The 57,671-nt window shown below is 44.6% G+C and carries 56 protein-coding genes, 1 tRNA gene and 7 pseudogenes (2 of these 64 running past the window's edge); 42 read left to right on the top strand and 22 right to left on the bottom strand.

Annotated features, from left to right (window positions below; genetic code table 11):
- The 4 genes from DW931_RS10235 to DW931_RS10220 all read left to right on the top strand — a co-directional run.
- Positions 1-4,114: the 3' portion of an LPD11 domain-containing protein gene (locus DW931_RS10235; protein WP_227612560.1), read on the top strand. The gene continues 2,930 nt to the left of window position 1, outside the view; only the last 4,114 of its 7,044 coding nucleotides appear in the window; the start codon falls outside the window, past its left edge; the stop codon is at positions 4,112-4,114.
- Positions 4,114-4,446 (top strand): plasmid mobilization relaxosome protein MobC, encoded by a 333-nt coding sequence (mobC, locus tag DW931_RS10230; protein WP_002578947.1) that lies wholly within the window; start codon positions 4,114-4,116, stop codon positions 4,444-4,446. The genes DW931_RS10235 and mobC overlap by 1 nt, the downstream gene beginning before the upstream one ends.
- 116 nt (positions 4,447-4,562) lie before the next feature.
- Positions 4,563-4,847, top strand: coding sequence for a hypothetical protein (locus DW931_RS10225; RefSeq protein WP_002578946.1), 285 nt, complete (start codon positions 4,563-4,565; stop codon positions 4,845-4,847).
- Between the two features lie 62 nt (positions 4,848-4,909).
- The gene (locus tag DW931_RS10220) at positions 4,910-6,322 is read left to right on the top strand and encodes a relaxase/mobilization nuclease domain-containing protein (protein ID WP_002578945.1); all 1,413 of its coding nucleotides are present in this window, start codon (positions 4,910-4,912) and stop codon (positions 6,320-6,322) included.
- A gap of 278 nt (positions 6,323-6,600) precedes the next feature.
- Here the strand turns inward: DW931_RS10220 and DW931_RS10215 are convergent, their stop codons facing one another.
- From DW931_RS10215 to DW931_RS10150, 12 genes and pseudogenes are all read right to left on the bottom strand, one after another.
- Complete coding sequence (locus tag DW931_RS10215; RefSeq protein ID WP_002588966.1) at positions 6,601-7,470, bottom strand: zinc metalloprotease HtpX; 870 nt, start codon at positions 7,468-7,470, stop codon at positions 6,601-6,603.
- A gap of 49 nt (positions 7,471-7,519) precedes the next feature.
- Positions 7,520-7,783, bottom strand: a complete 264-nt coding sequence (locus tag DW931_RS10210) for a DUF1292 domain-containing protein (RefSeq protein WP_002304397.1) — start codon at positions 7,781-7,783, stop codon at positions 7,520-7,522.
- A gap of 16 nt (positions 7,784-7,799) precedes the next feature.
- On the bottom strand, positions 7,800-8,054 hold the full coding sequence (locus DW931_RS10205) for a hypothetical protein (protein ID WP_002588965.1): 255 nt from the start codon (positions 8,052-8,054) through the stop codon (positions 7,800-7,802).
- 9 nt (positions 8,055-8,063) lie between these two features.
- Positions 8,064-9,104, bottom strand: a complete 1,041-nt coding sequence (locus DW931_RS10200) for a hypothetical protein (protein WP_002304399.1) — start codon at positions 9,102-9,104, stop codon at positions 8,064-8,066.
- Positions 9,105-9,123: 19 nt separating this feature from the next.
- Positions 9,124-9,993, bottom strand: coding sequence for a hypothetical protein (locus DW931_RS10195; RefSeq protein ID WP_002578944.1), 870 nt, complete (start codon positions 9,991-9,993; stop codon positions 9,124-9,126).
- Between the two features lie 503 nt (positions 9,994-10,496).
- Positions 10,497-10,800, bottom strand: a pseudogene (locus DW931_RS16480) (toxin zeta); the annotation flags it as partial.
- A gap of 286 nt (positions 10,801-11,086) precedes the next feature.
- Positions 11,087-11,632 carry an AAA family ATPase gene (locus DW931_RS10175; protein WP_002304402.1) on the bottom strand — a complete coding sequence of 182 codons (546 nt, stop codon included), beginning with the start codon at positions 11,630-11,632 and terminating at the stop codon, positions 11,087-11,089.
- 60 nt (positions 11,633-11,692) lie between these two features.
- Positions 11,693-11,841: pseudogene (locus DW931_RS10170) on the bottom strand (zeta toxin family protein); the annotation flags it as partial.
- Between the two features lies 1 nt (position 11,842).
- Positions 11,843-12,040 (bottom strand): annotated as a pseudogene (locus tag DW931_RS10165) (antitoxin); the annotation flags it as partial.
- Complete coding sequence (gene erm(B), locus DW931_RS10160; protein WP_255420040.1) at positions 12,041-12,808, bottom strand: 23S rRNA (adenine(2058)-N(6))-methyltransferase Erm(B); 768 nt, start codon at positions 12,806-12,808, stop codon at positions 12,041-12,043. It abuts the pseudogene before it with no gap.
- A gap of 4 nt (positions 12,809-12,812) precedes the next feature.
- Positions 12,813-13,157, bottom strand: coding sequence for a helix-turn-helix transcriptional regulator (locus tag DW931_RS10155; protein WP_243015325.1), 345 nt, complete (start codon positions 13,155-13,157; stop codon positions 12,813-12,815).
- Between the two features lie 100 nt (positions 13,158-13,257).
- Complete coding sequence (locus tag DW931_RS10150; RefSeq protein ID WP_002304408.1) at positions 13,258-14,394, bottom strand: site-specific integrase; 1,137 nt, start codon at positions 14,392-14,394, stop codon at positions 13,258-13,260.
- A 382-nt stretch (positions 14,395-14,776) separates the two neighbouring features.
- Between DW931_RS10150 and DW931_RS10145 the strand changes: the two genes are divergently transcribed.
- Positions 14,777-15,154 carry a helix-turn-helix transcriptional regulator gene (locus DW931_RS10145; protein WP_002578940.1) on the top strand — a complete coding sequence of 126 codons (378 nt, stop codon included), beginning with the start codon at positions 14,777-14,779 and terminating at the stop codon, positions 15,152-15,154.
- A 162-nt stretch (positions 15,155-15,316) separates the two neighbouring features.
- Here the strand turns inward: DW931_RS10145 and DW931_RS10140 are convergent, their stop codons facing one another.
- Both DW931_RS10140 and DW931_RS10135 read right to left on the bottom strand, forming a co-directional pair.
- Positions 15,317-15,871 (bottom strand): ImmA/IrrE family metallo-endopeptidase, encoded by a 555-nt coding sequence (locus DW931_RS10140; protein ID WP_002304410.1) that lies wholly within the window; start codon positions 15,869-15,871, stop codon positions 15,317-15,319.
- Between the two features lie 51 nt (positions 15,872-15,922).
- Positions 15,923-16,372, bottom strand: coding sequence for a helix-turn-helix transcriptional regulator (locus tag DW931_RS10135; protein WP_002304411.1), 450 nt, complete (start codon positions 16,370-16,372; stop codon positions 15,923-15,925).
- 286 nt (positions 16,373-16,658) lie between these two features.
- On the opposite strand from DW931_RS10135, the gene DW931_RS10130 reads away from it, so the two are divergent.
- From DW931_RS10130 to DW931_RS09990, 29 genes and pseudogenes are all read left to right on the top strand, one after another.
- Entirely contained in the window at positions 16,659-17,222 is a 564-nt protein-coding gene (locus DW931_RS10130; RefSeq protein WP_002304412.1) for a hypothetical protein, read from the top strand.
- 262 nt (positions 17,223-17,484) lie between these two features.
- Positions 17,485-17,790: a helix-turn-helix transcriptional regulator gene (locus DW931_RS10125; protein WP_002304413.1), complete on the top strand. Its 306-nt coding sequence runs from the start codon at positions 17,485-17,487 to the stop codon at positions 17,788-17,790.
- Positions 17,791-18,304: 514 nt separating this feature from the next.
- Positions 18,305-18,712 (top strand): type II toxin-antitoxin system PemK/MazF family toxin, encoded by a 408-nt coding sequence (locus DW931_RS10120; protein WP_002578938.1) that lies wholly within the window; start codon positions 18,305-18,307, stop codon positions 18,710-18,712.
- Between the two features lie 6 nt (positions 18,713-18,718).
- The gene (locus tag DW931_RS10115; protein ID WP_002304418.1) at positions 18,719-18,955 is read left to right on the top strand and encodes a helix-turn-helix domain-containing protein; all 237 of its coding nucleotides are present in this window, start codon (positions 18,719-18,721) and stop codon (positions 18,953-18,955) included.
- A 117-nt stretch (positions 18,956-19,072) separates the two neighbouring features.
- Complete coding sequence (locus tag DW931_RS10110; protein WP_002304420.1) at positions 19,073-19,696, top strand: helix-turn-helix domain-containing protein; 624 nt, start codon at positions 19,073-19,075, stop codon at positions 19,694-19,696.
- 4 nt (positions 19,697-19,700) lie between these two features.
- Positions 19,701-21,074, top strand: a complete 1,374-nt coding sequence (locus DW931_RS10105) for a site-specific integrase (RefSeq protein ID WP_002304423.1) — start codon at positions 19,701-19,703, stop codon at positions 21,072-21,074.
- 85 nt (positions 21,075-21,159) lie between these two features.
- The gene (locus DW931_RS10100) at positions 21,160-21,465 is read left to right on the top strand and encodes a hypothetical protein (protein ID WP_002304425.1); all 306 of its coding nucleotides are present in this window, start codon (positions 21,160-21,162) and stop codon (positions 21,463-21,465) included.
- A gap of 751 nt (positions 21,466-22,216) precedes the next feature.
- Positions 22,217-22,831, top strand: coding sequence for a ParB/RepB/Spo0J family partition protein (locus DW931_RS10095; RefSeq protein ID WP_227589455.1), 615 nt, complete (start codon positions 22,217-22,219; stop codon positions 22,829-22,831).
- Positions 22,749-23,084, top strand: a pseudogene (locus DW931_RS10090) (AAA family ATPase); the annotation flags it as partial. The gene DW931_RS10095 and the pseudogene DW931_RS10090, both read left to right, overlap by 83 nt.
- Positions 23,078-23,380, top strand: a pseudogene (locus tag DW931_RS10085) (NifB/NifX family molybdenum-iron cluster-binding protein); the annotation flags it as partial. The pseudogenes DW931_RS10090 and DW931_RS10085, both read left to right, overlap by 7 nt.
- Positions 23,381-23,644: 264 nt before the next feature.
- Entirely contained in the window at positions 23,645-23,854 is a 210-nt protein-coding gene (locus tag DW931_RS10080) for a DUF6219 family protein (protein WP_118293337.1), read from the top strand.
- Between the two features lie 3 nt (positions 23,855-23,857).
- The gene (gene bcp, locus DW931_RS10075) at positions 23,858-24,313 is read left to right on the top strand and encodes a thioredoxin-dependent thiol peroxidase (RefSeq protein ID WP_118482273.1); all 456 of its coding nucleotides are present in this window, start codon (positions 23,858-23,860) and stop codon (positions 24,311-24,313) included.
- Positions 24,313-25,062 carry a peroxide stress protein YaaA gene (gene yaaA, locus DW931_RS10070; RefSeq protein WP_107000939.1) on the top strand — a complete coding sequence of 250 codons (750 nt, stop codon included), beginning with the start codon at positions 24,313-24,315 and terminating at the stop codon, positions 25,060-25,062. Before bcp ends, yaaA begins: the two co-directional genes overlap by 1 nt.
- Before the next feature lie 126 nt (positions 25,063-25,188).
- A complete protein-coding gene (locus tag DW931_RS10065; RefSeq protein ID WP_107000938.1) occupies positions 25,189-25,596 on the top strand; it encodes a transcriptional repressor in 408 nt (135 codons plus the stop codon).
- Positions 25,589-26,770 carry a rubrerythrin gene (gene rbr / locus DW931_RS16400; RefSeq protein ID WP_107000937.1) on the top strand — a complete coding sequence of 394 codons (1,182 nt, stop codon included), beginning with the start codon at positions 25,589-25,591 and terminating at the stop codon, positions 26,768-26,770. Before DW931_RS10065 ends, rbr begins: the two co-directional genes overlap by 8 nt.
- A gap of 16 nt (positions 26,771-26,786) precedes the next feature.
- A pseudogene (locus tag DW931_RS10055) lies at positions 26,787-27,086 on the top strand (L-lactate dehydrogenase); the annotation flags it as partial.
- A 27-nt stretch (positions 27,087-27,113) separates the two neighbouring features.
- Positions 27,114-27,488 carry a desulfoferrodoxin family protein gene (locus DW931_RS10050; RefSeq protein ID WP_107000936.1) on the top strand — a complete coding sequence of 125 codons (375 nt, stop codon included), beginning with the start codon at positions 27,114-27,116 and terminating at the stop codon, positions 27,486-27,488.
- Positions 27,489-27,578: 90 nt separating this feature from the next.
- Positions 27,579-27,737, top strand: coding sequence for a rubredoxin (locus DW931_RS10045; RefSeq protein WP_107000935.1), 159 nt, complete (start codon positions 27,579-27,581; stop codon positions 27,735-27,737).
- A 573-nt stretch (positions 27,738-28,310) separates the two neighbouring features.
- Positions 28,311-28,583, top strand: a pseudogene (locus DW931_RS10035) (antirestriction protein ArdA); the annotation flags it as partial.
- A gap of 116 nt (positions 28,584-28,699) precedes the next feature.
- On the top strand, positions 28,700-30,133 hold the full coding sequence (locus DW931_RS10030) for a phospholipase D family protein (protein ID WP_118482274.1): 1,434 nt from the start codon (positions 28,700-28,702) through the stop codon (positions 30,131-30,133).
- An 18-nt stretch (positions 30,134-30,151) separates the two neighbouring features.
- Complete coding sequence (locus DW931_RS10025; protein ID WP_107000933.1) at positions 30,152-30,823, top strand: response regulator transcription factor; 672 nt, start codon at positions 30,152-30,154, stop codon at positions 30,821-30,823.
- Positions 30,823-31,866: a HAMP domain-containing sensor histidine kinase gene (locus DW931_RS10020; protein ID WP_118482275.1), complete on the top strand. Its 1,044-nt coding sequence runs from the start codon at positions 30,823-30,825 to the stop codon at positions 31,864-31,866. The genes DW931_RS10025 and DW931_RS10020 overlap by 1 nt, the downstream gene beginning before the upstream one ends.
- 31 nt (positions 31,867-31,897) lie before the next feature.
- Positions 31,898-32,959, top strand: coding sequence for an FUSC family protein (locus tag DW931_RS10015; RefSeq protein WP_118482276.1), 1,062 nt, complete (start codon positions 31,898-31,900; stop codon positions 32,957-32,959).
- 120 nt (positions 32,960-33,079) lie between these two features.
- Positions 33,080-33,301 (top strand): calreticulin, encoded by a 222-nt coding sequence (locus DW931_RS10010; RefSeq protein WP_227589456.1) that lies wholly within the window; start codon positions 33,080-33,082, stop codon positions 33,299-33,301.
- Between the two features lie 151 nt (positions 33,302-33,452).
- Positions 33,453-34,685 carry an ATP-binding protein gene (locus DW931_RS10005; protein WP_118482277.1) on the top strand — a complete coding sequence of 411 codons (1,233 nt, stop codon included), beginning with the start codon at positions 33,453-33,455 and terminating at the stop codon, positions 34,683-34,685.
- A 54-nt stretch (positions 34,686-34,739) separates the two neighbouring features.
- The gene (locus tag DW931_RS15940) at positions 34,740-34,913 is read left to right on the top strand and encodes a hypothetical protein (RefSeq protein WP_182426663.1); all 174 of its coding nucleotides are present in this window, start codon (positions 34,740-34,742) and stop codon (positions 34,911-34,913) included.
- A gap of 31 nt (positions 34,914-34,944) precedes the next feature.
- On the top strand, positions 34,945-36,585 hold the full coding sequence (gene hcp, locus DW931_RS10000; protein ID WP_118482278.1) for a hydroxylamine reductase: 1,641 nt from the start codon (positions 34,945-34,947) through the stop codon (positions 36,583-36,585).
- 382 nt (positions 36,586-36,967) lie between these two features.
- Complete coding sequence (locus DW931_RS09995) at positions 36,968-37,453, top strand: YbaK/EbsC family protein (RefSeq protein ID WP_118293332.1); 486 nt, start codon at positions 36,968-36,970, stop codon at positions 37,451-37,453.
- 26 nt (positions 37,454-37,479) lie between these two features.
- The gene (locus DW931_RS09990) at positions 37,480-38,307 is read left to right on the top strand and encodes a Tim44-like domain-containing protein (RefSeq protein WP_022359143.1); all 828 of its coding nucleotides are present in this window, start codon (positions 37,480-37,482) and stop codon (positions 38,305-38,307) included.
- Positions 38,308-38,442: 135 nt separating this feature from the next.
- Here DW931_RS09990 and DW931_RS09985 read toward each other — a convergent pair whose 3' ends face one another.
- A complete protein-coding gene (locus DW931_RS09985) occupies positions 38,443-39,399 on the bottom strand; it encodes an alpha/beta hydrolase (RefSeq protein ID WP_118482279.1) in 957 nt (318 codons plus the stop codon).
- A gap of 68 nt (positions 39,400-39,467) precedes the next feature.
- Positions 39,468-41,276, bottom strand: coding sequence for a phosphatidylglycerol lysyltransferase domain-containing protein (locus DW931_RS09980; RefSeq protein ID WP_118482280.1), 1,809 nt, complete (start codon positions 41,274-41,276; stop codon positions 39,468-39,470).
- 489 nt (positions 41,277-41,765) lie between these two features.
- Between DW931_RS09980 and DW931_RS09975 the strand changes: the two genes are divergently transcribed.
- On the top strand, positions 41,766-42,956 hold the full coding sequence (locus DW931_RS09975; protein WP_022359140.1) for an iron-containing alcohol dehydrogenase: 1,191 nt from the start codon (positions 41,766-41,768) through the stop codon (positions 42,954-42,956).
- A 189-nt stretch (positions 42,957-43,145) separates the two neighbouring features.
- On the opposite strand, the gene DW931_RS09970 is transcribed toward DW931_RS09975, so the two are convergent.
- On the bottom strand, positions 43,146-44,435 hold the full coding sequence (locus tag DW931_RS09970; protein ID WP_107000923.1) for a RelA/SpoT domain-containing protein: 1,290 nt from the start codon (positions 44,433-44,435) through the stop codon (positions 43,146-43,148).
- Positions 44,436-44,848: 413 nt separating this feature from the next.
- Here DW931_RS09970 and DW931_RS09965 point away from each other — a divergent pair, with 413 nt between their 5' ends.
- Entirely contained in the window at positions 44,849-45,832 is a 984-nt protein-coding gene (locus tag DW931_RS09965; protein ID WP_022359138.1) for a 3'-5' exonuclease, read from the top strand.
- 158 nt (positions 45,833-45,990) lie between these two features.
- Here DW931_RS09965 and DW931_RS16220 read toward each other — a convergent pair whose 3' ends face one another.
- On the bottom strand, positions 45,991-48,360 hold the full coding sequence (locus DW931_RS16220) for a TIGR01906 family membrane protein (protein ID WP_243036936.1): 2,370 nt from the start codon (positions 48,358-48,360) through the stop codon (positions 45,991-45,993).
- A 440-nt stretch (positions 48,361-48,800) separates the two neighbouring features.
- On the opposite strand from DW931_RS16220, the gene DW931_RS09950 reads away from it, so the two are divergent.
- The gene (locus DW931_RS09950) at positions 48,801-49,463 is read left to right on the top strand and encodes an HAD family phosphatase (protein WP_107000922.1); all 663 of its coding nucleotides are present in this window, start codon (positions 48,801-48,803) and stop codon (positions 49,461-49,463) included.
- Between the two features lie 140 nt (positions 49,464-49,603).
- Here the strand turns inward: DW931_RS09950 and DW931_RS09945 are convergent, their stop codons facing one another.
- Positions 49,604-50,506 (bottom strand): SH3 domain-containing protein, encoded by a 903-nt coding sequence (locus DW931_RS09945; RefSeq protein WP_107000921.1) that lies wholly within the window; start codon positions 50,504-50,506, stop codon positions 49,604-49,606.
- Positions 50,507-51,082: 576 nt separating this feature from the next.
- Here DW931_RS09945 and trmB point away from each other — a divergent pair.
- From trmB to trxA, 3 genes are all read left to right on the top strand, one after another.
- On the top strand, positions 51,083-51,718 hold the full coding sequence (gene trmB, locus DW931_RS09935; RefSeq protein ID WP_118482283.1) for a tRNA (guanosine(46)-N7)-methyltransferase TrmB: 636 nt from the start codon (positions 51,083-51,085) through the stop codon (positions 51,716-51,718).
- A 250-nt stretch (positions 51,719-51,968) separates the two neighbouring features.
- Positions 51,969-52,112 (top strand): hypothetical protein, encoded by a 144-nt coding sequence (locus DW931_RS15935; protein ID WP_181357206.1) that lies wholly within the window; start codon positions 51,969-51,971, stop codon positions 52,110-52,112.
- Between the two features lie 61 nt (positions 52,113-52,173).
- Positions 52,174-52,491: a thioredoxin gene (gene trxA / locus DW931_RS09930; RefSeq protein ID WP_107000918.1), complete on the top strand. Its 318-nt coding sequence runs from the start codon at positions 52,174-52,176 to the stop codon at positions 52,489-52,491.
- Between the two features lie 261 nt (positions 52,492-52,752).
- On the opposite strand, the gene DW931_RS09925 is transcribed toward trxA, so the two are convergent.
- Positions 52,753-52,825 (bottom strand) — tRNA-Lys (locus DW931_RS09925).
- Between the two features lie 735 nt (positions 52,826-53,560).
- Here DW931_RS09925 and nrdD point away from each other — a divergent pair.
- Both nrdD and nrdG read left to right on the top strand, forming a co-directional pair.
- Positions 53,561-55,750 (top strand): anaerobic ribonucleoside-triphosphate reductase, encoded by a 2,190-nt coding sequence (gene nrdD / locus DW931_RS09920; RefSeq protein WP_117796798.1) that lies wholly within the window; start codon positions 53,561-53,563, stop codon positions 55,748-55,750.
- Positions 55,751-56,037: 287 nt separating this feature from the next.
- Positions 56,038-56,541, top strand: a complete 504-nt coding sequence (nrdG, locus tag DW931_RS09915) for an anaerobic ribonucleoside-triphosphate reductase activating protein (protein WP_107000916.1) — start codon at positions 56,038-56,040, stop codon at positions 56,539-56,541.
- A 178-nt stretch (positions 56,542-56,719) separates the two neighbouring features.
- Here nrdG and DW931_RS09910 read toward each other — a convergent pair whose 3' ends face one another.
- Positions 56,720-56,959: a helix-turn-helix transcriptional regulator gene (locus DW931_RS09910; protein ID WP_022359127.1), complete on the bottom strand. Its 240-nt coding sequence runs from the start codon at positions 56,957-56,959 to the stop codon at positions 56,720-56,722.
- Positions 56,960-57,174: 215 nt separating this feature from the next.
- Positions 57,175-57,671: the 3' portion of an AraC family transcriptional regulator gene (locus DW931_RS09905; RefSeq protein ID WP_107000914.1), read on the bottom strand. The gene runs 421 nt beyond the window's last position; the window shows 497 of its 918 coding nt (coding positions 422-918); its start codon lies beyond the right edge, outside the window; it ends in the stop codon at positions 57,175-57,177.

Genomic DNA, 57,671 nt, shown 5'->3' with positions numbered 1-57,671 from the left:
AAGGCGATATATGGCGCAGAGGGCGGAACTGCTTGGTGCAATCCGTCTGCCAAACGATGCCTTTAAGAAAAACGCAGGCACGGAAGTCGTGTCCGACATCCTGTTCCTGCAAAAGCGTGACCATCCGATTGACATTGTACCGGAATGGGTAAACCTTGACCGCACCGAAGAAGGACACACCATGAACAGCTACTTTGTCGCTCATCCTGAAATGGTTCTGGGCGATACGGTGGAAGAAAGTACCGCCTACGGCATGGACATTACAGTGCGTCCCATTGAGGGCATGGAACTGTCCGAACTTCTGAAAGAAGCAGTTTCCCACATCCAAGGAACCTATCAGGCTGTGGAGCTTCCCGAAGCTGACAAGGGTAAGGAAATCGAAACCATTCCTGCAACCCCGGATGTAAAGAATTTCTCTTATACCGTGGTGGATGGCAATGTGTACTTCCGTGAAAACTCCCTGATGCGCCGTGTAGACCTGAATGAGAAAGCAAAAGACCGTGTGATGGGCATGGTGGAACTTCGTGGTATCGTCAACGAGCTGATCGAATATCAGCTTGAGGATTACCCGGATGAAATGATTACTCAGAAACAGGCAGAACTGAATGATGCCTACGATGCGTTTGCCGCAAAGAACGGGCTTATCAATAATCGAGCCAATGGTCAGGCATTTGCTGACGATTCCTCCTACTATCTCCTGTGTTCTCTGGAAAATGTGGATGAGGACGGCAATCTGAAAAGCAAGGCGGATATGTTCACCAAGCGAACCATCAAGCCGGAACGCAGAGTGACGAGCGTGGATACGCCGTCCGAAGCTCTGGCAATCTCTATCGGTGAGCGTGGCAAGGTGGATTTGCCGTTTATGGCACAGCTGCTTGGAACACCTGGAGAATACGATGCGATTCAGGCAGAGCTTCGAGGGGTGATCTTCAAAGACCCGATGGCTCCCGATGCTGTGGAAGTTGGATGGCAGACTGCCGATGATTACCTTTCCGGTGATGTAAGAAGCAAGCTGCGTGTCGCACAGATGGCGGCAGACAGGGATTCTTCCTTCCACATCAATGTGGAAGCCTTGCAGAAAGCACAGCCGAAGGACTTGGATGCGTCCGAGATTGATGTGCGTTTGGGTGCAACATGGATTGATGCCGATTATATTCAGCAGTTCATGGAGGAAACCTTTGAAACGCCGTATTACTTGCGCCGTTCCATTGAGGTCAAGTTCTCCGAGCTGACCGCAGAGTGGCGCATCAACGGTAAGAGTTCTCCCAACTACAACGATGTGGCGGCGTATGTCACCTACGGTACAGAGCGAGCCAACGCATATCGGATTCTGGAGGAAACGCTGAATCTGAAGGATATTCGTATCTATGATACGATTGAAGATGCAGATGGTAAGCAGAAGCGTGTCCTCAATAAAAAAGAAACTACCCTGGCACAGCAGAAACAGCAGGCAATCAAGGATGCGTTCCGAGATTGGATTTGGAGAGATCCGCACAGACGAGAAACCCTTTCCACCAAGTACAACGAACTTTTTAACTCCACCAGACCTCGTGAGTATGATGGCTCTCATATCCGTTTCGGCGGCATGAACCCGGATATTACCCTCCGTGAACACCAGAGAAATGCTATCGCTCATGTGCTATATGGTGGAAATACGCTGCTTGCACACGAAGTTGGTGCGGGCAAGACCTTCGAGATGGCTGCATCGGCTATGGAGAGTAAACGGCTTGGATTGAGCCAGAAATCCCTGTTCGTTGTGCCGAATCACTTGACCTTACAGTGGGCAAACGAGTTCCTGCACCTCTATCCGAGTGCCAAGCTCCTTGTTGCCACCAAGAAGGATTTTGAAACAGCAAACCGTAAGAAGTTCTGCGCTCGTATCGCAACGGGTGACTATGATGCAGTCATCATCGGTCACAGCCAGTTTGAAAAAATCCCGCTTTCTGCCGAACGACAGGAACGGCAGCTGCGGGAGCAGATTGATGAGATCGAGGGTGCGATTGCGGAGCTGAAATGGCAGCGTGGCGAAAACTTCACGATCAAGCAGATGGAGAAAACACGAAAATCATTGGAAGCCAGACTGGACAAGCTCCTTGCCGCTGACAAGAAAGATGATGTCATTACCTTTGAGCAGTTGGGTGTAGACCGGCTGTTTGTGGACGAAAGCCATGCGTTCAAGAATTTGTTCCTCTACACAAAAATGCGAAATGTGGCAGGTCTGTCCACCTCCGAAGCCCAGAAATCTTCGGATATGTTTATGAAGTGCCGCTATATGGATGAGCTGACCGGCGGGCGTGGTGTGATCTTTGCAACCGGTACTCCAGTAAGTAACTCGATGACCGAGCTTTATACGGTCATGCGCTATCTCCAGTACAGTACGCTCCAGCAAAAGAACCTGACCCATTTTGATTCCTGGGCATCGACCTTCGGAGAAACAACAACTGCGATTGAGCTTGCACCGGAGGGAACCGGCTATCGTGCCAGAACCCGATTTGCGAAGTTCTTCAACCTGCCTGAACTGATGAATATGTTCAAGGAGGTTGCCGACATCAAGACCTCTGACCAGTTGCATCTCCCTGTTCCCGAAGCAAAGTTTGAAACGGTTGTGGTTCAGCCCTCTGAGTACCAGAAGGATATGGTGGCTTCCCTTTCAGAGAGAGCAGCAGATGTTCATGCCGGTATTGTAGACCCGTCCGTCGATAATATGCTCAAGATTACCAGCGACGGACGAAAATTGGGACTGGATCAGCGGCTAATGAACACCCTGTTACCCGATGACCCTGACAGCAAGCTCAATGCCTGCGTGGGAAATATCCTGCGTATCTGGCAGGACGGTCAGGCTGACAAATTGACCCAGTTGGTGTTCTGCGACCTTAGCACACCGAAAAATGATGGAACCTTCAATGTCTATGATGATGTCAAAACCAAGCTGATTGCAAACGGTGTGCCTGCGGAAGAAGTTGCCTTTATCCATGATGCAGATACCGAGGCAAAGAAAAAAGACCTCTTTGCCAAGGTTCGTACCGGGCAGGTGCGAGTGCTTCTTGGCAGTACGCAAAAGATGGGTGCAGGAACCAACGTCCAGGACAAATTGGTGGCAGTTCACCACTTGGATGTGGGTTGGCGTCCGTCTGATATGACCCAGAGAAACGGTCGTATCATCCGTCAGGGCAACCGGAACAAAGAGGTTCAGGTGTATCAGTATGTGACCGAGGGAACCTTCGATGCCTACCTGTATCAGACCTTGGAAAACAAGCAGAAGTTTATTTCTCAGATTATGACCTCCAAATCACCGGTTCGCTCCTGTGACGATGTGGATGAGCAGGCGCTGTCCTATGCGGAGATCAAGGCGCTGTGTGCCGGCAATCCGCTTATCAAGGAAAAGATGGACTTGGACATTGATGTGGCAAGGCTGAAGGTGCTGAAAGCTGACCACCAGAGCCAGCAGTACCGTATGGAAGATAAGCTTCTGAAATACTTCCCGGCTGAGATTGAAAAGCAGACAGGCTATATTCATGGCTTTGAAGCTGATATTAAAACCGTGGAAGCACACCCGCAGATTGCCGATGGCTTTTGCGGCATGGAAATCATGGGCAAAGCCTACACCGAAAAGGCAGATGCCGGTGAAATCCTCCTTGCGGCTTGTAAGGACACGAAAAGTGCCGATCCGGTTCCTCTTGGCAGTTACCGTGGCTTTCAGATGGAGCTTTCGTTTGACAGTTTCCGGAACGAGTTCGATGTGACCCTGAAGGGCGCTGTGAGCCACAGAGTAGCCCTTGGAACGGACGCACGAGGAAATATCACCCGACTGGACAATGCCCTTGCAGGCATCCTTGAGCGCTTAGAACGAGCCAATGAGCAGTTGAATAATCTCTACAATCAGCAGGAAGCAGCCAAGGCGGAGGTTGGAAAACCGTTCCCGCAGGAAGCAGAGCTGACAGCCAAAAGTCAGCGACTGGCAGAACTGGATGCAGCCCTGAATATGGAGGACTCTGTGGAAAATCGTGACGAAAGAAGCGAGTCAGAGCGTCCTTCTGTGTTGGCTGATCTGAAATCCAAAGCGGAGCATATCCCGCCTGCAAAATACTCTGAAACCCGTGAGGAGGTGTTGTAATGGCAAAGCGAGATCAGGATGTTCATTTCCTTGCATCCAAGGAGGAGGTCGAGCGAATCCATGAGAAGATGGACGAGCTTGGCATCCGCAGCATGGGAGCCTATCTGCGGAAAATGGCTCTGGATGGTTACTGTATCAGACTGGATTTGCAGGATGTGAAAGCCCTGGTTTCGCTCCTGCGAATCTGCTCCAACAACCTGAACCAGTACGCAAAGCGAGCGAACGAAACAGGCAGCATCTATCGTGCTGACATTGAGGATTTGCAAAAACGGCTGGAGGAGATCTGGACGGACATGAGAGAAGTTCTTGTTCGCCTGTCCTCAATCCAGTAATCCGACAACTTGTTGGGAAGTCGCAGTTTCGGCTGCGGCTTTTACATAAGGGTTGACATCATTGCGTTATGGCAGATACCCTTGTACAATATAATTAAAAGAAAGGGGTTGAGCCTATGAAGCTGGTATTGAAGATATTGGCACTGCCGGTGCTGTTCGTTGTAAAAGTGATTTGCATTCTTGGAAATCTGCTTACAAATGTTGTGTCCTATGTAATTGGTTTATTGCTCTTGGTCATTGGCGGATCTGCGATTTACTGCATTGTAAAGGCTTTGTGGCAGTCCCTGCTTATTCTTGTGGTTCTTGGAATTGCGACAATAGCAGCGGTGTTCTTGCTCGTCTGGGCTGTTATGAAAGTCGAGAATATTGGAGAAAGTCTGGGAGCATTTATCAGGTCATAAGATAATATCAGAGAAAAGTCACCGACCGGTGGCTTTTTCTTTTTGGGAAGGAAGTGATGGGAATGGCAGCGACAAGATTGATTGCACTCCATGTGAATAAGGGAAAGACGGTCGCTCAATGTTTGGCAGACAGAACCGACTACTCACAAAATGCCGCAAAAACCAATGATGGCGAATTTATCAGTTCCTATGAGTGTGATCCAAAGACAGCAGATGAGGAATTTCTGCTTTCCAAACGGCAGTATCAGCATATTACCGGCAGACAGCAGAAGAACAATATCATCGCATACCAGATACGCCAGTCCTTTAAGCCGGGAGAAATCACCCCGGAAGAAGCGAACCAAGTCGGCTATGAAACAGCGATGCGATGGACAAAGGGAAAACACGCTTTCATCGTTGCGACCCACATCGACAAATCCCACATTCACAATCATATCATTTATAATTCGACCTCGCTGGATGCCACACGGAAATTCAAAAACTTCTTTCTTTCCGGTCTGGCGGTGCAAAGACTCAGTGATATGGTTTGCCTGGAACACGGGCTGTCCATTATTACACCGAAGCCGTATCGGGAGCGCCAGAAAAGAACTGTTTATCCCAAGAAGCGTACCCAGCGTGACGAATTATGTGATGCGATTGATGCGGTGCTGAAGCAGAAACCAAAGAGCTTTGATGGCTTTGTTCAGGCTCTGGCTGACATGGGATTTGAGTTCAAGGATGGAAAGCAGCCTGCGTTCAAGGGCGAGAATCAGAAGCGTTTCATTCGGCTGCGTTCCCTGGGCGAAGGATATAGCAAAGAGGAAATTCAAGCGGTTATCTCCGGCAAGAACCTGCACAAATCAAAAGGCGGCTCTGCCAAGGCTCCTGCCCCGAAGCAGTTCCAGATGCTGATTGATATTCAGGCAAAGATGGCCGAGGGCAAGACGGTCGGTTATGAAAAGTGGGCGAAGAAGTTCAACCGAAAAGAAGCTGCCCGAACGGTAATCCTACTGAAAGAAAAAGGCTTGGGCAACTACGACGATCTGACTGCTCATATTGAAAATCTGTCTGCCCGGTTCGATGCGCTTTCTGATTCTATCAAGGTCGCAGAGAAACGTATGGTTGAGGTTCAGGCGTTGCAGCAGCACATCAAAAATTATCGCAACACAAGGCAAATTTATATCGAGTACCGCAAGTCTGGATATAGCAAAAAATTCTTTGAAGAACACCGTCAGGAAATCACAATTCATAAAGCGGCGAAGCAAGCCTTTGATGAATTGCAGATTACAAAGCTCCCGTCCATGCAATCATTGTATGAGGAGTTTCATCAGCTGGCAGTCCAGAAAAAGCAGGACTACGCTGAGTACCGTCAGATCAGAAAAGAGAAAGAAGAACTGCTGATTGCCAAACGGACGGTTGAAACGATTTTGAATATCGACAGGCAGAAAGAGCAGGAAAAAGAGAAAGAGAAAGAGGAAAAGAAGAACTTCCGTTAAAGCAAAAAGCCACGGTCTGCACTCCCCAAAGGGTGCGGATCGTGGCTGCTTTTTTGCTTTTCGATTTCGGTGCTTTCAACCATGGGCAAATTTTTATTCTACTGTTCTTTGAGAAACGATTGAAAATCGTGTAGCCATCATCGGCAGATGATGTTCAAAGGGGATTGGGGATGCTTCCCCAACAAGCAAATTTGCGAAGATTGCACCGAAGGGAAAATCGAGAAAATGAGTGAACCTGTACAGGTTTACACTGCTTGCCAATTTGTGAGATTATGAATTTAGTATCGAGAATAGGGTACACCTAAATTTTGCAATGCTGCAACCCTATCATCGTTGCATGGATGAGTTGAGTATATTGCACTGAGAAAACCATCATGCGGAACATCTGAGATATGTTGGTCTAATACCGTCGCTAATTCAAGACCAAAACCAATTTTATAAGCAAATTCATCAGCCAGATACTCATTTTGTCTCATAGACCACATCAGAAAAAGCATACAGAACTTTACCCATAACCAAGAAAGTGCTGTTGATATTCCTGCGAAAACTGCGGTAATTATACCCATTACACCACTACGAGAGCATATTGCGAACAGCCCCATGATTGCAGAAAAAATCCAGTAGGATATTTTGATTAACAGGAGGCACCCGGATATAAATATATTGCCCCCGCCAATCAATAATTGGATAACAGTATGTCCGTATGAGAGATGTCCGATCTCATGGGCGAGAATTCCAAGTATCATATCATCGGAGAGTAAAAGCAATCCGTCAGTTATGCATAGTGTTTGCCTACCTAGAGCAAATGCATTTGGAGCAGGATCATGGATAATCTTCACTTTCACTTTTTTAGGACAGTATGATGTGTTCTCTTTTGCTTTATCTAAAACATATTGAACCAGCGGGACAACTCGAAGTTTTATATCTACTCTTTTTATATCGCTTGCTCCTGCGAAGGCAGCCAGGCACATTTCGCCTAATGGGGATAAGCTGATAGCTACTGTGAAAAAGTAAATACAAATCAGTTCAACAATGCTTCCTGACGAACCGAACACAGCAACAATCAGCAGAATATTAAGAGTAAAGAACAGAAGAGTTCCTAAGTTTGAGAAGCGAACAATTCTGCCTACACGATGCCAAATATCCATAATGCACCCCCCTTTTATCGTGTTGTTGGTTTGAGCTTGCATTGTTTAATTACTCAAATGTAAAGAAATCTTTGTTTCGCTCTTTGAACAGAGCAAAGACAGTCTCTAACACAAATTCGTTTTCAACACCAACATATTCTTCTGTTTCATCGTCAATTTCTTTCAGCTGCAAAATAACAACTTGCCCATCCGAATCTCCAATAGGAAGCAGGACAACATATTCGTTCTGGCGATACGGTATTAAGTCAAGAAATTCAAATTCAACTTCGTTCCCATTCTCATCATTCAAAGTTATAATGTTGTCTTCATCCATGTCGTCGTTCCTTTTCTTAATATAAATAATTATCGTTGATAATGATGCCTAATAGTTCAAAGAGATTATCCTTTTTGGAAAGAATGCATTTTTTCATGGCTTGTTTAATTTGTTCCGTTGAAATGCTATCAGGCAACATTTCCCTTGGGACACCATGACCGAATTGCCGAAAATACTGTTCTTCGATTTCATAATACTCATTATCAATTTTCGGTTCAGGTGTATTAAGGAAGCTATTCATAAAATCTGCAACGCTCTTGTTTTTGTCCATTGTATGCACCTACCTTTCTCTGCTCAAGACCCTAACATGATTATCTGGTCTAATAGAATCAATCATTGAAGAAAAAATACCAAACGCTGTAGGAAAGAAATTTGCTAATAGCTCTAATTTGCCTTGGTCTCCCATAGACGCTTCAAAAAAGTGGGCAAAGGCTTCTGCTTGTAGATTGCCCGGTCTCGTCCAATAGTTCCTTGAGTGACCATAATTTCCGTGCAATTGACCATTTGTTGTCGCATCAATTAAGTCCGAGAAGGAGTGAGCTGAATCCTGCCTAATACGGGTCAGAAAAGCAGTTTGCTTTTCCACTGGAAGATTGTTATATAAGCTCAGGATTCTTTGTCCGTCCTCAACCAGTGCCTCAGCAAATTCTGGAGTATTGGATAGATTGCTCCGATAGTTGCACGAAGCATGGTCGATCATGTGAGCAAGCTCGTGGAAATAAGTTGTTCCTGCACCTCTTGGATTTGTCATATCAGAAGCTGCATTGTAGTAGACTCCTCGTGAATGCCCTATATAATTTCCCGGTGAGTAATGTGCTGTCTGATCCGGTGGATATTCAGAATCTTGTATCATCAGTTTACCAGCGAAATGGTCAAACACTTCTCTGACATTCTGCTCTGCATTTTCATGGCGTTGTGATATAACAGCGATATATCCGTCTGGTGTGCTACCTTGGGTTAGCACGCCAAGGCAATACTGATAAGACGAATTACCAACATTAGGTGTTTGCAGACCCTGGAGGAAAGAATTTCGTGCAGAAGGAGTGTCCAAATTAACATTATCATATTCTTGTACACTTTTGGCAAGTGAAGCAACGTATTTTTCGGCCTGAAGCATAATCTGTAAAATATCATTCAGGGCTTTGTTGCAATCTTTTACGATAGTTCCCAGCTCATCGTACTTCTTGTCATTCCATCCAATTCCCAATTGCTGATATTTCATCTTCACAGAACTTCTTGTAGTTTCGATAGAAGAAATGGAGGTCCGCATATTTTTCAGTATTGTCAGTAATTGAGTTGCATCAGCATTTACGTTGCTCAAACACTCACCTCCTCATTTGTTAATCATTTCGAGTGTAGCTACCTGTTACTAAAACCGGGATATATGTATCAAGCGATTGAGCTGCAAGTGTTCGATGTCGCCCATCACTCTGAAATACATAATAAGAACCTACCTGCGCAACCTGGACAGGATTATTGTAATAGCTACGAATGGTATCATCTAACACTGGGTTTTGTGAAAGCTCATCCAAAGACATTCCTGACTCAGTATTTTGACGAACATCTTGGATGTGCGAAGCTCGCCTTAGAATGTTTTCTCTCGACCATCCCTCTCGACCATTCCGTGTCCAAAATCCTTCCGGGTTCCCAAGTTCTCGGTCACTGAGATAAACTCCTTCAATATCCCTTGCTCTAACGTATACGAGTTCTGGATTTTCATTTCGAGAAAAGGTATAGTTCCCGTTCTCCCAATAATCTCGATATTCTTCATAGTGATTTCCACGGGAAAAATATCGTTCAGCTGATAGTCTGTCTTGAACAAATGCAAGATTAGAACCAAAGGTATTTGACTCAAAGGTGGTTGTATCTGCACTTGATGGTGTAACAGCAAAACTACTGGTCTGAGGTGTGCTTGCAGATATTCCATTTGTAGATCCTAGTTGAACACTTTCGTATTCACTAAGGCTCTTGGCGAGTAAAGCCACATATTTTTCTGCTTGAAGCATAATTACCAATATGTCATTGAGAGCCTTGTTGCAGTCTCTTACAACCACGCCCAACTCGTTGTATTTTTTATCTTGCCATCCAGCACCTAACTGTTCATATTTCATCTTTACAGATTTTTTGGTAGTTTCGATGGAGGAAATGGAATCCTGCATTTTTTTCAGCATTGCGAATAGCTGAACGGAGTCAGCATTTACCATACTCATTTCATCACCTCCTGGCAGCGGATTTTGTGAAGTGCAAAGCGGCGATGTGTCAGGAAAGTCTGACACATCACTGCTTCGGCAAGATTTAATTTAGAGAGGAAAGAAATTGTTCCAACTCAGCAGCGGTCGGTGCAATGTACGGTTTCATCTGGTAAGTATCCTTAACACCGTCTGTGAAGTATACGCTCCTTTCTTTTTTCGTTTTGTTGGTTCATTTTCGCCAGTGTGTTCGTGTCGTTTGCTGTGACGAGAACGCAACATAGACACAAAGAAAACACAAGGGCGAGCTTGCTCGTTTATATACCCTTGTGTTTTCGACTGGATATGTTAAGGTAACAAACAGTAAATGACACGTTACAGACTGCAAAATGTACCAACTGAAAAAAGAAAGAATACCGTTGTGTGCTTTATTTCTCGATCAGCTTTTCAAACATGAGGAAAGGTTTTTATAAAAAAAGAGTAGTTACCGTTTTTTGGTAACTACTCTTTTCCTTTTTTAAGGTTTAAAGTCCTGGAAGTTTAGGTGTTTTGGGTATTGGTGGTGTAGGTAGCTGCAAGCTTTCCAATTTTTGTTGAATTGCTTTAAATTCAGGGGTTTCTTGGTGTTGATTTTGAACCATTTTTTGCTCTATTCTCTCCAAAGTCGGTTGAATTTCTTTCCCTGATACTTTACGATTTAATTCTCTTTCTAAGGTCTCTTTCGGACTAATGGAAGGCGTTTCTAAACTTGAATAGAAGTTTCACTCCTTCTCTATTATAAAGCCTTATATCGCTAAATAAGCCCGTTTTATGAAGGGTTTCTAAGCTGAAATGAACGGGTTTACACCCGGCCTTGACCTCCGCCCGCTGTCCCGCTGAATGGGTGGACAAGGCGGCCAATCCCTCAAAGTGCTTGGACGCTCTCTTTCTGATTTTGGAGCGTTTCTTTTCTAAAAATTGAAATGGGCGGGAAGCCATTTTAGGGCTTTCCCGCCTTGATTACTTTTTAGCAAAGACGGGCGTGACTGTCAACGGCGGCGCATGAAATGCGCCGTTCATCTTGACCGTTGACTGGCTCGGCTGGCTTTGCTATCTTCCTGACAAATGGGAATGTCTAAGATAGTAAAGACGTCCCACATGCAACTCTTTCTTTTATTGCGGAAACCGTATCTTTAATTGTGAATGTAGTTGTGTCTATGACATTTGATTCATATATCCCCAAACCGGAAAATTGCTCCCACATTGTTTCCACTAATTCAATATTTGTTTTTCTATCTAATTTTGAGCGTTCCACAGCTCGCTTCATAGTTTCTTTTTTACTCGCTCTTAATACAATATAGTGTACCTCGTAATCTTCTTGGGCAAGAGCTTTCCATGGCTCCAAAAACCATGGCCCGACAATCCCATCTACAATTACATCATATCCGCCACGAGCATATCGCTTTGCAGCTTCTAAAAAGGCTTCAATGACAACCAGATTTTGCTTGTTGGATTCTGGCAAATGTGGTGGTATTGCGCCTTTGCTTAAGTAATGAAAAAAGTCATCGGTGTGCATATGCACTGATTTATCCATATCTGATTCCTTTGCGACAATTGACGCAGTTGTTGTTTTTCCTGTCCCCGGTGAGCCTGTAATCACAATAATTCTTCCTTGATTCATCTGTATTTTCCCTCACAATTTGAATTTATCACTTTGTTCCTGCCTGCTCAATCATCTTCTTCGCAAACTGGTTTTCCCTGACCCTGATTGCCCACCAAGTAAAAAAGCGGTTGGCGATTCAACCGCTTTTTTACTTGAACCAATTCTTCTAAATTATCATTTAAGCGATTCTCAAACTGTTTGTCAGTAAAATTGACTATATTTGCCATATTAAGCCACTTTCTCTTTATTCAAAACTTGTTTTGAGTAACGATTCATTGACCGCCAATACTCATGAACGGCTTGTAATTCTTCTAAAGAATAATCAAAAAGATTTACACGTTTTGCAAGCTTTAATTGGTTTAATAAATTGACTTCCAATAATTGAGAGTCATTTTTATTTAATTCATGGTTCAAAACATAGTTTAATTATTTCCTCCCGTTAAATAATAGATAACTATTAAAAATAGACAATACTTGCTCATAAGTAACGGTACTTAAATTGTTTACTTTGGCGTGTTTCATTGCTTGATGAAACTGATTTTTAGTAAACAGTTGACGATATTCTCGATTGACCCATTTTGAAACAAAGTACGTATATAGCTTCCAATATTTATCTGGAACATCTGTGGTATGGCGGGTAAGTTTTATTAAGACACTGTTTACTTTTGGTTTAGGATGAAAGCATTCCGCTGGCAGCTTAAGCAATTGCTGAATCGAGACTTGAGTGTGCAAGAGCAACCCTAGTGTTCGGTGAATATCCAAGGTACGCTTGTAGAATCCTTCTTCAACAATCAGATAGATGTCAGACGCATGGCTTTCAAAAACCACTTTTTTAATAATTTGTGTGCTTAAATGGTAAGGAATACTCCCAACAATTTTATACCTCTGTTTGTTAGGGAATTGAAACTGTAGAATATCTTGGTGAATTAAAGTGACACGAGTATTCAGTTTTAATTTTTCTGACGATAAGTTGAATAGATGACTGTCTAATTCAATAGACGTTACCTGTTTACTTATTTTAGCCAGTTTCGTCGTTAAATGCCCTTTACCTGTTCCAATTTCGTAAACGGTATCGGTTTCTTTTAAATTCAATTGTTTTATTATTTGGTTGAGTACTTTTTCACTCGTTAAAAAGTTTTGAGAATATTTTATATTTTTGTTCATGTAATATCCCTTTTTATTTGCTGTGAATATTCGCTCATTTTTCTTCCTCAATAAAAACTCTACCAGCTAACCAACATTCGTCTAATTCATTTGGGAATAATTCAAGCTGGCGAATCATATAATGTGTACTTGGAATGTAATCAAAATAAAACAATAGTGCTAGATATAAACTCCATGGAATTGGGCGTGTCCGATTTTCGTAGGCACTATAAGTTTGTCGTGAAATACCAACAGCCGAAGCAAATTCTTCTTGTGATGCACCAACTTTTCCTCTGAGTGCGGGTAACTCAATCGCCAATTGAGTGGCCAAGTTCTCTTTCTCATCTTTACTAAAATTCCAAAACTGCTTATAAGCATCTCGCCCTACAAATTGAATCAATAAATCTCCTCCTGGGTATACTCTTTCGTAGAGTACATTACTCCACGAAAAAACACCGCCAAACACTGAAAACTCAGCATTATTTGACGGTGTTGACAATTTATTTGACGGCTAATAAATCAGAAAGCCGTTGCATATTTTCTCTTTTTAAATCCATGGATGGGTGTACATAGCGATTCATTGTAATATTCACGCTGGCATGACCCAATATTTCGCTGAGACTTTTTACATCGAATCCAAGCTCTATGCACCTTGTAGCAAATGTATGACGTAACGAGTGATAATTTGCGGAGGTGATTCCGCTGTTTTTCAATACCTTCTTAAAATGATTTTGCATGGTTCTTGGTTCTAATGGATTCTGATCGCTATTGGTTAGGATGTAGCCAGTAGAAGAAGCTTTGTGTGCTGTAAGAATAGTCATTAAGCCATGGGGTACTGGAATAGTACGGATGGAGCAAGCACTTTTTGGTGTGGTAACAACAATCCTTGTCTTGTATTCACTGTTGGTTCTATCTTGGATTCTCTGGAGCGTTTGATGCACGTGGATTGTGTAATCTGAGAATGAAACATCTTCCCATCGTAACGCACAAATTTCACCTACTCTGAGACCAGTGAATAAACATACTAATATACCAATATTGCAGGAATCAAGATTAGAATACAAGTATTGGCATAATTTTTCCTGTTCAGCACGACTCAAAACTCTCATTTCCTTCGTTTGACGTTTTATCTGTATAGATCGTGCGTCACAAGAAATGGCTTTCCCGTTTCGGGTGGCAAATTGTAAGACATTTCGAATTAGAGATAAAATATCTGAAACAGTTTTAGAGGAAAGTCCATTCTCCTTTAATCCACCAGAAACAAGGAAAAAATTACACTGCGTTTCAATAAACTCGTGTGTTATATCACGCAATTGTTTGCTTCCGAACACAGGAAGTATATACGAGCTGAGAAGATTCCTATATTTGTTGCTTGTAGATTCCTTCACTTTAGGACATATAGCTTGAAACCATTCCATAGCAACCTGTTCAAATTGATCTGAGCTAATTTCTGGATCGACAGTGACAGAATTACTCGTGCACGAACTTTGACTGATAAGTTTTGCCTTGACTTCTCGATATGACTTTGCATAAACATAACCGTAATTGGCTTTGCCTGTAGAAGATCGGGACTTAATGTATCTTCCTTCCCATCTGCCGTCTTTCCTTTTGTAAATATTTTCTCCTTTTCGTGCCATAAGGTACACCTCCTTCAATATGACTATAATTCTGACGGCAAATTGTGACTTTGGAACTTTCTAAGATGGATTTTTGTGCAAAACCTCGTGTTTTATGTCCCTAACATATTGACAAACAGTGCGACAATTTGTAAAATAAAGATATAAACTAAAAAAAACAGAGAAGAATGCGATTCGTGGAGTAATGTACTCTACGAATTTTTTATTTTAAAGAACCTCAAGATAGCTCATATTGTCGTCTTGGGGTTCTTTTCATTCTATCATTTAATGCAATCTGCCTATAAAATTTTATCATATTGCATTTATAAATGCAACTTGCACCCGATGTTGGTTGTTGAGATTTTTGGTACATTTTATAATGTATAGCAGAATCATACACAGCATGGAGGTGATTGAAACGCAACCGGAAATTGATTACGTTAAGATTGGTCAGCGCATTAGAGCTGCCCGACTGGAAAAGGGTTATAGTCAGGCTGATTTGGGTGCGTTGGTTGGTTGCTCGAACAATCATATGAGCCATGTTGAAGTTGGACAGACGAAAGTTTCTTTGGCAATGCTTCTAAAACTGGCATTCGTCTTGGAAAAGAACTTTGACTATTTTTTACTGGATACCCCATATGCAAAATGCGACAGCATCATTGATAATGAGATTGCTGCAAAACTGAAAAAGTGTAATGTAACAACATTGATAACCGTAGGAAAGTTGATTGATGTCTTGATTGACCAGCAAGAGATGATAAAAAAAGCGGAGCTTGATTGATATAATGAAAAAGAAGCCCATTGACGGTACAGAGTGAACTGCTATGGGGTTCTTTTTTGCAGCACAATATACTGATTCTTTAAGAAGCAAAAAGTCCACCAGTCATGATGCACTACGCATCGTACTGGTGGACTTTTTCTGTAAAGATATAAAAATAGATATTCATATATCGCCATAACCAATGTCGTTATCGTAGGCATGAAGATCTTCTTTCAGGAAATCTGCTTTACGAATATACATCGAATTTACCAGCTCTCCTTTTTCGTGGAGCAGGCTGAATTTGTAGTCTAATAATGCTGCCGGTACATAGAGCATTTTAGCCGTTTCAAAAAATGTGTGTTCCGAAAGGCATTCCAGGACTTTCCCATCTTCTAACAGAAGCTCCGCCGCAAAGAAGTTTGCTTCATTTTCTTCGATTGATCTATCATCAAAAACTTCCATTTCTTGAAAGCCGTGCATCATAGCGATTTTTGTATGCAGGACAGCGTGTCCTAATTCATGTGCGACTAATATACGCTCCAGGATACCGTTCACATTGTGATCTATCACGATATTCTTTTGTCTGGACTGGTAATAGAAGAAGCCCTTCAATTTCTTCTGTAAATCGTAATAGTGGATTTTGATACCTAACAGCTGACATAGCTCGTAAGGGTCTCTGGTGTGATATTTTCGCACAAGCTTATCGACAGTTTCAATGATATGCTCTGCCGTTTTCATTTGCTTCACCTCCGAATCGCACACAGAAAACATATTCTGTGCTTGAGGATTTTACTCTTTATCTTTATGCTTTCTGTATTTCTTCGGAGTGTACTTTTCCCGTGCTGTTTTCTTAGAGTCCATATAAACTGACATAATCGCCTGGAAGAATACATCTTTTGCGTCCTCGTCCAATTCTCCACCGGCAAACAGAGAATTTACACGACCCAACACTTCCTGAGCTTCTTTTGCTCCTTTTGAACCGAAGTTTTCCTTTGCCTCTAAAATAAACATATCCTGATCTATATGGCTCTGGCTATCCGTTTCAGATTCGTCCAAAAGATAGGACACAGAGATATGCAGTGCTTCAGCAAGTTTTCTGATGTTGCTTTTTCTGGGGAGTGTTCCGAGCTGCTCATAGGTGTAAAGGGATCTTTCGGAAATGCCGGTCATCTGGGCAAGCTCCGTTTGAGATAGGTTCATAGCCAAACGAGCTTCTTTAATTTTTTCTCCAAATGTCATGGTAGTATCCTTCCTTTCAAAAAATATTTATTCGTAACTTCCGATTATTTGTTGACAAACTTCTGGAAAATGCTATAATAAGAATCATAACAGAAGTTTTAATTCCACTTAATTATATATCGGAACTTTTATAAAGTCAAGAACTTCCGATTTCACTTCTGTTATTTTAATCAAATATCGGAAGTTATAGTCATTCTTGTCCCATGGTATTTGTTTCCCTTTAGCCAAGTGACAGGAGTTAGAAAGGAATTCTTATTTTATGGATTAGGCTGAAAGGAGATTCTGAATGAGCAGATATAATACACAGGTATTAAGCAGTATTCGAATGCTTTGCCGGATGCAGAACATTGACGAGAAGGTTCTGTATGAAAGAGCAAAGCTGATTTTATCCATATATCGAGAGGTGTGCTGGTCTACCATTGATCGTGCGAATGATGTATGTGATACCCTTATTTGTACTTACGGTGACAGCTTAGATGGTGCATTGATTTATCTGGAGAACTTTGCTCCGGATGAAGCGAGAGAACGATTTGAAGAACGCATTCGCAGCTTATTTGAGACAAAGTGGATCATTGAACTGGTAGATATGGCTATGTTGAAAATCAGAGAATATCCAGATAAAGGCGCTCTGTACTGTGAGATTATCTCAAAGGCATATCTCAACCGCTTCAAGTACAGGGAATCAGAAATGCTGGAGGTTTTGAATATGGAACGCAGCACCTACTATGACCGAAAGAAAGAAGCGATACTGTTATTTGGTCTGTCACTTTGGGGAACAGCCATTCCTAAATTGAAAGATTTCCTGGAAAGTGCCCGGGAGGAAGAAGCATTGTGTTATTGTGAATGCTAAGACAGGATTTTAGTCCGACTAAAATCCGATGAAAATACGACGGTTCCCCTACTGAAAGTCCGACTTGTCCAGTGTTAAAATGGCTATGCTGGGAGATAGCGGCATAAAATTGAATAGAGAGAGTTACGCCTCGTGCCTGTAATGGGTACGGGGCTTTTTTTATACCTGCCTATTTTCCCCCATAATTAACACAAAGGCATGAACGAGAGCTTGGAGTAATTTACTCCGGCTCTTTTTTTATGCCTGCAAGGAGGACAGGCAGATGGCAAAGGGTATTGAGAATCGGGCACGATCTCCTCCCGCTGTTTTTGATTTTGCAACTTCACAAATTCAAAAACACGGAGGAACGAAAATGTATTACGACTTGGTTGAAAGCGGAAAAAGAATTAAAGCCTTGAGAAAGGAACATGGGCTTACACAGGAACAGCTTGCGGAGCAGTTAGGTGTTGCCGCAAACACCATTGCACGAATTGAAACCGGCAACAGAGGTATCTCTATTGATTTGGCAATCGAACTGGTTGTGCGCTTTGAGACAACCCTTGATTACATATTTTTAGGTCGTGAATAACCTCAAAACTATACCTACGAGGCAATAAAAACTTGCATGAGGAACAGGTACAATTTAGATACAGCCAAAGAAAATCGGCTGCTTGATCCTTGAAAACTGAATACACAGTCATCGAATACGTTCCTGTTGCCGGTGCGAGAGCATCAGCCACATCAGCGGTACGCCGAGACGTATCGGATAGAGAAACAGAACGACTTTCTTCTATAAATTAAGCGCTTGTCTCTCTCCCGATGCCAGCGATCAATACTGGCTTGTAAATATTGGGTTGCTCCCAATACGGCCATGAAAGCAACAGGATTAAAGATACTTCTCTACGGAGCTGGCGGAGAACCCGGCAGAGGTTAGATTCCTATGGAACTGATTCGCAATCAGTCGTTCGGTGATTCCCTGAGGGCGTAAGCCCTCTTTCCCAGGGGTGCGTGGCAAATATGGGACACATAGACTTTTGGACTGACTGCCTGATTCCTTTCTGGCAGTCAGTTATTACATAGCCAACGAAAGGAGGTCATGGCACATGATGAAAGAAAATTGGGTATATTGCCGTGGTGATATTTATTGCGCCAAGCTGGACCCGGTAGTTGGGTCGGAACAAGGCGGCATCCGTCCGGTTATCGTCATTCAGAACGATACCGGTAATAAACACGCTCCCACATTGATTGTGGCAACGGTCACCACCAGAATCCATAAGAAAGCGAATATGCCGACGCACTTTGTTATTTACGACAATCCTGCATTCAAAGAAGCGTCCGTTGTTCAGCTGGAACAGATTCGTACCATTGATAAAAGCAGGATTGATAATTACTTAGGTAAGGTAACGCCCCGTGAAATGGTAGCGATTGAGAAAGCCTTATCTGTCAGCCTGGCAATGGAACAGCTGAAAAAGCGTTCCCCAAAACATAAAGCAAAGAGAGCGAAGGAGTGAACATAAATGTTTGAAGAAAGAATCGCTGCCATGAATCAGCGCACCGAAGAAGCGATGGCTGCTAACGCAGTTCAGTTTGATAAGAGAACCTATACGGTTGATGAGATTCAGGATATTCTGGGCATCAGCAGAACCAGCGCATACAACCTTGTGAAAAAGAAAGTTTTCCATAGCGTCCGCATCGGTGGCAGTATCAGAATCTCCAAAAAGAGTTTTGATGAGTGGTTGGATCATCAAATGTAAGATTTGTCAAGGGCGTCGTACAACCCGGCGACAAACTTCAAAACATATTGAGAGTTCGATAAAATGTAGCCATGACAAGAAACACATGGCTACATTTTTTACATAGGAGGTTGTACGATGGCGGAAATGAGAAAACGCACGAGTATGTCTGTTCTGGAAATGGGCAGGATGCTCGGTCTTGGTAAAACGGAGTCATACTGGCTCATTAAGAAGAATTACTTCAAAACCATTCTTGTCGGCAACACCATGAGGGTGATGATCGACAGCTTTGAAGAATGGTATGCCAATCAGTTCAAATACCAGAAGGTCGATGGAACCCCTCCCGGCGAGGAATTGAAGAAAACTACATATTCAATGGAGGAGCTTGGACAGCGCCTTGGGCTGAAAGAAGCGACTGCTTACGAACTGGTTGCCAAAGGGCATTTTGATGTGGTCGATGTCCTGGGCAAGCGCAGAGTGACAAAGGAGAGCTTTGAAAGATGGTATGCTTCTCAAACCGATTACCGCACGGTAGAGGATCAGGAACTGGATGCAGATATTATGGCATCCACCTACGGTCTGCCGGAAATGGCAAGAATGCTTGGGGTACATCGTCAGACCATTTACTATATCGTTGCCAATGAAGATTTTGAGCTTATCAAGGTTGGCAGGTATAAGCGAGCTACCAAAGAGAGCTTTGAAAAATGGTATCACAATCAGACCCGCTACCAGTTAGCGGAAGATAGACAGGAAAGGAGCTGATTACATGGCATCTATCGTTAAGAGAAAAAAGAAGTATTCTGTGGTTTATACATACACCGATGAGAACGGCAACAAGCGTCAGAAGTGGGAAACCTTTGAAACGAATGCCGAAGCAAAGAAAAGGAAGTTGCAGGTTGAATATGAGCAGGAGTCCGGAACCTTTATTCCCCCTTCTGCTAAAACCGTCAATGATCTTTTGGATGAGTATATGTCAATCTATGGTGTGAACACCTGGGCGATGTCTACCTATGAAAGCAGAAAGAGCCTGATTGCAAACTATATTCGTCCCCTCATCGGTGATATGAAGCTGGAGGATGTCACGCCGAGAATCATGGACAAGTATTACCGAGATTTGCTTTCTGTCAAAGCGGTTTCTTCTAAGTATGTAAAAGCCCGTACAGAATATCTGACTCCGCATACTGTCCGAGAGGTTCACAAGACATTGCGAAATGCTTTCAATCAAGCGGTCAAGTGGGAATTGATGACCAGAAACCCTGTGGAGCACGCTACGCTGCCGAAAGAAGAACACAAGACCAGGGATATCTGGACAGCAGAAGTGCTCCAGAAGGCTCTGGAAGCCTGTGACGATGATATTCTTCGTCTGGCTATTAACCTTGCCTTCTCCTGTTCCCTGCGAATGGGCGAGCTTCTGGGGCTTACCTGGGACTGTATTGACATTTCCCCCACCAGTATTGAACTTGGTCAGGCAAGCATCTTCGTTGAAAAGGAGTTGCAGAGAGTAAATCGTGAAGCGATGGCAGATCTGGACGGTAAGGACATCATGTTCAAGTTCCCACCGACCTTCGCCAGTACGCATACCGCATTGGTTCTCAAAACTCCTAAGACCAAAACAAGTGTCCGCAAGGTGTTCTTACCGAAAACCGTAGCGGAAATGTTGGTACAGCGAAAGGCTGACATCGAAGAACTGAAAGACCTTTTCGGTGACGAGTTCGTAGACTTCAATCTGGTTTTCTGTTCTTCCAATGGCAAGCCGATTGAGGGGCAGGTTATCAACCGTGCTTTCAATAAGCTGATTGAGGAGAAGGGACTGCCGAAAGTGGTTTTCCATAGTCTCCGACATTCCAGTATCACTTACAAGCTGAAGCTGAACGGCGGCGATATGAAATCCGTTCAAGGCGATTCCGGTCATGCACAGGTCAAGATGGTAGCGGATGTTTACTCCCATATCATCGACGATGACCGCAGACTGAACGCTGAAAGAATGGAAGCTGCGTTCTACTCAGGCAGACAGGCAACGCCTGAGCCGGTTCAACCAGCCGCAACGGAAAGCTCCGCTGATGATAAAGAACTTCTTCTGAAGCTTCTGCAAAATCCGGAAATGGCAGCACTCCTGAAGTCGCTGGCAAAAACATTATAGTAACTGCAAGGGCAGATCCTTTTACATAGCTACAATAGCTGTAAAAGGGTCTGCCCTTATTTTTTTGTTATGGAGGTCAACGAGTATGGATAGAATCTTTATGGACGAGTATTACGAGCATCTGAGAGCTGACAATATCGAGGCATTTTCCAAGGAAAGGAACGACGAATATGTTGGCAGAGCTGAGGAATACAAAGCAGCAAAGTCGGCATTGCTTGAAGGATTGGGACTTGAGCATTTGTTTGACCATAGCCATGAACTGACTCCGAAAGAGAAAGAAATATGGATGCTGTTCGATAGGGTTGATGTAGCAGAGCTTCTTGCAAGGGATGCTTTTGCCAAGGGTGCTTATATGCTCGGCGCTGAGGATAGAGAGATTATGCTGAAATAAAAAAAGACCTGCTTCGGCGGGTCTAAATTACATAGAATCATTGAGTCTGAAAAACCTTTGAAATTCTTAATAATTCTGGTTGAAAAATTCATTTTGAAATGATATATAAAACAGACTGAAATCTGTGTCTAAGGACACCCGCACCCTCACACGAGAATGAATAGGATTTCCTATCATTTCGCATCACGAGAAGTTACATAGTGACATTTACTTGCACTTGCAACGTCCACCAAAAATCGAAAGACTTGCTAATTTCGAGCCAATCGGACGGTGTAAAATCCCTCTGAATTAGCTATCACAGCGTAGTATCAGATGGGATTTGAAATGCTGAAAAACCTTGTATTTCCAAGCATTTTTAAGCATTAGATGCCACTTCCCGATGTCGTATCGGGTCTACTCCTAAGCACTAGTTGAGGGTTCGATTCCCCCTGGGAACGTGCATTTTTTGCAGCAATGATCGTAAAAGTTCATTGCTGCTTTTTCTTTTTTCCGGTGCTCGTGAGCACCGAGAGAACACTTAAACGCAGATATTGAGCACCGAAATTTCTTAACGGGCACCAATGCAATAATTCAATCCTGGTACCGAACGGAGATAACTACAGCGTAGGATAAGGATTGGGGTGTCAATGAATGTAAATATGGTTTTCTTGCCTGAACAAAACAGGCCTGACGGATCTATCCGCTCAGATTAGATTAAGAATCTATTCTGGGCGGATTTTTTCGTTACAGATATTTTAGAGGAGGATAGCTTATGGATAAAAAAACGGATGTAAGAGATCCGGATGAAAAAGTTGTTGAGATTGAAATGGAACGGTTAAGAGCATTTTCAAATCATCCATTTAAAGTGATCGGAGACAGTCAGATGATTGAGCTGCAGGACAGCATAAAAAAGTATGGTGTACTGAATCCATTGATTGTTCGTCCAAAGATTGAAGGCTACTACGAAATTATTTCTGGTCACAGAAGAAAATATGCGGCTGAGAAGCTGGGATATAAGAAAATTCCGGTAATCATTTGTATGTTGCAGGATGATGAAGCAGTAGTGATCATGGTCGATTCCAATTTGCAGAGAGAGCAAATTACACCAAGTGAAAAGGCCTATGCCTATAAGATGAAATATGATGCCATCAAAAAAAAGGCAGGCAGAAAGAATTGTAGTCAAGTTGACCACAATACAGGAAAGAGGAGTATTGACGTAATCGGAGAACTTTGTGGTGACAGTGCGAAGCAGGTGCATGGCAGTATCAAATCAAAAAGGTGGAGTTGGAAAGACGGTATCGTGCGTGAATTTAGGAATCGGACTGGCACAGGAAGGGAAAAAGGTTCTTCTGATAGATGCAGATCCGCAGGGCAGTCTCACAATTAGTTTAGGGTATGAGGAACCGGATGAAATGGAGTATTCTCTTGCAACGCTGATGCTAAATATTGTGAATGATGAAAAACTGAACATGGAAAAAACAATCCTTCATCATAAGGAAGGTGTGGATCTGATACCGGCCAATATAGAATTATCAGCGATTGAGGTATCTTTGGTAAACGCAATGAGCAGGGAACTGATTATGAGGTCACTTATTGAGAGATTAAGGGAATTTTATGATTTTATCATTATAGATTGTATTCAGAAGTAGTAGATACGAATGGAAGCGGACATGGTGCATTGGCAGGAGTTCTTAATGCATTAAATGCCGATGTTTTGATCTGCGGCGGAATAGGAGGAGGTGCCCAGACTGCGTTAGCGGCAGCAGGCATTAAGCTTTTTGGCGGAGTTTCAGGAGATGCAGATAAAGCAGTAGAAGCTTTTATCAATGATACACTTGATTATAATCCAGATGTTAAGTGTTCTCACCATGAGCACAGCCACGGAGAGGGACATACATGTGGTAAACATGGATGTGGAAACCATAGCTGTCATTAAGAAGAATAGAAAAAAATACAATACGAAAGGATGCGTCAAGGTAATGGGAGAATTATCGTGATACATCCTTTTGTATTATTTGATAAGATGGCAGATTACATTTTCAATAAGGCGGTTAAAAACTGTGAATGCTACATCGATCTCTACATGGATTGAGTATTTTTCTTTTCTTACTTGTAGAAAGTGATGAATGGAAGGTATAATATTGTTAATGATCCAGAGATATTTATTTTGGAAACAGCTTAATCAATTTGGAGGTATAAAATGAAAGCACATAAATATTGGTCAATCGGAGCAATAGTTACAATGGTTGGAACTTTTTATACAGGATATAAAGGGTTAAAAGAAGCACACAAATACTTTGCATTTGGCTCTCTGATATGCATGATTATGGCAGTCTATTCTGGTCATAAAATGATTTCAGGTAATAAAAGAACAAGAAAACAGGTGGAAAATACAAAAGCGGAGGAATAGTAAATGTTAGAGATAGGAACAAAAGCACCGGATTTTGAATTGCCGGATCAGAACGGAGAAGTGCATAAATTAAGTGATTATTTAGGTGAAAAAATAATTTTATATTTTTATCCAAAGGATAATACACCAGGATGTACGAAGCAGGCATGTGGCTTTTCTGAGCGTTATCCACAATTCACCGAGAAAGGTGCGGTGATCCTTGGAGTCAGTAAGGATTCTGTAGCCTCTCACAAGAAATTTGAGGAAAAATATGGATTGGCATTTACACTTTTGGCAGATCCGGAGCGTAAGGTGATCGAAGCATATGATGTCTGGAAAGAAAAGAAAAAATATGGCAAGGTTTCTATGGGTGTGGTAAGAACCACATATCTTATTGACGAGCAGGGAATCATTAGAAAGGCAAATGATAAAGTCAAGGCGGCAGATGATCCTGAAAATATGCTTAAGGAATTAAATTGATGAAGATTATATTGTCACCTGCAAAAAAGATGATTGTAGATACAGATAACATAGCACCGGTTGAACTGCCTGCCTTTATTGATAAGACAGCAGAGATATTAAGCTGGATGAAAAGCAAATCAAAAGAGGAACTGAAAGCTATCTGGAAATGTAATGACAAGATTGCAGAGCAGAACGTTAACAGATTGGAAAATATGGATCTTTATAACAGACTTACTCCGGCTGTTTTAGCATATGAAGGAATTGCATTTCAATATATGGCACCAGCTGTGTTTGAAATCCAGCAGTTTGAGTATCTGCAAAATCATTTAAGAATCCTGTCTGCGTTTTATGGCATTTTAAAACCACTGGATGGTGTGACTCCTTATCGCCTTGAAATGCAGGCAAAAGCTGAGATTGAAGAAACAACAAATCTATATGATTACTGGGGGGACCGGTTATATCATTCAGTAATTGATGACAGCAGGATTATCATTAATCTTGCATCAAAAGAATACTCGAAATGTATAGAAAAGTATCTGACACCACAGGACAGATATATTACGATTGTATTTTGTGAGTTATCCGGAGATAAATTGGTAACAAAAGGTACTTATGCCAAGATGGCTCGTGGTGAAATGGTCAGATTCATAGCGGAAAATAATATTGAAAATCCGGTGGAGATTCAGAAATTTGACAGACTCGGATATTCGTTTAGGTCTGATTTATCTTCAGATTCAGAATATGTATTTGAACGCAAAATAAAATAGTTATTCAGGTAAAAGATGCTCAGTTTAGCACCTTTTATAATAATGAGAATATTACTATTTTTATTGACAACAGGATAATAGTGGTATATAATCCTTATTAAGAACTAATCCTAATAAGGAGGACGGATGACAAGTAGGAGAAATACCATTCAAAAAGATCTCGTAAGAAATACCGTATACGAAATGAGAAGACACGTTACGGCAATTGAAGTGTATGAATTTATAAAAGAAGCATATCCATCAATTGGAAAAGGAACTGTATATAGAAATCTTGATATATTGGTAGAGGAAGGTGCATTAAGAAAGGTTGAAGTTCCGAATGGACCGAACCGATTTGATTTTACATTGAAAAATCATTACCATGTAAGATGTATAAAGTGCGGTGAAATTTTTGATGTGGATATGGATCAAATACCGGATTTGCTGGAAAGAATTCATAACACTCATGGAATTGAATTTGTGGATTACGATATTTCATTTAAAGGCATTTGCCCGAAATGCAGGGAGAAGGTAAAGGAGGAACAGCATGGATAGGAAAGCAATGTATAAGTTGAGTTATGGACTGTTTATATTGACCGCTAAAGAAGCAGAAAAAGATAACGGATGCATCATTAATACAGCCATTCAGGCAGCTTCGGAACCAAACCAGTTAAGTATCTGTGTAAATAAGGCAAATTATACGCATGATATGATTCAAAGAACCGGAAAATTTACTGTATCAGTCTTAAGTCAGAAGGCACAATTTGAATTGTTCAAACATTTTGGCTTCCAATCAGGAAGGGATACCAATAAGTTTGAAGCATTTGAGCAGTGTGCCAGGGGCACGAATGGTATTTATTATATTACAGAAGGTACAAATGCATACATTTCTGTGACAGTTACTAAAACAGAGGACTTAGGTTCACATACGATGTTTATCGGTGAGATAACCGATATGGAAGTTTTAAGCAATGTTCCTTCAGTAACATATGATTATTATCAGAATAACATTAAGCCTAAGCCACAGGAGGTTGGAAAAACAGAGGACAGTCAGACAATATGGCGTTGCAGAATTTGCGGATATGAATATGTAGGCGAGGAATTACCGGATGACTTTATATGTCCTTTGTGCAAGCACCCGGCATCAGATTTTGAAAAAGTAGTAAAGAAAACGGAGGTAAAAGAGATGGCAGAAAACAAATATGTAGGAACACAGACAGAGAAGAATTTACAGGAGGCATTTGCGGGGGAATCACAGGCAAGAAATAAGTATACCTATTTTGCTTCTGTAGCGAAAAAGGAAGGTTACGAGCAGATGTCAGCATTGTTTTTAAAGACTGCAGATAATGAGAAAGAACATGCAAAGATGTGGTTCAAGGAATTAGCAGGAATTGGTGATACAAAGGAAAACCTGGCGGCAGCGGCAGAAGGCGAAAATTATGAGTGGACAGATATGTATGACGGCTTTGCTAAAACAGCTGAGGAAGAAGGATTCCCTGAGCTTGCAGCAAAATTCAGGGCAGTAGGTGAGATTGAGAAGCACCATGAGGAAAGATATCGTGCACTTCTTAAGAATATTGAAACTGCACAGGTATTTGAAAAGAGCGAAGTTAAGGTATGGGAATGCCGTAACTGCGGACATATTGTGGTAGGAACAAAGGCTCCTGAGGTATGTCCGGTATGTAACCATCCACAAAGCTATTTTGAAGTACATGAAGAGAATTATTAAGGAGATAAGATTATTAGCAGTCAAGAACAGTGCTTATGAAATAATAAATAAAAAGCACGCTACATATTATGGAATGGCAATGTCTGTAAAAAGAATCTGTGAAGTAATTATGAGAAATGAAAAATCAATACTTCCGGTATCGCACATAATTCATGGCGTATATGATATTGACGGAGTATCGTTAAGTATGCCAGTTATTGTAGGTGTTGATGGTATTGAGTCTAATATACCTATTAATTTAAGTGGTGAGGAAGCATTAAAGCTTAAGAAATCTGCAGATTCTTTGAAAAAGATTATAGAGACGATTGAACTATAAATTATACACATGGAAGGAGATAAAAGCATGGAAGTAAAGTATTATATATGTAAGCATTGTGGAAACATTGTTGAAAAGGTAAAGGATAAAGGTGTTCCTGTAATTTGTTGCGGAGAACCTATGCAGGAATTAAAAGCCGGTGTGACAGATGCGGCTGTTGAGAAGCACGTGCCTGTATATACAGTGGAAGGCAATTATGTTCATGTCGTGGTCGGAGAGACAAAACATCCAATGCTTGAAGAACATTTCATTGAGTGGATTACATTAAATACCAATCAGGGAATATACAGAAAACAGTTAAATCCAGGGCAGGAGCCGATAGCAGATTTTTGTCTTTGCGATGGTGAACAGGTAGAAGAAGTATATGCATATTGTAACCTGCATGGATTATGGAAATGCTAAAAGCATTTATACATATTAAGATTTAAGAACAACACAAATATAACCGTAATATAGGCTGTGTATTAATGTATTTACAAGGAGGAACAACAAATGAAATATGTATGTGATGTTTGCGGATGGGAATACGATGAGGAGAAGGGATATCCAGAAGGTGGTATTGCACCTGGTACAAAGTGGGAGGATATTCCGGAAGATTTTGAATGTCCGTTATGTTTTGTAGGCAAAGACCAGTTTTCAAAGGCTGAATAAAAATGAAAGCAGGACTAATGGATGTATGAAATGAAACCAGAATATTATAATGGAATAAATATGATAGAATTGACATAATATTGGAAAATCTTCGTGATTATACAGTAAAACACTTTACTGATGAAGAGCAGTATATGGAATCTATTAATTATAAGAAGTTATTTACACAGAAAGTTCAACATCTGAAATTTATACACAAACTTGATGAATTTATAGAACATCATAATGATGAGATAGAAGATCAAGATGAACAGATTATGGTTATATGTGTAGAGTCTGCGGATAGAGGATAGGGGAATGTGCAGCATGTTTCCGTATTACTCCCATGTTGTTACCAATTGCTATCCTTTTGCTACCATTCTACCTCTTTTTTTCAGAATTGACCTGTGCTAATATTATCATAGACAAATGAGACATGAGCTACAAACTTACATTTCATTTGTTTCTCTTTTGCAAAAGAATACGGACAAAATATAAAGCGTCTGCTCATTGCCGGAATGGTGATGAGTATGGCGCTTTTTTTGATGCCGAAAACCGGGTGATGACCTGAAAAATGAAACAGGAGGAAATAGCATGGCATATGAATATGGCCACGATTGCCCATTTGAAGCTTACATCACGAATCTCGGAAAATATAACGAAGGGGAGTTGGTAGGCGAATGGGTAAAGTTTCCTACCACATCAGAAGATCTGAAAAAAGTATTTGAACGAATTGGAATCGGTTCAAAAGATGACTTTGGTAATCCTTATGAAGAATGGTTCATAAGTGATTATGACTGTTATGTCGATGGGCTGTATGAAATGCTGGGAGAATACGAAAGTCTGGATGAACTCAATTATCTGGCTTTCTTTAAAAAGAAGCCGGTCATATTTTTTTATGAAAAATAAATTTTGTTGAGGTTAAATTGAGATTGACTTTGTATTGTATAAGTATGAAATAAAAAGGAATCAGGTGCTGTACAATGAAAAAGCATAAAATATGTAAAATCCTTCTTGTTATACTGGCAATTTTTTTATGTGTGGCTTTTTATGAATTGCTCGGAATCTGCGTTGCATATAAAAAGCAGCCGGAAGTGTCCAATACAACCAAAAAAGAAACAAAAAATGGGTCATGGAACGAATGCAGTGAAAATACAGAACGGGCAGTAATCATAGAAAAGAATCCAGAAGCGCTTTTACAAAGAGTGCGTTTGATCAAGAATGCAAAAAAGGAAATTATTCTTTCTACTTTTGCATTTCAATCCGATGAAAGTGGAAAATTGATCTTAGGAGCACTGCATGATGCGGCAGACAGAGGTGTGCATGTTCGTCTGTTAGTAGATGGAATGGAGAGCTGGATTGATATGGAAGGAAATCCGTATTTCTATGGATTATCTTCCCATGAGAATGTTGAAATTAAACTGTATAATAAGGCCAATCCGTTGAAACCATGGAAGATGATGGGGAGAATGCATGATAAATATTTGATTGCAGATGGTAAGACATATATTCTTGGTGGAAGAAATACATACAATTATTTCCTGGGTGATTTTCCGGGACATAAGAACTATGACAGAGATGTGTTAGTGGTTTGCAATGAACCTGAGAAAGAAAATTCAGTTAACCAGTTGTTAGAGTATTTTGAAACGATATGGGAACAAGAAGACAGTGGTTATTTTCATGACAATAAAAAACTGGCAAATAGAAAATCTGTAAAGAACGCAGTTTTAGAGCTGCAGAACGGCTATCAGAAATATTTTGAAGAGAATAAGGAAAGAATCTGCGATACCGATTACACGGACGAAACTTTTGAGACAGAAAAGATTGCATTAGTGTCAAATCCTATCCACACAGGTCCCAAGGAACCAGTAGTCTGGTATCAACTGGGAGAACTAATGAAAAATGCAAAAGAGCGCGTGAAAATTCATACACCATATATTATCTGCAATGATATGATGTATAATACATGGAAAGAGATTGCGGAGAGAGTTCCGGATTTTTCTATCATGACCAATTCGGTTGCCAACAATGGAAATCCGTTTGGTTCTGCTGATTATGCGAGAAACAGAAACAGAATTTTAAATACAGGAATTGATATCTGGGAGTATGAAGGCGGTTATTCTTACCACGGAAAAAGCATCCTGATCGATGATGATCTATCCGTAATCGGTTCCTTTAACATGGATATGAGAAGCACGTATCTGGATACGGAACTGATGCTTGTAATACGTAGCAAAGAGATTAATAAACAGTTGGAAGAAGGCATGATGGAATATGAAAGAGTGTCCCGACAGGTATTGGAAGATGGAACCTATCGTGATCCGTATCATGTAGAGCCAATTGAATTGACAAAGAAGCGTCAGAGAAACGTACTTTTGGTACAGCATTTGCTTGGATGGGCAAGATATCTGTTCTGATAAAGGAGGAAGAAGATCGTGTTTCAAATATTAATTGTAGAAGATGATAAAGAATTAAGCCAGCTATTCCAAAAAGTGCTTGAGAAGAATGGATATCAGGTCAAAAGTGCATCGGATGGAGCACTGGCATTAGAAATATTGGATAAAGAGTATATTGATCTGATCATTTCCGATATTATGATGCCGGTTATGGATGGTTATGAACTGGTGTCGAAACTCCGTTCAGCAGGATATCAGATACCGGTACTTATGATCACTGCGAAAGGTTCCTTTGATGATATGCGCCAGGGATTTCTTTCGGGAAGTGACGATTATATGGTAAAACCGGTAAATGTGAATGAAATGGTTTTAAGAGTCGGAGCACTGCTTCGCCGTGCACAGATATTGAATGAACACAAAATTGTGATCGGTTCAACAGAGTTTGATTATGATGCAATGACGGTTACAACTGATAAGGAAAGTCTTGTTTTGCCTAAAAAAGAATTCCTGCTTTTATATAAGCTTGCAGCTTCGCCAGGCAGAACATTTACAAAACAACAGTTGATGGATGAAGTATGGGGATACGAGACGGAGGCAGACCCACATACGATAGAGGTACATATAGGAAGAATCAGGGAGCGTTTGAAAGATAACCCGGATTTTGAAATCGTAACAATGCGTGGAATTGGATACAAGGTGGTGAAAAAATAATGGAACAAAAGAAAGAAAAAGGATTGCGGATCCGATCCTGTCTGACTGGTGCAATCTGGCTGGCACTTGTATTTTCAACAGTCATATCTGCGTTATTATTTGCTTTTTTGAATCATTTTTTTAATCTGCCGGGCAGCATACCTGTGCTTGGCTGGCTTTTGATTTTCAATACATTGATTGCAGGGCTGATCACTTCCTTTATCAATGCAAAGTTACTGGAACCAATTACCAGACTCAGTAAAGCAATGAAGGAAGTTTCGCAGGGAGATTTTGAACAGCACTTGGAAACGAACAGCCGTATCGCAGAAGTTGGAGAATCTTATCAAAGTTTTAATGTGATGACAAAAGAGCTTCGTGCAACAGAAGTACTGCAGATGGATTTTGTCTCCAATGTTTCTCATGAGTTTAAGACCCCGATCAATGCCATTGAAGGATATACAATGCTGCTTCAGGGAGAAGAACTGTCTCCGGATCAAGAGGAATATGTAGAAAAAATCTTATTTAACACCCAAAGACTTTCTGGATTGGTTGGTAATATTTTGCTGTTATCCAAGTTAGAGAATCAGAACATACCAATGAAAAAAACAGAATATCGTTTGGATGAACAGATCCGTCAGGCATTTCTTTCCCTGGAGACAAAATGGACAGAAAAAGAAATTGGTTTCCAGGTAGAGCTGGAGGAAGTTAAATATACTGGGAATGAAGGACTTTTTATGCATATATGGATGAATCTTTTAGATAATGCGATTAAGTTCAGTCCTGCAAAGGGGACAATTATGATGTTTCTGAAGCAGGAAAAGGATTCTGTAATGTTTATTCTGGAAGATGAAGGACCGGGAATAGAAGATGATGTGAAAACCAGAATATTTGATAAATTTTATCAGGCAGACGGTTCTCACAAAGCAGAAGGAAATGGTCTCGGCCTTGCACTTGTGAAACGGATCGTAGATAGTGCTGGCGGGACGATCAAGGCAGAAAACCGGGAATATGGTGGATGCAGATTTGTTGTAGAGCTTCCAATACAGAAAGATGAGGCCATATAAGTTTAAGAAAAACAGATAGAGGAGGAATTACATGACATTTTATCAGGAATTGCAGTTAAATCAGGCAGGTTCTAAAAACTTGTTGAAAAAGAGTGAAACAGTGAAAGAAAAATCATATCATATGCTGGTATATTTGGTAAAGATAGCTGTTACAATGGCATTTTGTTTTTTATTTGTTACTATTTTCAGTATCTTATTTGGAAATGAGAATAGTATTGTGGGTGTAGTAGTTTTATTATGCCTTATGGTATTTCGGAATGCGGATCTGGGGATCCACACCGGACAATCTACGATGCTTTTGGCTTTGTTCTTTGTAATTATGACTGTATGTCCGCATTTAGCAAATCAGTTTTCACCGGTACTTGGAATGCTGTTAAATATTGCGGCACTGGCTGTGTTGATTCTGTTCGGATGCCATAATCCATTCATGTTTAATCAATCTACATTGGTTCTTGGGTATCTGCTGCTATATGGTTATGATGTTACGGGAAAAAGCTATCAGATGCGATTAGTCGGAATGGCTTTAGGTGCAGCACTTACCTGCTTCGTATTTTATCGAAATCATAAAAACAGAACTTATAAAAGAAATCTGAAAGATCTGATACAAGAATTTGATATCACTTCTTCCAGAACAAAATGGCAGATATGTCAGATTTTATGCGTACCGATTGTCCTTTACATTGCAGAACTTTGTAATATGCCACGTGCAATGTGGGCTGGTATTGCGGCCATGTCCGCGATTTTGCCGTTTATGGAAGATATGCACTATAGAGTCCGTAAAAGAATTGTCGGAAATATTGCAGGTGTTATATGTTTTACAGTATTATATTTTCTGCTTCCTTCGTCAATCTATGCATATATAGGAATTCTTGGTGGAATCGGTGTAGGACTTTCTGCAAAATATGGCTGGCAGGCAGTATTTAACACATTTGGTGCTTTGGCCATTGCTACAGAGAGTTATGGACTAAAAGGAGCAGTTGGTCTTAGAGTGATTCAGAATGTTTTTGGCGTTGTATTTGCATTAATATTTTGTGCTGTGTTTTATTGGCTTATGTCAAAAAAAGGAAACGTGGTAACCGTAGATGCAGAATAACGTGGGATGGAAAGAAAAAGGGTTAATCCGGAAATGGCAGCTTTGCTGACGAGTCTGGCGAAGAGTATGAAGATGTAAGGGAAAATTTAAGATCTGTTGGCTTTGGGAAGAATCCTAAGGGTGACAGATCTTTTTTTATACCTGCCTATCTTCCTTCATTTTAACACAAAGGTATTCTTCGTATTTAAGAAAGTCCAGGAAAAGAAGAAGGAACAGGAAGCGGCAAAGCCTGATCCGGATGCTGATTATGTGGACGATGACGAGGACTATGGGTACGATCCGGAGTTTGAGAACGATGATGCAGATAGCTCCGTCGATGAAGATGATAATGAACCTGTGTAAACAGGATAGGCTTGATGCCTGGGGCAGCCTTCGGAGTGCCTTTACATAATTTCCACTTTCAAAAAATAAAAAATTTTATGTTTTTGAAAGCGACATCTTGCATATACTATTAGCAGACAGTATAATAAGTACAGTGAAGCGGTTTCGAGAAATGAAAAAATTTCAATTTTTGAAAGCGGGTGACGATATGAAAACAATCACGAGAGCAAAATATCTCAATAGAATCATTGAACTGAATGGTACTCCTGACATCAAGATTATCACGGGCATTCGTCGATCCGGTAAGTCCAAGCTGATGCAGGCGTATATTGAGTATCTGAAAAGCCATTTTGAAAACATCAATATTATCTTCATTGACTTCATGGATTTGGCGTATGAGGAAATCAAGGAATACCATGCCTTACACGCCTATGTGGAAGAACATTATCAGGAAGGTAAAACGAACTACCTGTTTGTAGACGAGGTTCAGATGTGTCCCAAGTTTGAGTTGGCAATCAACAGCCTGTACTCTAAGGGAAAATACGACATCTATGTAACCGGCTCCAATGCTTTCATGTTGAGTGCGGATCTGGCAACTCTGTTTACCGGACGCTATATTGAAATTCATGTGTTTCCTTTCAGCTTCCAAGAATATTGCCAGTATTATGATGATGTTAGTGATAAAGATAAGCTCTTTGATGATTACGCTATCAAGGGCGGTTTAGCAGGTTCTTACGCTTACAGAACCGAAAAAGACAGAACAAACTATATCAAAGAGGTCTACGAAACGATTGTAACAAGGGATTTGGTGCAGAAATATGCGCTCCCGGACACTTTGGTTTTACAGCGTCTGAGCGAGTTCCTTATGGATAATATCAGCAACCTGACTTCTCCTAATAAGGTCAGTCAGCTGCTGACAGCAAATGAGACTCCGACCAATCATGTAACCGTCGGCAAGTACATTAAGTATTTGTGCAATGCTTTTGTATTTTATGATATTAAGAGATATGACATCCGAGGTAAGAAATACCTTGAAAGCTCTGAAAAGTTCTATTTGTGTGACAGCGGTATTCGATATGCAATACTGGGAAGCAGAAATATGGATTACGGCAGAGTATATGAAAACATCGTTTGCATCGAACTTCTTCGCCGTGGATACGATGTCTATGTCGGTAAGCTCTATCAAAAGGAGATCGACTTTGTTGCTCAGAGAGGCAGCGAGAAGATTTATATTCAGGTCAGCGACAACATTTCCGGGCAGGAAACATTTGAGAGAGAATGCTCTTCTCTGCTTCAGATCCGAGATGCTTATCCGAAAATGATTATTGCCAGAACCAAACATCCAAAATATAGTTATGAAGGAATCGAAATCCATGATATAGCCGATTGGTTGCTACAAGAATAAGCAGGGCGAAATATCTCCGTCATTCTCTTTTGAAATGACGGAGATTACAGAAAATTGTATCAGGCTGCAAAAATCCCTCCGGAACTTTTAAATCAGATGACAAATAGCACCACGGATGACGCTATTCTTGACGCTGATGGCGCTAATCATGGCGCTGATAATATGGAAGGCAGCTTCGTTATCTATCCCTATCAAGAATATAAATCACGAGAAATGCAGATTATATAAGACACGATAGATGCGATAGGAGGAGTGAACAATGGATCAGAAAATGTTTTGTTATCAATGTCAGGAAACGGCCGGATGCAAGGGCTGTACGGTGGTCGGTGTCTGCGGTAAGCAGCCGGATGTGGCGGCAATGCAGGATTTGCTTGTGTGGGTGACGAAGGGTATCAGCGCGGTGACGACACGGCTTCGCGAGGAGGGACGTGCGGTGGCAGATGAGGTCAATCATCTGGTTACCGAAAATCTGTTTACGACGATCACGAATGCCAATTTTGATAAGGCGGCGATTGAAAAAAGAATTGAAAAGACGCTGGAAATGAAGACGGCACTGTGGGAGCAGCTGGAACGTCGGGACAATCTGCCGGAGGCGGCTGGCTGGACAGGTGAGCCGTCTGAATTTATAAAAAAAGCGTCGGAAGCGGGCGTTCTGATCGGGCAGAACGAGGATATTATTTCCCTTCGCAGCTTGATTACGTATGGCTTGAAAGGTTTGTCTGCCTATACCCGGCATGCGAACGTCCTGCTGCAGGAGGACCGGGAGGCGGATGCATTTTTACAGCGGGCGCTTGCGGCGACGCTGGATGACGGTCTGAGTGTGGATGATTTGATTCACCTGACGCTGGAAACCGGCGAATATGGTGTCCGGGGAATGGCGCTTTTGGATCGAGCAAACACCGAGACTTATGGAAATCCGGAGATTACTACGGTTGATATCGGTGTCGGAAGTAATCCGGGCATTCTTGTTTCAGGACATGATCTGCGCGATATGGAAATGCTTCTGGAGCAAACGCAGGGAACCGGCGTCGATGTATATACACACTCAGAGATGCTTCCGGCGCAGTATTATCCGGCATTTAAGAAATATCCGAATTTTAAGGGTAATTACGGCAATGCGTGGTGGTGCCAGAGGGAGGAATTTGAGACGTTCAACGGACCGATCCTGATGACAACGAACTGCATCGTGCCGCCGAAGGACAGCTACAAGGATCGCCTCTACACAACCGGTGCGGCGGGATATCCGGGCTGCACGTATATCAACGGTGGAATCGGAGGAAAGAAGGATTTTTCAGTGATCATCCAGCATGCGAAGCGCTGTGAACCGCCGACCGGGATTGAGCAGGGGCAGATTGTCGGCGGCTTCGCCCATGCACAGGTGCTGGCGCTGGCAGATAAGGTAGTGGATGAGGTCAAAGCGGGAAAAATCCGAAAGTTTGTCGTCATGGCGGGGTGTGATGGGCGTGCTAAGAGCCGCACTTACTACACCGATTTTGCAAAGGCGCTGCCGGAGGACACGGTAATTCTGACGGCTGGCTGTGCGAAATACCGCTATAATAAGCTGAATCTGGGCGATATTGAAGGAATTCCGCGTGTCCTGGATGCGGGGCAGTGCAATGATTCATATTCCCTGGCGGTCATTGCGATGAAGCTGCAGGATATTTTTGGGCTGGATGACATCAACGACCTGCCGATTATTTACAACATTGCCTGGTATGAGCAGAAGGCGGTCATTGTTCTTCTGGCGCTTCTCTCACTCGGTATCAAGAATATCCATCTTGGACCGACGCTTCCGGCATTTTTAAGTCCGAACGTGGTAAATGTATTGGTGGAAAAGTTTGGAATCGCGGGAATTGACAGCGTGGAGAGCGATGTGGAATTATTTTTCGGGGAGAAGTGATAAATACAGGACGGAACTGGATAAGAGGGAATCGAACAAAGTCGGAATTTGGATCTGAAATCTGGAGATAGATTTGCAAAAAATCTGTGTTGGTTTTACAAAAAGCGGTCGGAACGATCTTGAAAATGGCAGTTAGTGAAATAGGGGGCGGTTCTCTGGCAAATGCAGGGAACTGCCTTTTTCGTGTAATAGGAAATTCCTTGGAATTCCCTATTACACAAAAAGACACTAACGTGCCAATGATGAGCATTCTTTTTTATTTATAGAAATATTGATATGGAAAATGAAAGTGTGATATGATGGGAAAGATGAATGAGTTCTAAAATATAAAAGAAATTGATACGGCAGATCAATCGATAGAGGATGCGGGAGGAAAACAATCATGTCACTGGAAAAAGCAGAAAGTTACTTAAAGGAAGCCGGATTTTTGGATCATGTTATTGAGTTAAAAGAGTCCACAGCGACGGTTGCGCTGGCAGCGGAGGCATTAGGCGTGGAGCCGGGGATGATTGCGAAAACGATGTCCTTTTTGCAGGGAGAACAGCCGGTATTGATTTTGACAGAAGGTACTGCGAAAGTGGATAACCGGAAATATAAAGATACGTTTCACGTGAAAGCAAAGATGATTCCGTTTGAGCAGGTGGAGGAGGTTACCGGTCATGCGCCGGGTGGGGTCTGCCCGTTTGGTATCAAGGATGGAATTGAAGTGTATCTGGATGAGAGCCTGAAGCGTTTTGAGACGGTTTATCCGGCAGCGGGAGACGACCACAGTGCGGTACGTCTCACGATCCCGGAGTTGGAAGAAGTGTCCGGAGCGAAAGGCTGGGTGGATGTCTGCAGGGAGCCGGAGGATCAGCAGCACGAGTAGGTGTGGGAGATTTTAGGAGAATTCATATGAGAGATGTGAAAGCAACGGGGAGAAGCAGGGGAGAAAATGAAAACGGCGGAATCAGGGTGGGTTCCAGATTGGGAAAGAAAGGTCGCCTGTGCCGGAAAACGTTCGTCCGTCTGCTTTGCCTGACAGCAGCCATGATGGTTCTTGGATCTTTTACCGCCTTTGCCAGAGCGGGAGGTGCTTCCGGCGGCGGAGGTGGCGGAGGTGGTTCTTCCCATCATCATACAAGCAGCAGCCGGGGACAAGGCGGACGGGCGGGTGCGTTTCAGGCGCTTTTGCTTACGGGAACCTTTGTGATTCTGGGAAGTGCCGGAACCATTACATACCTGCACCGGGCAAAAAAGAAACAGGCAGCAGCCCGTGAAAAATTGAAAGAATTTTCCATTGGAGAAGATCATTGGGATCGGAGTGAGATACAGGAGCGGGTGCGGGAATCATATTACCGGATTCAGGAATGCTGGCGGGATCGAGATCTGGAAAAAGGGCATCCTTACCTGAGCCAGAAGATGCAGCAGGAGTTTCAGACGAAATTTGAGTGGAGCAGGATGCGCCATGAGGTGTTTGTCATGGAAGGGATCCAGCTTCTGGATGCGATTTTGGTGGAAGCGGAGAATGAGGACGGCGACGACCGCGACTATATCTGGTATTTGATCCATGGAAAGATGATCGACTATGTGTATCACGAAGAAACCGGAGAACTTTTGAAGGGATCCCGGAAAATGGAAGATTTCTTCGAATATTGGAGGTTTGTTCTGGAAGATGGAAACTGGGTGCTGGATGAGATCTGCCAGAAGGAAGAAGTGGATAATGGGCGGAAGTTGTGCTGAGAGGTGCTTTGAGTTGAGTGCTCGAAACACGGTAGCTGCGGATGCTGTCCGGTAGAGATGTTTGAAGAGGAAAAGTATAGAACCTAAAAGTGAATGGAGCAAGGAAAGCGGAGCAGCAGGAAGAGTGAGGAGACTTTAGCTGCGGCGCAGAAATGCCAGAATTGCGCGCAGATAAGGTGCCGGTGTCCGGAATATGGAAGTATGCCGTCCCCCGGTCATTAAAAGAAGCCGACTGGTTGGAATCTGCCTTGCTAACCAGCGGGAGTGTGAGGGCTTAATGAGATCCCGGGTTCCGGCGATCAGCAGCACAGGAACGGAGATGGTTTGCAATTTCCGGGCACTTAAACGGGGCGAGTGAAGTAAAAGAGAAGTCAGATTTCGGCGGCGGAGGACGCGGTGCGTCAGCCGGGTAAGAAAGTCAGGCTTCTTTTTTTGTTCTGCCGGAATCCGGGGGAAAATTGACCCGAAATGGCATTGCCTTTCTTTGTCGGCACAAACTGCGGATGTGGCGGAAACAGAGAAATTCTTCTGAAATGGCAGGGAAACTTTCGGGGTGGACAGTGCAGAGACCACAGAGGACCCGGAGGACGCAGAGGCAGAAGAGAAGCTGCATTTTAAAACAGGCAGCAGGAGATTCCCCAGGAGATTTAAAATGCTGTGCAGCATTTGGGCGGCAAGGTGCAGCGGCGTGAGCAGCCCGTCCGGTGAGGCGTTGGCGCTGATACAGATGAGCGTTTTCAGCCGCTCCGGGTATTTGCATGCGATCTCCAGCCCGATATTGGCACCATCGCTGAATCCCAGCAGGTGGACGGAGGAAAGATGTAAGTGGTTAAGCAGGGCGATAACGTCGTCTGCCATATCCTCTGTAGAGAACCCGTGGAGCGCTGTGTGGACAGACAGCCGGGAACGCCCATGTCCCCGGCTGTCCATCAGAATCACCTGAAAATCGGGCAGAAACGTGCGCAGAAATGGGTAAAAGACGGCAAGGGACTGGCTGTTTCCATGCAGGATAAGGAGCGGTGTGCCGCTGCCGTACTGTTCATAGTAGATTTCTGCGCCGGAGGTGGTAAGATAACCGGAATGTTTCATCATAAGAGCGCCTCTTTTCTGGTAAAAAAATGAAATTTATCAGGCTGCATCCAGCATGATAAAAGCTAAGTTTAGTCTGCCTTTTTATCTGCATCTGTCTGCTTTCTTGTGTCGGGCTGCTTCGTGCTGGAAGAAGCAGTCCAACTTACCTGGCGAGATGGTTTACTTTGATGTGTCGGGGAAGTCCTCTTGTTTCTCAGTCGCTGCGCGCATCCTTTTACCAGATCCTCCGCTGCCTCGCGGATCTGATGCGGATTCTGAATCGTCACAAGGGCATAAAACATGTCTGGTGTTGGAATCTTCGGCAGGTAAATATAATAAGAAGGAACCCATTCGGTCGGGCTGTATTTTTCCTTGGCACGGTAGAGATCGCGGAATCCATAACAGTCATTCAGGTGGTTGTAAGCGAAGCAGAGCAGCTTTTCGACCGGATTAGAGCTGTCATTTTCCAAGCCAGCGAGCGGGGCAACACCGAGGCTGCCATACTCAATGCCCTCGTCTTTGAAAACCTGAAATGCGTCGTAAAGAATCGTCTCCATCACGCCGCTCGGTGCGCCGGTTCCGTGGCGGGTGACGTCCGCCATGTAGCCTCTTTTGCCGAGAAATGGGACAAACACGATGAATGCCACGATTTTTCCGTCGGCGTCGGTGGCGTAGAAATAACGCTTGTCCATCGGATTTTCCAGCCCGACAGTTCCCATAACGAAAGTCAGCATCGAACTCTTTTTCTGTTGCAGCCATTCGTTCGTGATGCGGTTCAGATCTGCCTCAATCTGTGCATCCCGCTGTTTCAGCGGGCAGTATTCATGGACGACGACCCCGGCTTTCCGGGCGTGGTTGATGTTCATACGCATCTTGGCGCCTTTCTTGCCAGAGATTTCATAGTCCGCAAGGTGGAAACGGGCTTCCTCCCCGTTTTTGACCCATCCAAAGCCCTGCTTTTTATATTCTTCCAGAAAATGGTCAGTGACGCTGATAAAAAACAAGTTGTGAGCGCTGCGCTGGCAAAATTCTTTAAATTCTGCCAGGAGAACCGGAAAATCGCTGTCCGCGCAGATGGGATCGCCGTTGATGACGATGGTGCTGCCGACGACTCCGTAGGGGATGACGCCGTCTACCTTCTGACCGAAATATAGGAGTTTGTCATCCTCCAGCGTCAGGTAGGCGCTGGGATTCTGGCTGTACAGGTTGACGAGGGTGCGGGCATGCATCAAATCCGAAGCATGGCTGACTGGATGCAGCAGCCATGGGCGGACCGCATACAGAATGGAGGCGAGGATGCAGCCCCAGCTGAACCAGAATGTAACCAGTTCGACTACATGTGTTTCACGTGAAACATTGCTCGGATTTCCCATGCCGAAAATCATGGCAGTTCCCTGAATGAGACTATCCATCAGCGAGTCAAGAGAGGTTTCTCCCAGCGGTTTTACCGAAAAATGATAGCTGATACCGGCATTGACGATGATGCCTGCCAGTGCCAGCAGCAGAAACAGGAGAGAGCGTCCGAGGCTGCGCCGGTCAGACGGGCAGCAGAAGTCCTTCCGAAAACACAGGAGAAGCAGAAATAATACGGCTTCTGCCAGGTGGAACGGAAGATACAAAGGCGAAGAAAGTGCTGTCAGCCCGCGTAAAAAGCTTAAAAACAGCAGGATAACAGCAATGTTCCAGGCGGCGCGCTTCCGTTTCCAAAGCTGGAAGGTCAGGATGAAGAGCACGACAGAAAAAGCACGCTGTACCATGTGACCCATTTCCAGAAGGATACCGACGCGGTTTGCCAGTCCCAGCCCTGGCAGGAAGCTGAGAATAAAAAGTACAAGGGAAAGAACGCCAAGTGCGCCGATCAAGGTGTTTTCCAGTTGGATTCGTGAGTTCTGTTTCATATTATAATGTCCTCCGTGTCAGTCTTGTACAGATATAATCTGTAAGGTGCTATGAAACGGGCATAAGCGCACAGGCGGCTTATGCTTGCCCTTGTTATAGTACGGAAAAACAGGGATGTCAAGATAAGATTTTGCATGGAAATAGGAGTGGAGAAATTCCGTTACTGTTTACGGGTAGGCACTTTTGGAACCGAAGGTGCCGTAAGAAAACATGGTGGCAGCAGGAATTCTTTGTGATAGAGGCAAAGGCACAGGGGTATTATGCAGACAGAAAAGGAACGGTTCAAAATGGAGAAAAGAAGCAGTTTGTTGGATGATTGACAAGCGAGGAACGCAGTTTCTATGGAAATCAAAGTAATAAAATGTAAAATTTTTGAAAAATACACAAATATATCAAAAGTGAATAGTTAAAACAGTTGAAATCCACCAGAATGCGTGCTATAATCTGGGTATAGGGTGGTTAAAAAATTAACAGGAGGTAGTATCAATATGGCTAGATTTACATTACCGAGGGATCTCTATCATGGAGAAGGATCTTTAGCGGAACTGAAAAATCTGAAAGGCAAAAAGGCAGTCGTTGTCGTTGGCGGTGGTTCCATGAAACGCTTCGGTTTCCTTCAGAAAGTAGAAGATTATCTGAAAGAAGCTGGCATGGAAGTGGCTCTGTTTGAGGGAGTAGAGCCAGATCCGAGCGTTGAGACCGTTATGAAGGGCGCAAAGCTTATGCAGGAATTTGGTCCGGACTGGATCGTAGCGATCGGCGGTGGTTCTCCAATTGATGCAGCGAAAGCGATGTGGGCATTCTACGAGTATCCAGATACCAAGTTTGAGGATCTGATCACTCCGTTCAATTTCCCGACACTGCGTACAAAAGCAAAATTCTGCGCGATTCCGTCTACTTCTGGTACAGCAACTGAGGTTACGGCATTCAGCGTTATTACCGATTATCATAAGGGTATCAAATATCCGTTAGCAGATTTCAATATCACACCAGATGTAGCGATCGTGGATCCGGAGCTGGCTGAGACCATGCCGCAGAAGCTGACCGCAAACACCGGTATGGATGCGATGACCCATGCGATCGAGGCGTATGTATCCACACTTCATTGTGATTACACCGACCCGCTGGCACTTCACGCAATCAAGATGATTCATACCTATCTGGTTAAATCTTACAATGGCGACAAAGAAGCGAGAGCACGTATGCACAACGCACAATGCCTGGCAGGTATGGCATTCTCCAATGCACTGCTTGGTATCGTCCATTCCATGGCACACAAGACCGGTGCAGCTTACTCCGGCGGACATATCGTTCACGGTGCAGCAAATGCGATGTATCTTCCGAAGGTTATTAAATTTAACTCCAAGGAACCAGAGGCAGCTTCCCGTTATGCAGATATCGCGAAGTTCATCGGTTTACAGGGAGACAGCGACGAGGCTCTGGTTGACGCTCTGATCGCCGAGATCAAAGAGATGAACAAGCAGTTAAATATCGCTCCGAGCATTAAGCTCTATGAGGGCGGAATCATTGACGAGAAAGAATTCAATGACAAACTGGCAACCGTAGCAGAGCTGGCAGTTGGCGATGCATGTACCGGTTCCAACCCGCGTTCGATCAATCCGGAGCAGATGGCGAAACTTCTGACCTGCTGCTTCTATGATACAGAGGTTGATTTCTAATTTAAGAAGCTTCTGAATTTAGAATGCAAAATTAGAATGTAAAACATCGTGTTTCGATGTTGGAAGCGGTTCTGAAAAGAATCAAATATGTAAAATAAAAAGCCATCCGGCTAAAAACTGGATGGCTTTTATCGTTGTTTTTTTTGTTATCTGATGTTTTGCATTTTTGGTGATTGGCGCGTTTGTGTCCTATGCGTTTTCTGCGTGGCTGTTTTTCTCACCGTTTTCTCCGTCTGCCATTGCGTCATGCTGTCCGGTCAGCTGCGCCAGAAGTGCTTTCGCTTCCTCCGTACAGCGGAGAATCTGTGCCTGGTCCGGCAGCTCGATGTCGTGGATCAGGACATTCCGCAGCTTGCGGAGCTGGACAATCTGGTTGATCATTTCTTTGTCAAAGAGATCCATCCGCTTGAGTGTATTGATATTGAAGGCACCGCGGGAACGCGTCGAGGTGCGCCGTGCAGTCTTGTTGAGCAGGCGCTCTAATGGCACCCACTCCTCGAGAAACTGGTTGACTGCCTGCAGGGTTTCCGGTGAGGCGGTCTCCGGTTCCGTCCGCAGCTCCTGATAGCACTGGTAGCGCTTTTCATTGCCGGAGATAATCTGATCGATGATCTGCTGGGAAATGGTGCGCCGATCCTTTTCAAATTTGACAGACCGCAGAATCGGGGTAATATCTTTGAGACCGGTGAGCTGTAAACGCTGCAAAAGCCGGTAGAGCAGGGCAATATTTCCCATTCGAAGCTCGATGTCCTCGGTTTTGAGATGGCTGCTCAGGAAATTATAGAGATAGGACGCCAGCTCGTACTGGCTTCCAAACGCGGCATTGCGGCTGCGGAGCCGCTCATTTCCGGCTGCCTGTAGGCGTTCCAGCGCGATCTCGCCGGCAAGGACCAGACCATTTAACTCATCTAAGATCGACAGCTCTTCCTCGGATAAAGTTCCCTGCATTGGCTTGTAAATCAGATCATGCTCAACCTCGGACCAGGCGTGCATGATCAGGGATGCCACCTGGATCTCGATGCGCGCCGATCCGTATTTTTTCTGTGATTCATTCAAAATTTCATCGCGCATCCGCGCGCGGTAATGGTTCGCCCAATAGCCGGAAAACCGTTTGTGGTAAGTCGGGGGTTTCGACTGTTCCGGGAACTGTTTAAATTCCAGGATGTTGAAAAGCTCCGAGATGATCGCATCTACCTTGCCGCGATCACCGGGGAAATACAGGGAGACGCGTACACCGGACAGATCGGCAATGTCGTCGTAGATTTCCTCGAGTGTCTGGTATGGTTCTTCACGTCTGGAATTGCGCCGCTGCACTTTTGTGCGGAGTCTGGCGGGATTCTTGGCGCGAGAGGTCACGATCGCCCGGATACCGGCATTTTGCAGGGCGAGCTGGAGTTTCTCTGCCGCGAGCCGCCCGGCTGCGTCGTAGAACGTCCATTTCATCTTGTATGTATCGATAAATTGTTGTATTAAATCCATAAGCAGCCCCTCCCAAGGTGCATAATAAAGCTTAGAAGAAAGCATTCTGATAAAAGAAATGCTTCTTCTTTCTATCATGAAGTATAGCAAAGATGGAAGCACTCTGCCAGTGGTTCTATGTAAAAAATATGTTACTGTACACGCATACGTGTCCAGTAACGGAATTTGCCGTGGCTTCGCATTTAAATACGGCAAATTCCTGCTGCCACCACGTTTTCTTACGGCACTTTCGGTTCCAAAAGTGCCTACCCGTGTATAGTAACAAAAAGATTACTGTCCCCACATGTGTGCCCGGTAACCTGATATGGACTTATACACAGATTTGTGGTAAAGTTATGGACAGTGACAACGTGAAGAAAGAAAAGTAAGAGGTAACGCGGAGAAAACGGAACCGTTACAAAGAGACGAGAATTATGGGACAGTTTATAGTATTGGATCTGGAATGGAACCAGAGTCCGGCGGGCAAGGAAGGCTCGATGAACCGGCTTCCATTTGAGATTATTGAGATAGGCGCGGTAAAATTAAATAAAAATCTTCAAATCATTTCGGAATTTCGCCGTCTGATCCGCCCGCGGGTGTACCGGCAGATGCATTATAAGATATCAGAAGTGACGCATATGTCGATCGAGCAGCTTGACACAGAAGGCGAGGATTTTGTGCGTGCGATGACCGAATTTTTAGAATGGTGCGGGGATGATTACCGGTTCTGTACGTGGGGCTCGATGGATCTGACCGAATTGCAGCGGAATATGGTATATCACGGGATGGAGCTGCAGTTTCCATCGCCGCTTCTCTATTATGATTTGCAGAAAATCTATGCCCTGATCCACGGCACCAAGCAAAAGGAGTCGTTAGATACCGTGGTAGAGGAATTGCACCTCACGGAAGACCGCCCGTTCCACCGGGCGCTGGATGATGCGTACTACACGGGGCGTGTCATGAGTGAGATGGACTTTTACAGCATGATGGAGTATGTTTCAGTGGATTATTACCAGCCGCCGCTGACGGAGGAGGAAGAGATCTATCTGGAATTTCCAGAATATGCGAAATTTGTGTCGCGTGAGCATGAGACGAAGGAAGAGATTTTGGAGGAACGGCGTGTGGCGGAGATGGTTTGTTACAAATGCCGCCGGACCTTGCGGAAAAAGATCCGCTGGTTTTCCTCAAACCAGAAATTTTACTTCTGTCTGGCGGTCTGCCCGGAGCACGGTTATATGAAGGGAAAGATCCGGATGAAAAAGTCGGAGGACGGCTCGTTCTTTGCTGTTAAGACGACGAAGCTGGTCGGTGAAGAGGGAGCGGCCTACGTGGAGCAGAAGAAGGAGGAAACGAAGAAGAAGCGCGCGGAACGCAACAAGGCGAAGAAGTCTGGAAAGGCGGCAGAAGCAGCCGAGTAGGGTAAAGGCAGCCGAGCGGATGGAGCGTATGAAATAGGAATTAGAGAAAAGAAAAAATTCATAGAAAAGAGTTACTGGATATGGAAATGTTTCTCCTGCCTGTTTAGAGTAAGGTAAAAGAAGAGAATTTCCACATCTGGTAACTCTTTTTGTGTCAGTTATGGGATTTTATGCGATCGTTTCTTCCTTTTTTTCGCCAGCGCCGTTCGGCGGTCCTGCATCATCAGGTCGAAATCTGCTTCGGACATTCCGCTGTCGCGCAGACGTTCCGCGCGCCGTCTGCGGCGTTCTGCGAGGGCGTCCTCCTCCTGGCGGCGCTGCATCTGGAGAAAACGGATGCCGGCGGTGACCGCGCCGATCACGACAAGAATGGCGGTCAGTGCGGCGATGAATGCCGGTGGAACGCGGACGGAAATATGAAACAGCTGTCCAAAGGATTTACCGGTGGAACTATTTTCCTGATTAGCAGCCGATTCGGGCGGATTGGAGAGCGGCAAGGCCTCCGAGGAGCCGTTTGAGAGGGCAGTGTCGGAGCTGTCCTGCGCGGTAGCTGTTGCCGCCTGGGATACGAGCTTTTCGGGAATATCTGCCGCTGTCTGGCTGCTGTCGGTGAGGGTCAGATATGCCTGGCCAACCTTGTGATCGCCGAGCGAATAAGTGACACAGGCGATCGTGCCGTCCGGTGCGCCAGCCGGGATCTCATAGTCGAAGGAGGTCGTTGTCTCCGAGAAATCCGCTGTTTTTGGAAGTACCACGCGGCTATCTGGGTCGATGGACAGGGATTCGCCCCCGGCGGTAGACACATCTGCAATTTTTAAATCTTTTCCGATATTTGAAAAAGTTTGATCATAATCTGCAATTTTGACCGACTGGAAATTGTTAAATCCAAAGTCGAGCAGCCGGCTGGTATCCTCATACTGCGTGTTGTTGCTGTGCAGGATGACGGTAATCAGTGTCGTATCGCCCTGTCTGGCACCATTGACCAGTGTGTTGAGGGCGATGGAGGTATAACCGGTTTTGCCGCCGAGAACGTCCGGACGGTAGTACTGCGGCCAGTTCTTTTTGACCAGCTTATTGCCCGGGGAGATGCCCTGTCCCTCGGGATTTTTCTGGTTCGGCGGCAGTTTATAGTAGGTTGTCTCGACGATCTTGGCAAACGTAGGATTTTCAAATGCCGCCCGCGTGATGAGCGCCATGTCGTAGGCGCTGACATAGTGTTCCTCGTTATTCAGACCGCTCGGATTTGCAAAATGCGAATCCTGGCACCCAAGCTCGGCGGCTTTTTCATTCATCAAAACAGCAAATGCATCAGCGGAGCCAGCAACGTGCTCGGCGAGTGCGTTGGCAGCCTCATTGGCTGATTTTAAAAGCAGGGCGTAGAGGCAGTCCTTGACGCTGGCAGTATCGCCTGTATCGTATCCGGCGCTGCTGCTGTTGGATTCCACGTTGTAGACCGCGCTCTCGGAAAAGGTGACTGTCTCATCGAGGGAACAGTGCTCCAGAACGATGAGGGAGGTCAGAACCTTCGTGATACTGGCAGGAGAGTAGGTTTCGTGGATGTTTTTTCCATATAAAACGACTCCGGTGTTGGCGTCCATGACGATCCCGGCATCGGAGTCAATGGAAATGTCCGCTGGCCAGTCGGTGGAGGCAAGCGCCTGCATCGGGGCGGCGAGCAGGGACAGCAAAAGTGTACCAATTAAAAACAAGGACAACTTGCTGCCTGTGCTGCCAGCTATTTTCGTCTTCAAATCCGGAGCAGCCGGGTGGCTGGAACTACCTGGAGAGCTGACGCCTCCGGAATTTCCGGAATTTTCTGCCCCTGATTTGCCCCTGCGGTGTTCCCGCAGGATACATGCAAGGCAGAGAAGAAACAGGGCGCCGGTCATCAGGCAGAAGGTGATGCCGATCCGGGCGGCGGTGTCCATGAAAAATGGTTCCGGCACGATGTTGATCAGAAGATCGGTCCGCGGATCGAGCTGCCAGAGATCATTGGTAAAGAAGATTTTGTGGAAAATAATAAAATATTTCGTAAAATCAGTGGAAATGATCCCGGCAAGCAGGGCGGTCACGCCCAGAAATAAAACCGTCCCGGCGCAGAGCATCCGTGGCAGCAGGTGTTTTAACGGAACCTTGAAAAGTGCCAGCAGTGCAACCGATGCCACTGCCAGAAACAGGCAGAGGCGGCGCAGCGCCAGTCCTCCGAGAAAGAGGTTACGGACATCCGCCATGTGCGCCTTCTCCCTAGCGTTGAAAAATTCGCGCGGCGTCCCGTCTACGACGGTGTCAATGTTCAGATCGTCGCGGCTGCCGCGCAGATACGCCATCATCTCGTCCGTCACGTAAAGCAGGTCGTCCATCTCCATATGGACATCATCGGCAACCTGGTAGCGGGTGTATTCATTTTCATAATAATGCGGCGTCCAGTAGGCGACGGCTTCCACCGAAGTGATCAGAAACACGATCATCAGACTGAAAGCACAGATAAGCCCCAGAAGCCAGCTTAAATATGTTTTTTTCTGTGTCATATAAAACCTTTCGCGGCTGTCGGGTTGTGGTACAGCTGCAGCCTTTCATTTTATGTGATAAATTTGTAAAGAGGTCGTTTGTTCTATTTTCCTTGAAACGGCTCTGTATGTTAAAGTTTCCGTTTCGTTATCCAGTATAACAGTTTCGGGGAAGCATGAAAAGGCGCGAAATGGAAAAATATGTGAAATTTTTGTTACTGTTTACGGGTAGGCACTTTTGGAACCGAAAGTGCCGTAAGAAAACATGGTGGCAGCAGGAATTTGCCATATTTAAATGCGAAGCCACGGCAAATTCCGTTACTGGGCACGATGCGTGAACAGTAATAAATTTTTCGAAAGAATGGCGGGAGGGTGGAATAGGGGCTTGTCAGCTGGCGGGGGATTCCTGTATACTGGGGGAAGATGTTATAATCTGGAGCAGAAAGAGAGAGGATACGAATATGATAAAGGCAGTCATCTTTGATATGGATGGGGTCATCATTGACAGTGAAGGAATTTATTTGAATTATCTGTATGAATATGCAAAAACGAAAAATCCGGAGGTGACTCTGGAGAGTCTGCACGGAACGGTGGGGACGACGAAGCAGGACTGCTGGATGGTTGTGGAGAAGGCGATCCACAATGGTCAGACCTGGCAGGAGCTGCATGACGAGTATCTGGGGCGCTGGACGGACATTTTTAATTCGATTGATTATCTCTCGATCTTCCGCCCGGAGATTCTGGATGTGATGGACCGCCTGAAAGCAGAGGGCTTCCGGCTGGCGGTCGCATCCGCGACGAATATTGAGCAGGTGGAGCGCATTTTAAAGGAAAATGGCGTGGCGTCCCGTCTGGAGCGGATGATCAGTGCGAGTACGTTCAAGCGCAGCAAGCCGGATCCGGCGGTTTACCTCTATACGGCGGAGCAGATGGGTCTGCAGCCGGAGGAGTGCCTTGTGATTGAGGATTCGACGGTCGGCATCACGGCGGGGCACTGCGCGGGAATGACAGTGGCGGCGCTCATCGATAACCGTTTTTCCTTTGACCGGAGTCTGGCGGACTATGAGTTAAATTCGCTGGAGGAGATTGTGCCGCTGGCGGAGAAAATTCGGGATTTAAAGTAAAATTTGAGTTGAGTAAATTCAGGGATTCATTGCGGAAAGTATAATTGCGAAAGTGATGAACCATTGTACAAAGAAAATGAAAAGGAACCATGTATGTCAGGGAGAAGAATCACTGCATGTATGGTTCCTTTTTTGGCTGATTATTGCGAAACCTGCCGGATAAAGTCTCTGGAAACGTAGGCTTCCTGTCCGTTGTAGCTGATTACCGCCCATTTTTCGTCGTAATCACGGAGATATTCCACATCGGTATCTGGTGCTAGAACACCAATCCTGTCGGTGTCGGTGGATGGTTCCGGGCGGACATTGACTGTGTCGGTGGTCCGGTAAACGGTCGATTCTGCGGCAACGGTCTCTGCCTCGGTTTCTGGAGCCAGCGATTCGGTGCTGACGGCTGCAGTAGAATCCGGTTTGGCATCCGTCGCAGGGCGTATCATCTTGATGATCAAAAGCAGCAGGATGATAATAATAATCAGAAGCACTGGTTTAATAATGCTTCGAAATTCAAAAGACGGACCGCCTGCATAGGCGCGCGGACGGCGTCCCTCGGAGCTGCCGGAACGTGTGCCGGCAGGTTTTCCGTTTCCAGAGCTGGCAGAGGAATGTCGGCTGTTCCCGCGAAGGCGGGAAGAAGCGGGGGTTGGAGCTGCACTTCGGGAAGCCCGGGTGGATTTTTTTGTGTCATTGTAGTCATTTGCGAAGGTGTAGACCTCCTGCGACAGAAGGTGATGCGCCTGATTGGCGTTGTAGGCGCTGTTGTCTCCCTCATGGATCGCCTTGTTGCCGATCGTGCGGATCTTGTGGTAATGTTCGCAGGTGGTCTTGCTGATTTTTCCGGCGCTGTAGAGGGCGTCGATCATCTCCAGAAGACCGGTTTCCAGAATGCCATACCGCTCGCAGAGGCATTTGACCATGTATTCAAGGGTCTGGCGGGCTTTCACCATCGCCAGGTTATAATTCTTCTGTCCGATCAGGCGCTCGGTCTCGCGGACCCCGCCGTGGATCTGTTCCCAGGTGCTCTGACCTGTGTTAGCTGTTGTTCCCATAGGCATATCCTCCTGTGTATATGATGCAGGTCCGAAACCGGCGTGCCGGCGGCTGTTCCCGGACGGATCCTGACTTTTGAATGTCCGGCGAAGGGGTGAAAAGACGGCAGTCATTTCGTGACCGTATGTTTGGTTTTGTCCTAAAATTATTATAATATAATCGCTTGAATTATTCATCTATAAAATGATAAAAATTGGAAAAGTTATGAAATTTGTAAGAAAAGGACACAAAGTCGGACGGATTAGAAAGGACGGCATGAAGGAGAGGGGAGGCTGTTTATGGGCAGGCATTTTTGGAACCGAAAGTGCCGCAAGAAAACGTGGGGGCAGCAGGAATTTGCCATATTTAAATGCGAAGCCACGGCAAATTCCGTTACTGGGCATGTATGCGTGAACAGTAACACGGGGATCGTAAAATGGTGTGAAAATAGAGCACCTTTGCTTGCGAAATGGGGGCTTCAATGGTAAGATAAGGATAGATCCGGCGGGTAAGCCGGGGCGTCTCAACGGAATGATACGGTACGGAAGAAAGTCCATCCGGGGCGGCGCAGATTGTAGACAGCAGGAGGAACGAAGATGAGATTACGCCATATACCGGGCGCAGAGCAGATGATAGAAGAAAACCCGCATGTGGTTCATGGGGCGAAGGAGAAGAAGGGAACCTGGCAGCAGATTTTTGGAAATGACCATCCGATCCGCATCGAGGTGGGTATGGGTAAAGGCCAGTTTATTTTGGAGCAGGCGTCCCGCAACCCGGATGTGAATTTTGTTGGTATTGAGAAATATTCGACGGTTCTTTTAAAGGCGATCCGCAAGAGAGAACAGATGGAACTGTCCAATATCTATTTCTTATGTGAGGATGCCAGAGAACTGGCAGAGATTTTTGGACCGGGGGAAGTAGAGCGGATTTATTTGAATTTTTCGGATCCGTGGCCGAAGGACCGCCATGCGAGACGGAGACTGACCTCGCCGCCATTTATGGCAGTGTACGATCAGATTCTCCAGAAGGATGGAAGAGTCGAGTTCAAGACGGACAACCAGGATTTATTTTCCTATTCCCTGGAAGCCATCCCGGAGGCGGGCTGGCGCATCACAGAATATACCCGTGACCTGCACCACAGCGAGATGGCAGAGGGCAACGTCATGACCGAGTACGAGGCAAAGTTCTCGGCGCAGGGCAAGCCGATCTGTAAGCTGGTAGCAGTGCGGTAGGAAAATCGTTACTGTACACGGGTAGGCACTTTTAGAACCGAAAGTGCCGTAGGAAAACGTGGTGGTAGCAGGAATTTGCCGTATTTAACGGTTATCTGAGCTGGCAGAGCCGGAATAAAGAAAATAAAAGCTGCATATATTTACTATAATATAAAGAAGGATGGCTGGATGCGCGGCGGTGCTTTTTGTGAGAAACCTGGACTCACATGAATGGTAACGAGGTGCGCAGAGCGTTTGCCAGAAGTCAGGAATGGATATTAAAAAGCAGCTTACACGGAAACTCATTCAGGCGACCAGCGATAAGGTAGAACTGAATAAACAGGCGTTAAAATGGAAAAAATCGATGGAAGAGGCAGCAAAGGCACTGGGAGGCGGTAAAAAGAAGCCGTCGTAAAGAGAAACAGGGCACTTCTGTTGACTGCCTGTATGGATAGAACGAAAGGAGGAAATGAGTGATGGAAATGAAGTTTACGACCGCGAATTTTGAGGAGGAGGTACTGAAATCGGAGATTCCGGTACTGGTTGATTTTTATGCAGACTGGTGCGGTCCGTGCCAGATGATGGCGCCGGTGATCGGGCAGCTGGCGGGCGAGTATGAGGGAAAAGTGAAGATCGGAAAGCTGAATGTCGATGAGAACCCGGATATTGCAGTCCAGTATAAGGTTATGTCGATCCCGACGATGATTATTTTCCGGAATGGGGAAGTGTTCAGCAAGGAAGTCGGCGCTAGTTCAAAGAAGGAAGTGGAGAAGGCGATTGGGCGGGCGCTGTAAAAGCTGCGTCTTTGGAGTCCGGCGTGGGGCAGTTTGAAAAGAGTCGCATCTTTGAAATCCGGCGTGCGGCAGCTCGAAAAAGCTGGCGCTTTTCCTCGCTGTCGGGCATTCGCCCTATAAAGAAAAAAAGAGATAACGGATGCTGTTTATGTGCAAGCACAACGCGTCATCCGCCATCTCTTTTTTTCTTTGCACGCCTCATTGCTAACGCACAAAGTGCCTGCCCCACAGCTCTCGGTCTGCGAAACAAGCACTTGATAGTGCGCCTTCAGGGACTCGAACCCTGGACAAATAGATTAAGAGTCTACTGCTCTACCAACTGAGCTAAAGGCGCTTATTTTGTTTTCTTGCGGATGCCTCATCCGTAAGACATGTGTTATTCTACTCCATCCAGAATAAAATGTCAACAGTTTTTTAAATATTTTTAAAAATATTTTAAAAAGCATTATTTTCGGTATTTTTAAAACAGATAAGGGTATGGGCGAAGGAGACTCAGAGGGTATATGGGATGCAGCCATGGGAGAAATGACGAGGTGGGTTTTGCACATGGGACGGTGGATAAGTCTGGAAAGAACGTCGTGGAAAGGGGATCACAGATTTGGGTGTTTGTAAAGGGAGAAAATGATTTTTGTGCAAAATTCTGATTCGAAAAAATATAGGGGAATCCTCTTCCATTTTTAATCTAATTGGTGTATGCTTAAATACGTCACGACGAACACACTATATATTGTGTTATGAAAGAAAACGAGTTCAATATTTTGTGTGTAATTCTAAAAATTACCTAAATACAAATCAAAAATAAAGCCAATCGTAAGACAAGTCGGAACGGAAAAGAATCCTGTCAGTGAAGGCATCCGGACATGAAAAATAGCCTGTCAGAAGAAGGCGTTGCTCTCATGAATGAGGAAATGAGAGTAAGCTGGGGGACGGGAAATGGATACAGATGGATGTTCGATGTATGCCATAAAAGTAGAAAGAGAAATCACAGAAACGGGAACCGGCGAGTCAATTTATAGATTATAGAAGACAAGTCATAAAACGGGCTTAAGGGTAAGGAGAGGGAACAGGGATGGAAGACACAGTAACAACCAATGTAATCAAACGAAATGGAGAAGAAGTACATTTTGACCGGGCGAAGATCGTAAATGCGATCACGAAAGCAAACGGCAATGTGGAGCGTATTCACCAGATGAACCCGTACCAGATTGAAGCGATTGCAGATACGATCGCCGAGCAGGTGCAGGAGATGCCGCACGCGGTGAATGTGGAAGATATCCAGGATATGGTAGAGACCAGCATTATGGAGATGCGTGGTTATGAGGTTGCACAGAAATATGTGCGCTACCGCTACCGCAGGGAGTTAAAACGCAAGTCCAACACGACCGATAACGGCATCCTGGCACTTTTGGACCATATTAATGAAGAAGTGAATCAGGAAAACTCCAACAAGAACCCGGTCATCAACTCGACCCAGCGTGACTACATGGCGGGCGAGGTCAGCAAGGACTTATCCAAGCGTGTGCTGCTGCCGGAGGAGATCGTCCGCGCGCATGAGGAAGGCATCATCCATTTCCATGATACCGACTATTTTGCACAGAAGGAGCACAACTGCGACCTGATCAATCTGGAGGATATGCTGCAGAATGGCACTGTGATCAGTGAGACGATGATCGAGAAGCCGCACAGTTTCTTTACGGCCTGCAACGTGACTACCCAGATCGTGGCGCAGGTAGCCAGCAACCAGTATGGCGGACAGTCCTTTACTCTGGCGCATCTGGCACCGTTTGTGGACATCAGCCGTCAGAAGCTGCGCAAGAACGTGATTGCAGAGCGCACCGAGTGCGGCGAGGCACTGGATGAGGATATCATCAACCGCGTGACCGAACGCCGTCTGCGCGAGGAGGTTAAGAGCGGCATCCAGACGATCCAGTACCAGCTTATCACCCTGATGACCTGTAACGGACAGGCTCCGTTTGTCACGGTATTTATGTATCTGGACGAGGTTCCGGAGGGACGGACCAGAGATGACCTTGCGATGATCATCGAGGAAGTGATGCTGCAGAGAATGCAGGGCGTCAAGAATGAAAAGGGCGTCTGGATCACACCGGCGTTCCCGAAGCTTATCTATGTGCTGGATGAGGACAATATTACGGAAGGTTCGAAATATTGGCACCTGACTGAGCTGGCAGCGAAATGTACCGCGAAACGGATGGTTCCGGACTACATTTCTGCTAAGATTATGAAAGAATTAAAGAAGGGCGAGGTTTACCCGTGCATGGGCTGCCGTTCTTTCCTGACGGTAGAGGATTCCCAGATGCTGCCGAACGGCAAGCATAAATTCTATGGACGTTTCAACCAGGGTGTTGTCACGATTAACCTGGTCGATGTGGCTTGTTCTTCGGAGGGAGATATGGACCGTTTCTGGCAGATTCTCGATGAGAGACTGGAACTGTGCCATCGTGCGCTCCGCTGCCGTCATGAGAGGCTGCTCGGCACGATCTCCGATGTGGCGCCGATTCTGTGGCAGAATGGTGCGCTTGCCCGCCTGAAAAAGGGTGAGACGATCGACAAACTCCTGTACAACGGCTATTCTACGATTTCTCTGGGATATGCAGGTCTGTATGAGATGTGTATGCGGATGTTAGGAAAATCCCACACCGATCCGGAGGCGAAGCCATTTGCACTGAAAGTTATGCAGCGTCTGAATGATAAATGCAAAGAGTGGAGAGAGGCGGAGAACATCAGCTATTCTGTATACGGCACGCCGATGGAGTCTACGACTTATAAATTTGCAAAATGCCTGCAGAAGCGCTTCGGTATCATTCCGGGCGTTACGGATAAGAACTATATCACGAACAGCTACCATGTACACGTATCCGAGAAGATTGACGCGTTCAGTAAGCTGAAATTTGAGGCAGAGTTTCAGAAGCTCTCCCCGGGCGGTGCGATCAGCTACATCGAGGTGCCGAATATGCAGACTAATATTCCGGCAGTTCTCTCTGTGATGCAGTTTATCTACAATAATATTATGTATGCGGAGCTGAACACCAAGAGTGATTTCTGTGAGAAGTGTGGCTATGACGGCGAGATCAAGATTGTTGAGGATGAGGCTGGCAAGCTGGTGTGGGAGTGCCCGAACTGCGGCAACCGCGACCAGAACAAGCTCTTTGTCGCACGCCGTACCTGCGGCTACATCGGAACCCAGTTCTGGAACCAGGGACGTACCCAGGAGATCCGGGATCGGGTGCTGCATCTGTAGGATGTGGTGAAGGCTTTGGCTTGCCAGGCGTCGGACGATTATAATAAATGGAAAATGAGACGGAAAATCGGAATCACTGCCCGGCAGCGGTTCCGGTTTTCTGGTAATGTACTCTCGGAATCTTTCTGTGCTTGATTTTGTGAGATGATTTTTTGTCAGTTGTGTCCAAATTTCTGAGACGTACGCGGTGCGTACGTTGATGAAATTCGGGCACGGCTGGCGGAAAATCAGCCGCAAAAGCGAGTGTAGAAAGACTCCGAGAGTACATTGGTCTAGGGGAGGAAGAGATGTATTACGGAACCATTAAAAAGCATGATATTGCCAACGGTCCGGGCGTGCGCGTCAGCTTGTTTGTGTCGGGCTGCCGCCATCACTGCAAGGGCTGTTTCAATGCGGAGACGTGGGATTTTCGATATGGACAGTTATATACAGAAGAGACGGAGAAAGAGATTTTAGCGGCATTGGAGCCGGGATATATACAGGGCTTTACGCTGCTCGGCGGAGAACCGTTTGAGCCGGAAAACCAGATGGAACTGGTACATTTACTCCGGAAGGTGCGCGAGACGTATCCGGAGAAGGATATCTGGTGCTACAGCGGCTATCTCTGGGATCGGGATCTGGCAGCCGGCGGCGTTGTCCATACAGAGGTGACAGACGAGATGCTGTCCTATGTAGATGTGTTGGTGGACGGAGAGTTCGTGGAAGCGGAGAAGGATCTGACCCTGCAGTTTCGCGGAAGCCGGAACCAGAGAATTCTGGAGCTTAAAAAGCTGCGGAAGCAGGGAAAATAGGAAAGTTCAGGTTTACAGAGAGGGAGTTACAGAAATTGCTGCAGTAACCGCGTAAGAATGCTTTTTACTTGAAAATAGGATCGCTAAAAAGAGCTGTCACAAAAGCCGGTGCAAACCGTCGGTTGACAGCTCTTTTTTGGCGTGCGATCCGCACATGAAATCACTTGTTTCCGAATGTTTAATACATTCCATCGTAAGGATCTTCTTCCTCATGAACTTCAAATAGATCGCCGGGCGTACAGTCCAGTGCGGAGCAGATGCGGGCGATGGTGCTGAAGCGGATGGATTCAGTTTCATTGTCCAGAATTCGGCTGGCATTTTTATAGCCAAGCCCGGTCATGGCGATAAAACGGTATTTCGTCAGACGCTTTTCAGCCAAAAGTTTATGAATGCGAAGTTTAATCGTGACAGTTTTCAATTCGGAATTTCCTCCTTTGTATACACACAGTGTTACCTTAAATATAAAGGATTTTCAATGTGCGGATAACTGGCTTAAACAATAGCTGATGTAGAGGAACTTATAGATACATTAGAAACGATTCACTGGTTTGGGTATAAAAAAAGAACTGCCACGCTCATGGCAGTTCTTACGAAAACAAATAGATAGTAAAAAACATCAGCTGTGAATCGCCTTTAAGGCGCCTCACTCCCCCCGTTCTCTTCTGCGTAAAACATCCGGTACTGCGCCGGGGTGATGCCGATCTCCTGCTTAAATACGCGGATAAAATAGGAGGGGATCCGCAGTCCTACCATCTCACCGACCGACTGGATCGTGGCGTCGGAGTGGAGGAGAAGCTGGGAGGCGTGTTCGATGCGTAGTTTTTTCAGGTACTGCATCGGGCTGGCGCCGTATGCCTGGTGGAAACTGCGGATTAAGTGGGACGGGCTGTAGGAATACTGGCGCGCCAGATCGTTTAAGGAGATCTCCTCCGTGTAGTGGGCATCCAGGTAGTCGCGCAGCGTCCGGGCGATGCTTTCCTTCTCGCGACTGTAGCAGTACGGCGCATAGAGAACCTGGAGAAATTCAATGAAATCATGCTGGAGCTCAAACGGCGTCCGCACGGAGGATGGAAAGCTCTTTTTCTGTGTGTATTTGCTGAAAGAAACCAGGTTCATCCGCTGCAGATACT

Source organism: Clostridium sp. AM43-3BH (assembly GCF_003479985.1).
Lineage (GTDB): Bacteria > Bacillota > Clostridia > Lachnospirales > Lachnospiraceae > Otoolea > Otoolea fessa.
The sequence above is the reverse complement of the archived record's forward strand: the minus strand, read 5'-3'. Positions and strand labels throughout refer to the sequence as shown.

Excerpts from the sequence above, each read along its gene's own strand:
- DW931_RS09995 (WP_118293332.1), top strand. The coding sequence starts at position 36,968 with ATGTCACTGGAAAAAGCAGAAAGTTACTTAAAGGAAGCCGGATTTTTG.
- DW931_RS09970 (WP_107000923.1), bottom strand. The coding sequence starts at position 44,435 with ATGGATTTAATACAACAATTTATCGATACATACAAGATGAAATGGACG.
- DW931_RS09990 (WP_022359143.1), top strand. The coding sequence starts at position 37,480 with ATGAGAGATGTGAAAGCAACGGGGAGAAGCAGGGGAGAAAATGAAAAC.
- DW931_RS16220 (WP_243036936.1), bottom strand. The coding sequence starts at position 48,360 with ATGACACAGAAAAAAACATATTTAAGCTGGCTTCTGGGGCTTATCTGT.
- DW931_RS10210 (WP_002304397.1), bottom strand. The coding sequence starts at position 7,783 with ATGGATGAAGACAACATTATAACTTTGAATGATGAGAATGGGAACGAA.
- DW931_RS10095 (WP_227589455.1), top strand. The coding sequence starts at position 22,217 with ATGGATAAAAAAACGGATGTAAGAGATCCGGATGAAAAAGTTGTTGAG.
- DW931_RS10105 (WP_002304423.1), top strand. The coding sequence starts at position 19,701 with ATGGCATCTATCGTTAAGAGAAAAAAGAAGTATTCTGTGGTTTATACA.
- DW931_RS10175 (WP_002304402.1), bottom strand. The coding sequence starts at position 11,632 with ATGAATCAAGGAAGAATTATTGTGATTACAGGCTCACCGGGGACAGGA.
- DW931_RS10140 (WP_002304410.1), bottom strand. The coding sequence starts at position 15,871 with ATGAAAACGGCAGAGCATATCATTGAAACTGTCGATAAGCTTGTGCGA.
- DW931_RS15935 (WP_181357206.1), top strand. The coding sequence starts at position 51,969 with ATGGATATTAAAAAGCAGCTTACACGGAAACTCATTCAGGCGACCAGC.
- DW931_RS10215 (WP_002588966.1), bottom strand. The coding sequence starts at position 7,470 with ATGGATATTTGGCATCGTGTAGGCAGAATTGTTCGCTTCTCAAACTTA.
- DW931_RS09985 (WP_118482279.1), bottom strand. The coding sequence starts at position 39,399 with ATGATGAAACATTCCGGTTATCTTACCACCTCCGGCGCAGAAATCTAC.
- yaaA (WP_107000939.1), top strand. The coding sequence starts at position 24,313 with ATGAAGATTATATTGTCACCTGCAAAAAAGATGATTGTAGATACAGAT.
- DW931_RS10020 (WP_118482275.1), top strand. The coding sequence starts at position 30,823 with ATGGAACAAAAGAAAGAAAAAGGATTGCGGATCCGATCCTGTCTGACT.
- DW931_RS10045 (WP_107000935.1), top strand. The coding sequence starts at position 27,579 with ATGAAATATGTATGTGATGTTTGCGGATGGGAATACGATGAGGAGAAG.
- DW931_RS10195 (WP_002578944.1), bottom strand. The coding sequence starts at position 9,993 with ATGAGTATGGTAAATGCTGACTCCGTTCAGCTATTCGCAATGCTGAAA.
- DW931_RS10125 (WP_002304413.1), top strand. The coding sequence starts at position 17,485 with ATGGCAAAGGGTATTGAGAATCGGGCACGATCTCCTCCCGCTGTTTTT.
- DW931_RS10225 (WP_002578946.1), top strand. The coding sequence starts at position 4,563 with ATGAAGCTGGTATTGAAGATATTGGCACTGCCGGTGCTGTTCGTTGTA.
- DW931_RS10080 (WP_118293337.1), top strand. The coding sequence starts at position 23,645 with ATGAAAGCACATAAATATTGGTCAATCGGAGCAATAGTTACAATGGTT.
- DW931_RS10150 (WP_002304408.1), bottom strand. The coding sequence starts at position 14,394 with ATGGCACGAAAAGGAGAAAATATTTACAAAAGGAAAGACGGCAGATGG.
- DW931_RS10050 (WP_107000936.1), top strand. The coding sequence starts at position 27,114 with ATGGAAGTAAAGTATTATATATGTAAGCATTGTGGAAACATTGTTGAA.
- bcp (WP_118482273.1), top strand. The coding sequence starts at position 23,858 with ATGTTAGAGATAGGAACAAAAGCACCGGATTTTGAATTGCCGGATCAG.
- nrdG (WP_107000916.1), top strand. The coding sequence starts at position 56,038 with ATGTATTACGGAACCATTAAAAAGCATGATATTGCCAACGGTCCGGGC.
- trmB (WP_118482283.1), top strand. The coding sequence starts at position 51,083 with ATGAGATTACGCCATATACCGGGCGCAGAGCAGATGATAGAAGAAAAC.
- DW931_RS10115 (WP_002304418.1), top strand. The coding sequence starts at position 18,719 with ATGTTTGAAGAAAGAATCGCTGCCATGAATCAGCGCACCGAAGAAGCG.
- hcp (WP_118482278.1), top strand. The coding sequence starts at position 34,945 with ATGGATCAGAAAATGTTTTGTTATCAATGTCAGGAAACGGCCGGATGC.
- DW931_RS09945 (WP_107000921.1), bottom strand. The coding sequence starts at position 50,506 with ATGGGAACAACAGCTAACACAGGTCAGAGCACCTGGGAACAGATCCAC.
- DW931_RS10015 (WP_118482276.1), top strand. The coding sequence starts at position 31,898 with ATGACATTTTATCAGGAATTGCAGTTAAATCAGGCAGGTTCTAAAAAC.
- DW931_RS09980 (WP_118482280.1), bottom strand. The coding sequence starts at position 41,276 with ATGAAACAGAACTCACGAATCCAACTGGAAAACACCTTGATCGGCGCA.
- DW931_RS09965 (WP_022359138.1), top strand. The coding sequence starts at position 44,849 with ATGGGACAGTTTATAGTATTGGATCTGGAATGGAACCAGAGTCCGGCG.
- rbr (WP_107000937.1), top strand. The coding sequence starts at position 25,589 with ATGGATAGGAAAGCAATGTATAAGTTGAGTTATGGACTGTTTATATTG.
- DW931_RS10110 (WP_002304420.1), top strand. The coding sequence starts at position 19,073 with ATGGCGGAAATGAGAAAACGCACGAGTATGTCTGTTCTGGAAATGGGC.
- DW931_RS10145 (WP_002578940.1), top strand. The coding sequence starts at position 14,777 with ATGGAGGTGATTGAAACGCAACCGGAAATTGATTACGTTAAGATTGGT.
- DW931_RS10220 (WP_002578945.1), top strand. The coding sequence starts at position 4,910 with ATGGCAGCGACAAGATTGATTGCACTCCATGTGAATAAGGGAAAGACG.
- DW931_RS10120 (WP_002578938.1), top strand. The coding sequence starts at position 18,305 with ATGATGAAAGAAAATTGGGTATATTGCCGTGGTGATATTTATTGCGCC.
- DW931_RS09950 (WP_107000922.1), top strand. The coding sequence starts at position 48,801 with ATGATAAAGGCAGTCATCTTTGATATGGATGGGGTCATCATTGACAGT.
- DW931_RS10135 (WP_002304411.1), bottom strand. The coding sequence starts at position 16,372 with ATGACATTTGGAGAAAAAATTAAAGAAGCTCGTTTGGCTATGAACCTA.
- DW931_RS10205 (WP_002588965.1), bottom strand. The coding sequence starts at position 8,054 with ATGGACAAAAACAAGAGCGTTGCAGATTTTATGAATAGCTTCCTTAAT.
- mobC (WP_002578947.1), top strand. The coding sequence starts at position 4,114 with ATGGCAAAGCGAGATCAGGATGTTCATTTCCTTGCATCCAAGGAGGAG.
- DW931_RS10005 (WP_118482277.1), top strand. The coding sequence starts at position 33,453 with ATGAAAAAATTTCAATTTTTGAAAGCGGGTGACGATATGAAAACAATC.
- DW931_RS09975 (WP_022359140.1), top strand. The coding sequence starts at position 41,766 with ATGGCTAGATTTACATTACCGAGGGATCTCTATCATGGAGAAGGATCT.
- DW931_RS10130 (WP_002304412.1), top strand. The coding sequence starts at position 16,659 with ATGAGCAGATATAATACACAGGTATTAAGCAGTATTCGAATGCTTTGC.
- DW931_RS10100 (WP_002304425.1), top strand. The coding sequence starts at position 21,160 with ATGGATAGAATCTTTATGGACGAGTATTACGAGCATCTGAGAGCTGAC.
- DW931_RS10065 (WP_107000938.1), top strand. The coding sequence starts at position 25,189 with ATGACAAGTAGGAGAAATACCATTCAAAAAGATCTCGTAAGAAATACC.
- trxA (WP_107000918.1), top strand. The coding sequence starts at position 52,174 with ATGGAAATGAAGTTTACGACCGCGAATTTTGAGGAGGAGGTACTGAAA.
- DW931_RS10030 (WP_118482274.1), top strand. The coding sequence starts at position 28,700 with ATGAAAAAGCATAAAATATGTAAAATCCTTCTTGTTATACTGGCAATT.
- nrdD (WP_117796798.1), top strand. The coding sequence starts at position 53,561 with ATGGAAGACACAGTAACAACCAATGTAATCAAACGAAATGGAGAAGAA.